The sequence below is a fragment of the Streptomyces sp. JH34 genome, assembly GCF_029428875.1.
In the GTDB taxonomy this organism is placed as follows: Bacteria; Actinomycetota; Actinomycetes; order Streptomycetales; family Streptomycetaceae; genus Streptomyces.
The window spans coordinates 2053822-2111492 of sequence record NZ_JAJSOO010000001.1 but is presented as its reverse complement, the minus strand read 5'-3'; the positions used below and the strand labels follow the sequence as shown (position 1 = coordinate 2111492).

The 57671-nt window shown below is 71.7% G+C and carries 48 protein-coding genes and 1 pseudogene (2 of these 49 only partly in view); 30 read left to right on the top strand and 19 right to left on the bottom strand.

Annotation, left to right across the window (positions count from 1 at the left end):
- A protein-coding gene (gene ppk2 / locus LWJ43_RS09110) for a polyphosphate kinase 2 (RefSeq protein ID WP_277331782.1) crosses the window boundary here: on the top strand, window positions 1-803 show its 3' portion. The gene continues 151 nt to the left of window position 1, outside the view; the window shows 803 of its 954 coding nt (coding positions 152-954); its start codon lies off the left edge, out of view; it ends in the stop codon at window positions 801-803.
- Window positions 804-819: 16 nt separating this feature from the next.
- Here the strand turns inward: ppk2 and LWJ43_RS09105 are convergent, their stop codons facing one another.
- Complete coding sequence (locus LWJ43_RS09105; protein WP_277331781.1) at window positions 820-1563, bottom strand: DUF4097 family beta strand repeat-containing protein; 744 nt, start codon at window positions 1561-1563, stop codon at window positions 820-822.
- Between the two features lie 131 nt (window positions 1564-1694).
- On the opposite strand from LWJ43_RS09105, the gene LWJ43_RS09100 reads away from it, so the two are divergent.
- The 3 genes from LWJ43_RS09100 to LWJ43_RS09090 are packed head-to-tail and all read left to right on the top strand — an operon-like array spanning window position 1695 to window position 3984.
- A complete protein-coding gene (locus LWJ43_RS09100; RefSeq protein ID WP_277331780.1) occupies window positions 1695-2084 on the top strand; it encodes a GntR family transcriptional regulator in 390 nt (129 codons plus the stop codon).
- Window positions 2081-2974, top strand: coding sequence for an ABC transporter ATP-binding protein (locus tag LWJ43_RS09095; protein ID WP_277331779.1), 894 nt, complete (start codon window positions 2081-2083; stop codon window positions 2972-2974). Before LWJ43_RS09100 ends, LWJ43_RS09095 begins: the two co-directional genes overlap by 4 nt.
- Complete coding sequence (locus LWJ43_RS09090) at window positions 2971-3984, top strand: ABC transporter permease (protein ID WP_277331778.1); 1014 nt, start codon at window positions 2971-2973, stop codon at window positions 3982-3984. The genes LWJ43_RS09095 and LWJ43_RS09090 overlap by 4 nt, the downstream gene beginning before the upstream one ends.
- A 102-nt stretch (window positions 3985-4086) precedes the next feature.
- Here the strand turns inward: LWJ43_RS09090 and LWJ43_RS09085 are convergent, their stop codons facing one another.
- Both LWJ43_RS09085 and LWJ43_RS09080 read right to left on the bottom strand, forming a co-directional pair.
- Window positions 4087-6240 carry an eCIS core domain-containing protein gene (locus LWJ43_RS09085; protein ID WP_277331777.1) on the bottom strand — a complete coding sequence of 718 codons (2154 nt, stop codon included), beginning with the start codon at window positions 6238-6240 and terminating at the stop codon, window positions 4087-4089.
- 173 nt (window positions 6241-6413) lie between these two features.
- A complete protein-coding gene (locus LWJ43_RS09080; RefSeq protein WP_277331776.1) occupies window positions 6414-9389 on the bottom strand; it encodes a LuxR C-terminal-related transcriptional regulator in 2976 nt (991 codons plus the stop codon).
- Window positions 9390-9518: 129 nt separating this feature from the next.
- On the opposite strand from LWJ43_RS09080, the gene LWJ43_RS09075 reads away from it, so the two are divergent.
- The 3 genes from LWJ43_RS09075 to LWJ43_RS09065 all read left to right on the top strand — a co-directional run bounded on the left by LWJ43_RS09075 (window position 9519) and on the right by LWJ43_RS09065 (window position 13312).
- Window positions 9519-10157: a helix-turn-helix transcriptional regulator gene (locus LWJ43_RS09075; protein ID WP_277331775.1), complete on the top strand. Its 639-nt coding sequence runs from the start codon at window positions 9519-9521 to the stop codon at window positions 10155-10157.
- A 294-nt stretch (window positions 10158-10451) separates the two neighbouring features.
- Entirely contained in the window at window positions 10452-11141 is a 690-nt protein-coding gene (locus tag LWJ43_RS09070; protein WP_277335843.1) for a Pvc16 family protein, read from the top strand.
- The gene (locus LWJ43_RS09065; protein WP_277331774.1) at window positions 11138-13312 is read left to right on the top strand and encodes an ATP-binding protein; all 2175 of its coding nucleotides are present in this window, start codon (window positions 11138-11140) and stop codon (window positions 13310-13312) included. Before LWJ43_RS09070 ends, LWJ43_RS09065 begins: the two co-directional genes overlap by 4 nt.
- A 74-nt stretch (window positions 13313-13386) precedes the next feature.
- On the opposite strand, the gene LWJ43_RS09060 is transcribed toward LWJ43_RS09065, so the two are convergent.
- Entirely contained in the window at window positions 13387-14925 is a 1539-nt protein-coding gene (locus tag LWJ43_RS09060) for a COG1470 family protein (protein ID WP_277331773.1), read from the bottom strand.
- Between the two features lie 344 nt (window positions 14926-15269).
- Here LWJ43_RS09060 and LWJ43_RS09055 point away from each other — a divergent pair, with 344 nt between their 5' ends.
- From LWJ43_RS09055 to LWJ43_RS09000, 12 genes are all read left to right on the top strand, one after another.
- Entirely contained in the window at window positions 15270-16895 is a 1626-nt protein-coding gene (locus tag LWJ43_RS09055) for a phage tail sheath family protein (protein WP_277331772.1), read from the top strand.
- A gap of 75 nt (window positions 16896-16970) precedes the next feature.
- Window positions 16971-17414, top strand: a complete 444-nt coding sequence (locus LWJ43_RS09050; protein WP_014153883.1) for a phage tail protein — start codon at window positions 16971-16973, stop codon at window positions 17412-17414.
- The gene (locus LWJ43_RS09045; protein ID WP_277331771.1) at window positions 17414-17896 is read left to right on the top strand and encodes a hypothetical protein; all 483 of its coding nucleotides are present in this window, start codon (window positions 17414-17416) and stop codon (window positions 17894-17896) included. The genes LWJ43_RS09050 and LWJ43_RS09045 overlap by 1 nt, the downstream gene beginning before the upstream one ends.
- Entirely contained in the window at window positions 17893-18051 is a 159-nt protein-coding gene (locus LWJ43_RS09040; protein WP_198959632.1) for a DUF6760 family protein, read from the top strand. Before LWJ43_RS09045 ends, LWJ43_RS09040 begins: the two co-directional genes overlap by 4 nt.
- A 3485-nt stretch (window positions 18052-21536) precedes the next feature.
- Window positions 21537-21767 carry a hypothetical protein gene (locus LWJ43_RS09035; protein WP_277331770.1) on the top strand — a complete coding sequence of 77 codons (231 nt, stop codon included), beginning with the start codon at window positions 21537-21539 and terminating at the stop codon, window positions 21765-21767.
- A 98-nt stretch (window positions 21768-21865) separates the two neighbouring features.
- The gene (locus LWJ43_RS09030) at window positions 21866-22303 is read left to right on the top strand and encodes a phage tail protein (protein ID WP_014153878.1); all 438 of its coding nucleotides are present in this window, start codon (window positions 21866-21868) and stop codon (window positions 22301-22303) included.
- Window positions 22304-22306: 3 nt separating this feature from the next.
- A complete protein-coding gene (locus LWJ43_RS09025) occupies window positions 22307-23029 on the top strand; it encodes a CIS tube protein (RefSeq protein WP_277331769.1) in 723 nt (240 codons plus the stop codon).
- The gene (locus LWJ43_RS09020; RefSeq protein ID WP_277331768.1) at window positions 23029-24900 is read left to right on the top strand and encodes a VgrG-related protein; all 1872 of its coding nucleotides are present in this window, start codon (window positions 23029-23031) and stop codon (window positions 24898-24900) included. The genes LWJ43_RS09025 and LWJ43_RS09020 overlap by 1 nt, the downstream gene beginning before the upstream one ends.
- On the top strand, window positions 24900-25343 hold the full coding sequence (locus LWJ43_RS09015) for a GPW/gp25 family protein (protein ID WP_277331767.1): 444 nt from the start codon (window positions 24900-24902) through the stop codon (window positions 25341-25343). Before LWJ43_RS09020 ends, LWJ43_RS09015 begins: the two co-directional genes overlap by 1 nt.
- Window positions 25343-27301, top strand: coding sequence for a putative baseplate assembly protein (locus tag LWJ43_RS09010; protein ID WP_277331766.1), 1959 nt, complete (start codon window positions 25343-25345; stop codon window positions 27299-27301). Before LWJ43_RS09015 ends, LWJ43_RS09010 begins: the two co-directional genes overlap by 1 nt.
- Window positions 27302-27363: 62 nt before the next feature.
- A complete protein-coding gene (locus LWJ43_RS09005; RefSeq protein WP_277335842.1) occupies window positions 27364-27963 on the top strand; it encodes a phage tail protein in 600 nt (199 codons plus the stop codon).
- A complete protein-coding gene (locus LWJ43_RS09000; protein ID WP_277331765.1) occupies window positions 27960-29258 on the top strand; it encodes an NADase-type glycan-binding domain-containing protein in 1299 nt (432 codons plus the stop codon). The genes LWJ43_RS09005 and LWJ43_RS09000 overlap by 4 nt, the downstream gene beginning before the upstream one ends.
- Window positions 29259-29421: 163 nt before the next feature.
- Here the strand turns inward: LWJ43_RS09000 and LWJ43_RS08995 are convergent, their stop codons facing one another.
- From LWJ43_RS08995 to LWJ43_RS08985, 3 genes are all read right to left on the bottom strand, one after another.
- Window positions 29422-30684: a M23 family metallopeptidase gene (locus LWJ43_RS08995; protein ID WP_277331764.1), complete on the bottom strand. Its 1263-nt coding sequence runs from the start codon at window positions 30682-30684 to the stop codon at window positions 29422-29424.
- A gap of 131 nt (window positions 30685-30815) precedes the next feature.
- Entirely contained in the window at window positions 30816-31460 is a 645-nt protein-coding gene (locus tag LWJ43_RS08990; RefSeq protein ID WP_277331763.1) for a hypothetical protein, read from the bottom strand.
- Window positions 31461-31899: 439 nt separating this feature from the next.
- Entirely contained in the window at window positions 31900-33270 is a 1371-nt protein-coding gene (locus tag LWJ43_RS08985; protein WP_277331762.1) for a cellulase family glycosylhydrolase, read from the bottom strand.
- A 275-nt stretch (window positions 33271-33545) separates the two neighbouring features.
- On the opposite strand from LWJ43_RS08985, the gene LWJ43_RS08980 reads away from it, so the two are divergent.
- A complete protein-coding gene (locus tag LWJ43_RS08980; protein ID WP_277331761.1) occupies window positions 33546-33998 on the top strand; it encodes a hypothetical protein in 453 nt (150 codons plus the stop codon).
- 43 nt (window positions 33999-34041) lie between these two features.
- On the opposite strand, the gene LWJ43_RS08975 is transcribed toward LWJ43_RS08980, so the two are convergent.
- The gene (locus LWJ43_RS08975; RefSeq protein WP_277331760.1) at window positions 34042-34878 is read right to left on the bottom strand and encodes an SMI1/KNR4 family protein; all 837 of its coding nucleotides are present in this window, start codon (window positions 34876-34878) and stop codon (window positions 34042-34044) included.
- 641 nt (window positions 34879-35519) lie between these two features.
- Between LWJ43_RS08975 and LWJ43_RS08970 the strand changes: the two genes are divergently transcribed.
- The 5 genes and pseudogenes from LWJ43_RS08970 to LWJ43_RS08950 all read left to right on the top strand — a co-directional run bounded on the left by LWJ43_RS08970 (window position 35520) and on the right by LWJ43_RS08950 (window position 39299).
- Window positions 35520-35741, top strand: coding sequence for a hypothetical protein (locus tag LWJ43_RS08970; protein WP_277331759.1), 222 nt, complete (start codon window positions 35520-35522; stop codon window positions 35739-35741).
- A gap of 118 nt (window positions 35742-35859) precedes the next feature.
- Entirely contained in the window at window positions 35860-36951 is a 1092-nt protein-coding gene (locus LWJ43_RS08965) for an RNA polymerase sigma factor (RefSeq protein WP_277331758.1), read from the top strand.
- Between the two features lie 137 nt (window positions 36952-37088).
- Window positions 37089-37217 (top strand): annotated as a pseudogene (locus LWJ43_RS08960) (aminoglycoside phosphotransferase family protein); the annotation flags it as partial.
- 412 nt (window positions 37218-37629) lie between these two features.
- Window positions 37630-38670 (top strand): NAD(P)/FAD-dependent oxidoreductase, encoded by a 1041-nt coding sequence (locus LWJ43_RS08955; RefSeq protein WP_277331757.1) that lies wholly within the window; start codon window positions 37630-37632, stop codon window positions 38668-38670.
- The gene (locus LWJ43_RS08950) at window positions 38667-39299 is read left to right on the top strand and encodes an SAM-dependent methyltransferase (protein WP_277331756.1); all 633 of its coding nucleotides are present in this window, start codon (window positions 38667-38669) and stop codon (window positions 39297-39299) included. The genes LWJ43_RS08955 and LWJ43_RS08950 overlap by 4 nt, the downstream gene beginning before the upstream one ends.
- Window positions 39300-39384: 85 nt before the next feature.
- On the opposite strand, the gene LWJ43_RS08945 is transcribed toward LWJ43_RS08950, so the two are convergent.
- A complete protein-coding gene (locus LWJ43_RS08945) occupies window positions 39385-39999 on the bottom strand; it encodes a YceI family protein (RefSeq protein ID WP_277331755.1) in 615 nt (204 codons plus the stop codon).
- 241 nt (window positions 40000-40240) lie between these two features.
- Here LWJ43_RS08945 and LWJ43_RS08940 point away from each other — a divergent pair, with 241 nt between their 5' ends.
- Window positions 40241-40765 carry a hypothetical protein gene (locus tag LWJ43_RS08940; RefSeq protein WP_277331754.1) on the top strand — a complete coding sequence of 175 codons (525 nt, stop codon included), beginning with the start codon at window positions 40241-40243 and terminating at the stop codon, window positions 40763-40765.
- A gap of 145 nt (window positions 40766-40910) precedes the next feature.
- On the opposite strand, the gene LWJ43_RS08935 is transcribed toward LWJ43_RS08940, so the two are convergent.
- Together LWJ43_RS08935 and LWJ43_RS08930 are read right to left on the bottom strand one after the other, a co-directional pair.
- Window positions 40911-41609 (bottom strand): amidohydrolase family protein, encoded by a 699-nt coding sequence (locus LWJ43_RS08935; protein ID WP_277331753.1) that lies wholly within the window; start codon window positions 41607-41609, stop codon window positions 40911-40913.
- 120 nt (window positions 41610-41729) lie between these two features.
- Window positions 41730-42941: a glycoside hydrolase family 64 protein gene (locus LWJ43_RS08930; protein ID WP_277335841.1), complete on the bottom strand. Its 1212-nt coding sequence runs from the start codon at window positions 42939-42941 to the stop codon at window positions 41730-41732.
- 618 nt (window positions 42942-43559) lie between these two features.
- Here LWJ43_RS08930 and LWJ43_RS08925 point away from each other — a divergent pair.
- On the top strand, window positions 43560-45143 hold the full coding sequence (locus tag LWJ43_RS08925; protein ID WP_277331752.1) for an acyl-CoA carboxylase subunit beta: 1584 nt from the start codon (window positions 43560-43562) through the stop codon (window positions 45141-45143).
- A 64-nt stretch (window positions 45144-45207) separates the two neighbouring features.
- A complete protein-coding gene (locus tag LWJ43_RS08920) occupies window positions 45208-45411 on the top strand; it encodes an acyl-CoA carboxylase subunit epsilon (RefSeq protein WP_277331751.1) in 204 nt (67 codons plus the stop codon).
- 103 nt (window positions 45412-45514) lie between these two features.
- On the opposite strand, the gene LWJ43_RS08915 is transcribed toward LWJ43_RS08920, so the two are convergent.
- The 8 genes from LWJ43_RS08915 to LWJ43_RS08880 form a co-directional block, all read right to left on the bottom strand.
- Entirely contained in the window at window positions 45515-46096 is a 582-nt protein-coding gene (locus LWJ43_RS08915) for a GTP-binding protein (protein ID WP_277331750.1), read from the bottom strand.
- On the bottom strand, window positions 46077-46751 hold the full coding sequence (locus LWJ43_RS08910; RefSeq protein WP_277331749.1) for a DUF742 domain-containing protein: 675 nt from the start codon (window positions 46749-46751) through the stop codon (window positions 46077-46079). Before LWJ43_RS08910 ends, LWJ43_RS08915 begins: the two co-directional genes overlap by 20 nt.
- A gap of 89 nt (window positions 46752-46840) precedes the next feature.
- The gene (locus tag LWJ43_RS08905) at window positions 46841-47254 is read right to left on the bottom strand and encodes a roadblock/LC7 domain-containing protein (protein WP_124272100.1); all 414 of its coding nucleotides are present in this window, start codon (window positions 47252-47254) and stop codon (window positions 46841-46843) included.
- 10 nt (window positions 47255-47264) lie between these two features.
- Window positions 47265-50453: a sensor histidine kinase gene (locus LWJ43_RS08900; RefSeq protein WP_277331748.1), complete on the bottom strand. Its 3189-nt coding sequence runs from the start codon at window positions 50451-50453 to the stop codon at window positions 47265-47267.
- 349 nt (window positions 50454-50802) lie between these two features.
- A complete protein-coding gene (locus LWJ43_RS08895) occupies window positions 50803-51384 on the bottom strand; it encodes a GTP-binding protein (protein WP_014153856.1) in 582 nt (193 codons plus the stop codon).
- On the bottom strand, window positions 51365-51772 hold the full coding sequence (locus LWJ43_RS08890; RefSeq protein WP_073726950.1) for a DUF742 domain-containing protein: 408 nt from the start codon (window positions 51770-51772) through the stop codon (window positions 51365-51367). Before LWJ43_RS08890 ends, LWJ43_RS08895 begins: the two co-directional genes overlap by 20 nt.
- A 134-nt stretch (window positions 51773-51906) precedes the next feature.
- Window positions 51907-52320: a roadblock/LC7 domain-containing protein gene (locus tag LWJ43_RS08885; protein WP_006127850.1), complete on the bottom strand. Its 414-nt coding sequence runs from the start codon at window positions 52318-52320 to the stop codon at window positions 51907-51909.
- A gap of 9 nt (window positions 52321-52329) precedes the next feature.
- Window positions 52330-56013, bottom strand: coding sequence for a nitrate- and nitrite sensing domain-containing protein (locus LWJ43_RS08880; protein WP_277331747.1), 3684 nt, complete (start codon window positions 56011-56013; stop codon window positions 52330-52332).
- A 609-nt stretch (window positions 56014-56622) separates the two neighbouring features.
- Here LWJ43_RS08880 and LWJ43_RS08875 point away from each other — a divergent pair.
- Complete coding sequence (locus LWJ43_RS08875) at window positions 56623-56808, top strand: hypothetical protein (RefSeq protein ID WP_277331746.1); 186 nt, start codon at window positions 56623-56625, stop codon at window positions 56806-56808.
- A gap of 98 nt (window positions 56809-56906) precedes the next feature.
- Window positions 56907-57671, top strand: the 5' portion of a protein-coding gene (locus LWJ43_RS08870) for a fumarylacetoacetate hydrolase family protein (RefSeq protein ID WP_014153853.1). 12 nt of this gene lie beyond the right edge of the window; only the first 765 of its 777 coding nucleotides appear in the window; its start codon is at window positions 56907-56909; its stop codon lies beyond the right edge, outside the window.

Below are 57671 nucleotides of genomic sequence, written 5' to 3'. Positions count from 1 at the left end.
GAGAGTACGAGCGGATCAAGCGCATCCTGCAGATCGAGATGCTGAAACTGCAGCGGTGGACGAAGGACACCGGCGCCCGGATCGTCGTGGTCTGCGAGGGGCGTGACGCGGCCGGCAAGGGCGGCACGATCCAGCGCTTCACCGAGCGCCTCAATCCCCGTGGGGCACGCATCGTGGCCCTGGACAAGCCCACGGACCGTGAGCGGGGCCAGTGGTACTTCCAGCGCTATGTCGCCCATCTGCCGGCACCAGGCGAGATCGTGTTCTTCGACCGGTCCTGGTACAACCGCGCCGGAGTCGAGCGGGTCATGGGCTTCTGCACCCCGCCCGAGTACGAACTGTTCCTGCGGCAGTGCCCGGACTTCGAGCGGATGCTCGTCGACGACGGGATCATCGTGGTCAAGTTCTGGTTCTCCGTCTCCCGCGCCGAACAGCGCACGCGTTTCGCCATACGCCAGGTCGACCCGGTGCGCCAGTGGAAGCTCTCGCCCACGGACATCGACTCCCTCGACCGCTGGGACGACTACACGACGGCGAAGATCCGCATGTTCCGCGCCACCGACACCGGTCACGCGCCCTGGACCGTCGTGAAGAGCAACGACAAGCGCAGGGCCCGCCTCGAGGCGATGCGCAGCCTGCTCGCGGGCATCGAGTACGCGGCGAAGGACACCGATGCCGTCGGTGAACCGGACCGCCTCATCGTGGGCGCCGCCGCCACCCTGCTGGAGCCGGGGGAGGAGGACGCCGCCCTCTCGCCCACCCGCTTCGCGTCGAACCCGGGCGGGCCGGGGGAACACCCGTAGGCCCGTGCGGACTCCCTCAGCCGCGTGTGGCGGTGACGTCGCCGTTGACGCTGCCGAGCCTCATGGTGTGCCGTGCCCCCTCCGCGTCGGTGGGGACGCCGACCGAGGTCCGGCCGTTCCGTGTGGTGGCGGTGACGTCGTAGGCGGGTGCGCCGGGAGGAAGGTCCACACGCACCGAACCGTTCTCGGTCGTGGCGGTCAGGCGCGCGGGTGAGGCCGCGCTGCCCAGTGTCACGTCGCCGTTGACCGTCTCGGCGTGCAACGTCCCGGAACGCAGGCCGTTCGCGCGGACGGAGCCGTTGCGGGTGACGAGCCGGACGGTGGCGTCGTCCCCGCCGGACCGGGCGACCGTGACGTCGCCGGTGACGGTGGTCAGGTCCAGTTCCGCCGGCAGGCCGGTCACCTCGATGCCCGCGTTCCGTGCGGTGACGGCGACGGAGACGCCGGCCGGGACGTCCACCACCGGCATGCGGGGGCACCGCTCGCCGTGGTCCCCGCAGGACAGGTCGAGCGCCCAGGTGTCCTCGCGGTGCGACCAGCGGCTCGTGACCCGCGGATCGACGACGGCCCGGCCGTCGTCGGACGGCCGCAGCCGCACGCCTTCCCCGGTGGTGATCACCAGGTGCTGCCCGCGGGCCATCTCCGGCACTGTCGGACCGAGGCGCCCGCCGGAGTCCCCGCCACCGCACGCCGCGACGAGGGGAGCGGCCAGCAGCAGCGCGACCAGGTGACGTCCGTGCGTGCGGGTTCTGGAACTCATACCTCTTCGCCTTCCCGAAACCGGGCCGTCCATGGACGTCATCTTCAACGCCCCTTCCTCCCGAGCCCGTTGACAAGCCCGGTGCCGCTAGAGTCCTATAGTGCTAGGAACCTAGATGAATAGAGGAGACGGTGATCGAGTTTCACCTGGATGCCCGGTCCGGTGTCGCGCCGTACCTGCAACTGGTCCACCAGGTGCGCCGGGCCATGCGCCTGGGCCTGCTGTTCGAGGGTGACCGTCTGCCCACGGTCAAGGACGTCGCGGCCAGGGTGGCGATCAACCCCAACACCGTGCTCAAGGCGTACCGGGAGCTGGAGTACGAGGGCCTGGTCGCCAAGAAGCCGGGCGTCGGCACCTTCGTGTCCAGCACCCTCAGCGACGCGTCGCTGTCCGAACACGAGCCGCTGCGACAGGAGTTGCGCGGATGGCTCGGCCGGGCACGGGCCGCCGGGCTGGAAGAGGAGAGCATCGAGGCCCTGTTCCTGAGCACCTTCCGCACGTCCACCGAAGAGGAGCGATGACCGCCATTCTGGAAGCGAAAGGCCTGGGCAAGCGGTACGGCCGCCGCCAGGCCCTCTCGGACTGCACGATCAGCGTGCCGCCCGGCCGCGTCGTCGGCCTCGTCGGCCCCAACGGGGCCGGAAAGTCCACCCTGTTACAACTGGCCTGCGGGCTGATCGCCCCGACCTCCGGCACGATCCGGGTCCTCGGCCGGACCCCCGCGGAGGACACCGCGCAGCTCGCCAGGGTCGGGTTCGTCGCCCAGGACACCCCGACCTACTCCGCACTGTCCGTCGCGGACCACCTGCGTCTGGGCGCGCGGCTGAACCCCGCCTGGGACGCGCGGCTCGCGGACGGCCGCATCCAGGACCTCGGTCTCGACCCCGGGCAGCGCGTCGGCAGGCTCTCCGGAGGCCAGCGCGCCCAGGTCGCCCTCACCCTCGCCGTCGCCAAGCGGCCCGAACTGCTCATCCTCGACGAGCCCGTGGCAGCCCTCGACCCCCTGGCCCGCCGCGAGTTCCTCCAGGCGCTCATGGAGTACGTCGCCGAGCACGGCACCACCGTCGTCCTCTCCTCGCACCTGGTCTCCGACCTGGAGCGGGTCTGCGACCACCTGATCTCGCTCGTCGCCTCCCGGGTACAGATCGCCGGGGACGTCGACGACCTCCTGGGCACCCACTTCCGGCTGACCACCGCACGCCGCGAGGCGGACAGCCTCCCGGACGGGATGACGGTCCTGCGGGCCACGCACACCGAACGGCAGAGCACCTTCGTCGTCCGGTCCGCCGCCCCCGTCCACGACCCGGCCTGGGTCCTGGAGCCCCTCGGCCTGGAAGACCTCGTCCTGACGTACATGGCCGAGGGCGAGTCCGGCCCCGCCCGCCGATCCGCCCTGGAGGCACAGCGATGATCTGGCTGACCTGGCGCCAGTACCGCGTCCAGACCCTGGTCGCCCTCGCGGCCCTCGTCGTCGTGACGGCGGCCCTGGTGGTCACCGGGGCCGAGCTCCGGGACACCTACGACAGCACGGTCGCCGTGTGCGGCGGCGACTGCGGCCCCGCCGAGAACGCGTTCGTCACGCGGTACGAGACCCTGGCCGCCTTCGTCACCGGCCTCCTGATCGCCGTGCCGGGCCTCATGGGCGTCTTCTGGGGCGCGCCCCTGATCGCCCGCGAACTGGAGACGGGTACCCACCGGCTGATCTGGAACCAGAGCATCACCCGCACTCACTGGCTCGCCGTCAAGCTGACCACCGTCGGCCTGGCGGCCGTGGCCGTCACCGGGCTGCTCAGCCTGATGGTGACCTGGTGGGCCTCCCCGCTCGACGAGGTGAACAGCGACCGTTTCACCCCGCTCCTCTTCGACGGCCGGGGCATCGTCCCCCTCGCGTACGCGGCCTTCGCGTTCACGGCCGGAGCCTGCGCGGGACTGCTGATCCGCAGGACCGTCCCGGCGATGGCGGCGACCCTCGTCCTGTTCGCCGCGGTCCAGATCCTCGTGCCGTACGTGCTCCGCCCGCACCTCGTGGCACCCGTGCGCACCGACGTCGCGCTCAGCTCCGTCGGCGTACCGGGGGCCGGCGCCGGGAGCGGCTGGAGCGCCCGGCAGATGATGCTGTCGGGCGACGGCGACGACGCCCAGGTGACGGTCGGCCTCGTCAGGGCCGGCGCCTGGGTGGTCTCCGGCGACGCCCCGGTGCTCGACGCGGCCGGCAACGAGGCCCGGGGCGCCGAGGGGTGCGCCGTGCGGGAGACCGACCCGGGGGTGTGCTTCGCGAAGTCCGACCTCCACGTGGAGGTGGCGTACCAACCCGCCGACCGCTACTGGACGTTCCAGTGGATCGAGACGGGCGTCTTCCTGGCCCTGGCGGGTCTGCTCACCGGCTTCTGCGCCTGGTGGCTGCGCCGGCGCCTCGGCTGAGGGACCCGCGAAAGGCGGCCGAAGCCAACGCAACTGGCTTCGGCCACCGACGTGACTCCACGACCCCCGCCCGGACGGCCCGGCCGTCCGGGCGGATCACCCTCACCGGCGGCGGTGCTCCCGAGGCGCCGGCAGGAACGGATTGACGTCCCGGGGGGAGTCCTCCTCCCACTCGGGCTCGTCGGCGTAGCTGACGGGGATCCGGGTGCTGCGGCCACTGTCCGTGATGAACGGCTGGAAGGACGCGGGCTGACGGCTGCGCCCCCGCTGCCGCGGCGGTTCGCGGTCGATCGGTCCGGCCCCGTACACGACGTCGTCGCCGAGGTCGACGTGACGGCTGCTGGACGCGCCGGCAGGTGCCCGGCTCGGCCTGCGCCGGCTGCGCTCCCGCTCCGGCGGCCTCACGTCGACGGACTCACGACGCCCCCTGCGCGGCCGTGCCCCCTCGTCCTCGGAGTCCATGAGGTAACTGGGGGCGACGCTGCCGCGTCGGCGCCGGGGGCCGCTGCTCTCGGGCTGCTGACTGCCGAAGTACTCGTCCTCGTCCTCCACCGCGGCGTAGTTGACCGGAGCACGGCCACGCGTGGTCACGGGCGGCCTGCTCGACCTGCGCCGGGGGGCGGGCGCCGGAGCCTCGCTCACACGGCTCTTGCTCTCGCTGCGGCTCTTGCTCTTGCCGCGCCGCTTGCTGCCGCCGGGCGCCTGGCTCCGGCTGCGGTACGACGGACCCGCTTCCTCCTCCTCGGGGCTGTTGCTGCGCCTGCTCTCGTCACGCTTGCGCTCGAACAGGTACTTCTTCTTGCGGCTCGCGGCGGAGGCACCCTCGTCCTTCGTGGACTGACGGTGGCTGTAACCGGCCGCCTCGAGCCCTTCGTCGTCGGAGTGAGCGCTGACCATTCGCGCGCTCTCCGGCACGGCCCTCCCGCTCTCCAGGCCGTAGATGCTGTTGTGGGTACCCGGCCTCGCGTACTGGCTCGGGTGGGGCGCGGTGATGCTCACCCGCATGTCGTCGCGGCCGGTCCGCTCGGGAATCCGGGTGGTGTCCCTGATGAGCTGCTGGGTGGAGTAGCCGGGGGTTCCGCGCGGAACGCGCGGCATGTTGAAGTTCAGGAGGGGGTCCGGACCGAGGTTGCTGAGACGGCCGGCGGTCTCGGGCCGGCTGATGTCGAAGCTGTTCAGGACGGGGACGCCCTGACGCCGCAGCGCCTCACGGTTCTGCGGGTAGTCCGCGTAGTCGGGCTCCTCCTCGTACGTGGTGACGGCGATCCTGTCCGCCGCCCTGGGATCCATGCGCAACCGCGCCCGTGCGCCCGACGCGTTGGCCTCGGACAGCAGGACCTCGTCCCGGTCCTGCAGATTGTCCTCGGGCGGCCGGACCCGGCCCGCCGGGTGGAGGCCGCCCACCGTGGCCCGGGGGCCCATGATTTGCGTGGGGTACACCCTGATGCGTCCCTGAGGGGTGTCGAAGATCTCCGTGCCGTCGGATCCGGACCTGACGTACCTGCCGATGATCGGACCGTGATCGTCCACGATCTCGAACTCGAGGCCCCGGTCCGCCCTGTGCATCCTCCAGCCGTTGCCGGACACCATGCGGGCCACCGTGATGCCGCCGCCGCTTCCGGCGGTCGTGGCCGCCCCCGCCGAAACGCCGGAGCCCGGGCCCGACAGGTCGGGCATGCCGCCCCGGGCCATCCTCCGGCCGTTCGCCGAGGCCTGGAGCTCGAAGGGATCCTCCTGGCTGGAGACCGCCACGCCCGACCCGTTGTCCGTCCCCGCGACGGGGCCCATGGACTGCTGGCGCACATGGTCCAGCTCGTGGAACATCGTCTCGTCGTCCGCGCCCTGGGGGCCCACGACGATGTCATGGCCGGTGGTGTAGGCGCGGGCGCCGAAGGCCGTCGCCGAGCGCTGCGCGGCCGGATCGCTGTGTACCCGCACGTGGCGGAAGGACATGCCGTAGCCCTGTTCCGCCTTCTCCATGATGCGCGAGTCCAGCGGACGGCCGGGCGAGCGCACGGCGTCGAGCACGGACGACGGCTGTGCCGACGACCTCTCGACGGCGGGTCGTCCGGCGGTCTCGTGGCCGCAGGCGGCGCCGTGCTCGTGCCGTTCCTCCTCGATGGCACGGGCCACGACCGTGTTGCCCGCGGCGCGCTGGAGAGCCAGGACCCGTTGCGTGAACGTGGCCGGCGCCTCCGCCCGGCGGCTGCCCTCCCGGCCACCGGCCTGTCCGGCCTGTGCTCTGTACGCGCGCACGGTACTCCTCGCCACTCAACGCCTGATCAAGCATGGTCACCCTCCCCACGCGGGCGGCGGGAGGTCCGCGAGGGCAGGGTCCCGGGTGCGGGCGGGCCCGGGGGAGGGCCATGAGGGCAACGTCCGGAGCCGGGACGGTTCCGGACGGGCGGGCCCCCGCGCCGCCGGGGCGGTCAGGTGGGCTCCTGCGTATCGCCGTTCAGCACGGCGGGAAGCTCCGCCCTGCGTCGTATGCCGAGCTTCTTGTAGGTGCTGGTCAGGTGCGTCTCCACGGTACGCCGTGCCAGGTGGAGCAGTTCGGAGATCTCGGCGTTCGTCCGCCCGTCGGCGGCCAGTGCGGCGATGCGGCGTTCGCTGGCGGTCAGTGAGCCGCGGCCCGTGAGGGAGGCGTTCCTGCGGCGGGCTCCACTGGAGCGCAGGGCCAGCTCGGCGCGGCCCGACAGCCGGACCGCGCCGAGCCGTTCGGCCGCCGTCGCGGCCTCCCTGAGCAGCGGACGGGCGCTGCGAGGCTGTCCGGCGGCCGTGAGCTGGAGCCCGTGGGTGATGAGCGCGGGGATCAGCTCGACGTCGATCGACGTACCGCGCAGGACGTCGACGGCCTCCGCGGTGAGTTCGAGACCGCGCCGGCCGCCGGTGGCCGCGCCGAGGACGCGCAGCGCGCGGCCCCGGACCCGGGGCGTGTCCCACACGTCGGCGTACCGGCTCTCCTCCCCGGCGAGCGCGAGGGCCTCCGGCGTCTCCCCCAGGGAGAGGTGGCATTCGGCGGCGGCCGAGCGCCACGGTGTGACGACGGGGCTCTCCACGTCGCGATCGGACTGGCGCCTGCCGCACTCCCGGAAGTCGGCCAGCGCTCCCGCGGGATCGCCCACGGACGCCCGCAGCACACCACGCGCGTAGAGGAAACGGTTCTGTTCCCAGCCGCCCTGCGTCTCGCCGACGTCGACACCGGCGACGAGCCGTTCGGCCTCGGCGGGGCGGCCGCACTCGACGAGTGCGATCACGCGCTGGGCCAGGAAGTTGCTCGCGACGGTGCTCGGCGAGCCGTCAGGCGCCCGGGACGTTCCGGCTGTCTCCTCCAGCACCCAGCGGTAACGGCCCCGCGCGGCAGCTGTGTCCACCCGCGCGTCGATCAGCGACCGGTGGACGGGGTGCAGCGGCGACACCGAGTGCGCGGACAGCCCGGTCCTGATGATGCGTTCGGCGTCGTCCGGCGCGTCGGCCCACTGCGCCACGGCGGCTGCCGTACCCAGCAGGTAGGGCACCAGGAGCGGGTCCTCGGCGGCTGTCAGCAGCCGCCTGATCTGCCGCATCGCCGACTCCGCGGACAGCAGACCGGCCGTCGACTCGTACCGGATCAGCAGGGCGCGCAGGGCCGGGCTGATCCACTCCGGGGAGCGCTCGGCGCGCTCGCGCAGCCGGGTGTGGACGGCGCGCCGGATCTCCGGGTCGTGGTCCGAGAAGAACGCCGACGCGGTCTGGACCGTCCGGGCGAGGACGGGGTGCCCGTCCAGCGGGCCCAGATCGCGCATGACGTCGAGTGCGGCGTGCGGCTTGCCCCGGTGGGCCAGGGCGTTGCCCAGGGCGACCGCCGCCAGCACCCGGTCCCCGGGCTCCTCCTGGAGGCGCAGCGCCTCGGCGAGCCGAGGTATCCCGCCCGTCCTCAGGGTGGCGAACTCCAGTTCGCCCAGCTCCGTGAGTACGGCCGCCCGGCGCTCACGCGGCAGCGGTTCGTCCAGCGCGCGGCGCAGGTAGTGCGCGGCGGCGCCGGTCCTGCCGGCCCTGGACGCGTCGGCTGCCGCGTCGAGCAGGGCCTTGGCGACGTGCTGCGTACCGCCGGGGTCGGTACGCAGCAGATGTCCGGCCACCGCCTCGGTCCCGTGGCCACGGCGCTGGCGCAGTTCGGCCGCGCGGAGGTGCAGCGCCTGCCGGTGCGAGCGCGGCCAGCCGTCGAGGACCGCTCCGCGCAGCAGGGGGTGCGCGAAGCGCGGGACACCGGTGCCCGGCGTACGGCGCAGCAGCCCGAGACGGATCATCGCGGTCACCCAGCCGCCGACGCGGTCGGGGTCGGCACGGGTGAGCTCGGCCAGGAAGTCGGTGAACTCGTCGCCGGGTCCACGGCCCGGGCCGGGACCGTCGTGCCCGGCGGGGCCCGGGTGGGTGCCGGACACCCCGCCGTCTCCGGGCAGCCCGTGGTCCCCCTCGTCGTACCGTGCCGAGTCCTCCAGCTCGGCGAGCGCGCGGGCCACCGTGGTGCTTCCGGTGCCCGCGCTCCTCAGCCACCACGAGACCGCCGCCGCGAACGCACCCGGGTACAGCTCGGCGCAGTCCTCGGGCAGTTGCGGTTCGGGGCAGGCCCCGTCCGCCGCGCCCGCCCGGCCGCCGTGCGGGAAGACCGCCCGCAGGTCGTCGAGCAGTGCCCGCAGCAGCAGCGGGTTCCCGGCGCCCGCCCGGACGCAGCCGTCCACCCAGGTGTCGGCGGTGTCCGGTCCCAGCGCACCGCGTACGAGCTCCTCGGCGGCGGGACGGCTCAGCGGGGCCAGCGCGTGCACCCGCACCATGCCGGGTGACAGGGAGTACGCGAGGCCGGGTGCCTGCGGTGCGATGTCGTACTGCCCGCGCTCGGTCATCACCATCAGGACCGGCATCCCCGTCAGCCGCCGGGCTCCCTCGGTCAGCCAGCGCAGGGAGGCCCGGTCGGCCAGGTGCGCGTCGTCGACGGCGACGAGCAGGGGTGACCGGGCCGCGTGCCCGCACAGCAGCTGCCACAGGCGGGACGCGTATCCGAGGTGGTGCGGGGTCTCCGGGGTGTCGTCGTCGAGCCCGCCGAAATCGTGTGGCGGGTCGAGGAGTTGCCGCACGACGGCGAGAGGGACGCGGGAGCTCTCGGCGTAGGCATGGGCACGCAGCACCCGCATACCGAGGCCCGCGCCCAGTTCGGCGGCGGCCTCCAGCAGTGCGCTGCGGCCCGTGCCGGTGGGGGCGCGGAACAGGACCAGCCGCCCCGACCCGGCGACGGCCCGGCCGGCCTCCGCCGCCAGCAGGCCCAGCGCGGCATCCCGTTCGAGCAGTCCTCCGGAGGCGGGGCCGGGGCCGGACGACGGGGCCGGGATCTGAGGACAGGGGCGTGGCTGACTCGATAAGCCTGTCATGAGGACGTGCCGCCGATCTCGTGGTCGATCTCGTGGTGAGCCACGTTGGTCTCGTCCTGCCCGCGGAGGAAGGATGGACGGAGCACGAACGGTTGGCTCTGTCGAGGTAAGACGCGAGGACGTACAGGCATGGCTCTTCGGCCCCCGGTCAGGATTCCCGTGGAGGTCCACGCTTCGGACCCGCTGTCCATGGACGGAGCGGTCAGCCAGCTCCGCCGGCACTCCGAGGTGGAGCTGCTCGAGGAGGGCGCGGGCCGCCCGGGCACGGTCGCGGTCCTGCTCGCCGAGGCTCTGGACGAACCCACGCTGTCGCGGCTGAGGCGGCTGACCCGTGCGGACGGCACCAAGGCCGTCCTCGTCACGAGCCTGATCCGCGAGGCGGAACTGCTCCAGGTGATCGAGTACGGCGTCGGCGCGATCGTCTGGCGGCGTGAGGCCACGGGCCACCGCCTCCTCCGAGCGGTCCTCGCGGCCTCCCGGGGCGACGGGGATCTGCCGTCCGACCTGCTGGGACGTCTGATCGCCCAGGTCGGCACGCTGCAGCGCGGCACGACCGGTACGCCGGGCGTCACGGCGTCCGGACTGGCACCACGCGAGGTCGATGTCCTCCGGCTGGTGGCCGACGGAATGGATACCGGGGAGATTGCCAGCAAACTGTCGTACTCCGAACGCACGGTCAAGAACGTGATGCACGGTCTGACGACTCGGCTGCAGCTCCGCAACCGTGCCCATGCCGTGGCCTATGCCTTGCGGGAAGGCTACATCTGACGGACCGTCCGCCGGTGCAAGGGCCCCGAGGACAGGAGAACGGCGACACGGGGGCAGCGGGGTTGCCCCTTGATCGTCCCCCTGGTGCCTCGCGGGGCGGGCGGCCGGGCGGTGACGATGGGGTGGGGCGCTCCATGCCGGGGTGCCCCTGACCGGCCGGACCACGGACGGTTCGGCCGAGCGCAGTGACAGGCCGATCCGCGACAGGTCGATACATGACAGGTCGTTCCGTGACGGTTCGTTCGGCGACGAGCGTTCCCGGGACGGGCAGCGACCGTGAAGGGCAGAGCCACCGTGATCCACGAGGTGGATGACATCCTGAGAGGGCTGCTCGTCCGCGGCGCCTTCGCCGGGTCCGACGTCGAGGTCACCTTCGACGCACCCACGCGCGACTGGGCGGCCCGGCGCAACGCCCCGACCATCGACGCGTACCTCTACGACATCCGCGAGGACACCAAGCGCCGCCAGCGCGGCAAGGTGTCGGTCCGCGACGAGCAGGGGATCACGCTCAGACAGCACCAGCCGCCACGCTGGTTCCGGCTCTCGTACCTCGTCACGGCCTGGACCAAGCGCCCGCAGGACGAACACCGGATGCTCTCCGCCGTGCTGCACACCCTGCTGCCCAAGGAGATCCTCCCCCCGGAGGACCTGACCGGCACACTCGCCGGGCTCGGCCTCTCCGTCCCGCTGACCGTCGCGGGGCTGCACACCGAGGCCCGGTCGCTCGCGGACATCTGGTCCGCGCTCGGCGGCGAACTCAAGCCCTCGCTCGACGTGGTGATCACCGCGCCCTTCCTGGGATACCCCGAATACAAGGTCGGCCCGCCCGTCACGGAGGGGCTCGGCGTCCAGGTACGCGGTGCGGACGGCCGGCCCGACGACGGTCCCGCGCGTCACCACAGCGCGCAGAGCGTCGAAGAGGCCAAGCAAGCCTTCACGAAGAAGCACGGCACGACGGGAACGCCTCAGGAGCAGCGCACGTGAGCGACTCCTCCTCCCTTCTGCTCGAGCGGCTCGCCGGACTGCGCGAGCGGGTGGCCTTGCTCGTCGAGCACCGCAGCGCCACCGACCCGACGGCCACCGATCCGATGCGCGGGATGTATCTGACGGATGAAGCGGTGCGTCATCTGCTGTCCGGGGGCACGGAACATGCGGAACATCCCCCGGGCCCGGACGGGCCGGACGGGCCCGGGGAACCGGACACGGCCGCGGACCGGGACACCGCGGAGGGTCCCGACGGGACTGCGAGGTCCGAGCCGTCCGAGCTGTCCGAGCCGTCCGAGCCGTCCGAGGAGGACCGCCTTCACTGGCTCGCCCACTGGCTGCGCCTCAGCCCGCTCGACACACACATCCTCCTGATCGCGCTGGCGCCCGACCTGGACCGCACGTTCGAGTCGCTGTACGCCTATCTCAACGACGACGTCACACGCCGCAGGGCGACCGTGGCGCTCGCGCTCGACCTGTGCGGGGTGCCCACGCACTCCGCGGCGGGGCGGTCCAGGTTCCATCCGGCCGCGCGGCTGATCGCACGCGGGCTGGTCGAGGTGGACGAACCCGAACGTCCCTTCCTCAGCCGCTCCCTGCGCGTCCCCGACCGGGTCGTGGCCCATCTGCTCGGTGACGACACACCGGACCCGGCGCTGGACGGGACCGTACGCCTGCTCCCGTACCTGCCCCTCGAGCGCGCGGACGGCGCGGAGGGCGCGGAGGGCAGCGGCGCGGCGCACGGCATCGACCCGTTGGCGCGGAGGCTGGCCGAGCGGCTCTCGGAACGCCCGCTCGCGGTCTATCTGCGGGAGCACCGTGACGGCGACGGGCTGGCCTTCGCCACCGTCGCCCTCGGCGCGGCCGGTATCCCGGCCCTGCATCTCGTCCCGGGGAAGGGCCCGTCGGAGCACCGTACCGAGGAGCACACGCCGGTGGAACGCGCGCCGGCCGAGCACATCCCCTACCGGGAACTGCTCCGCGAGGCACGGCTGACGGGCCGCGCCGTCGTGGTGAGCTCGCTGCCCGAGAGGCCCGGGGCGCTGATCCGGGCGCTCGCGGTGAACGATGTCCCGGTGCTGTTCGCGGACCCGCGCCCGTACGACCCGCAGTGGTGCGACGGGGGACACGACCCGGTCGTGCTGGACGCGCCCCGGCAGCGTGCCGGCGATCTCGACGCCTGGCGGGCCGCGCTCGGCCCCGAGGAGCCGGAGTTCGACCTGGCTCCGGTGGTCGCCGCCTACCGGCTGGGACCCGGCGGCATCGACCGTGCGTCGCGTGCGGCGCTGGACCTCGCCGCGTTCCACGGGACGCGGCTGTCCGCCGCGCACCTGCGGCTCGCGGCCCGGCAGCAGTCCGCGTCGGGCCTCGAGCGGCACGCCCGCCGCATCCGGCCCGACGTCGGCTGGAACGACCTCGTCCTGCCCGAGGGACCGCTGGCGCAGCTGCGGGAACTGGTCCTGCGCGCCCAGCACCGCGACCAGGTCCTGGGGGACTGGCGGCTGAGCGCGGGCGGCGGGCGCGGACGGGGCGTGGTGGGGCTGTTCGCGGGCGACTCCGGCACGGGCAAGACGCTCTCCGCCGAGGTGGTCGCGGGTGAACTCGGCCTCGATCTCTACGTCGTGCAGCTGCCGTCCGTCGTGGACAAGTACGTCGGTGAGACGGAGAAGAACCTGGAGCGGATCTTCACCGAGGCCGACCGCACGGACGCGGTGCTGCTCTTCGACGAGGCGGACGCGGTCTTCGGCAAGCGCTCCGAGGTCAGCAGCTCCAACGACCGCCACGCGAACATGGAGAGCGCCTATCTCCTGCAGCGTCTGGAGTCGTTCGACGGCATCGCCCTGCTGACCACCAACCTGCGCTCGAACATCGACGACGCGTTCACACGCCGGCTGGACCTGGTGGTCGACTTCCCCTTCCCCGACGAGGATCAGCGACTGGCGCTGTGGCGGCACAGCCTCGCCCATGTCCCGTGCGCCGACGACATCGATCCGGCCTCCTGCGCGGCTGACTTCGAGCTGGCGGGCGGCTCGATCCGCAGCGCGGTCGTCACGGCCGCGTACGCGGCGGCGGGCCGCGGTGACGGCGTGTCGACGAAGGACCTGCTGGCGGGCGCCCAGCGCGAATACCGCAAGGCGGGGCGGCTGGTGCTGGACGACGCGTCCTGGTAGGCCGGTCACGCCCGCGGCCCGTGACCCACCGTCCTGGTGGGTCACGGGCCGCGTGCGTGCCGGAGGGGGCCCCTCTACTCCATCGGGGCCGGGAGCCAGTCCTTGGCCACGACCGTGCCGGGCTTGTCCTGGCCGTTGATCCAGCCGAGCTTCGTCTTGTTGAGCGTCGTCTCGTCGAGGACGCCGGTCTTCTCGGCCACGAACAGGCCCTGGTACTCCTTGATCCTGTCGAAGAGGCCCTGTGACGGCTTCTCCTTGAGCTGGACGTGCTTGCGCAGGTAGTCGATGTTGGCCTTCGTGCACGCGACCGTGATCGCCAGGTCGCCGTCGTCGATCTCGGCCTGCGTGCCCCAGAGCAGGACGTTACGCACCCACGGAACCTCCGGGCTGGCCACGTTCGCGTCCAGCGGCACCGTCTTCGCGGCGGCGAAGTGCGATGCCAGGAGCGCCGTCATCGTGGAGCGGCCCAGATTGCCGAGTCCGTCGTTCTCCGCCAGCTGACTGAAGGCGCCGTACTTCGTGTCGTTGGACTGCTGGAAGCACTTCAGCGCCTTCTCGGTCGCCTCGTCCAGCTTGCCCACCGTGTGCGTGGCGGTCAGCTTGCAGCCACCTGCCCCCTGGACCAGCCGCACCTGCGCGAACTGCACGAAGAGGTTCGGCTTGTCCTCCGAGGTGATGGGCAGCGGGCCCCGCTCGACCTTCTCCTCCTCCTTCTCCTTCTCGGGCTTCTCCTCCCCACCGCCGCCGCCCGACGCCTCCGGCTCCTCGGAGGGCTCGGGCTCCTGCGTGGGCTTCGGGGCCGGCTGCTCCGGCGGTTCCTCGGGCAGGGCGGCGGCCGCCGCCTGCTCCATCTTCGGCTGCGCGAGGGTGCGGACCGGCGCCTTGTAGGTGAACCAGAGCACGAGGCCCGTGATGGTGAGAGCGAGCAGCAGGCTCAGCGTGGTCATCATCCAGAGCGGCAGCAGGCTGCGCTGCACGTACGTCCCGTTCACCGCCAGGGGCTCGAACCCCGAGCGGCGCACCGACAGTTCGTAGGGCCGTTCCTGCTTCTGCCCCACCCAGGTGATCTGCCGGGGCTTGAGGGTCGTGTCGACGAAGGCGGCGCGGCCGGGCTGGATCTGGACGTTGGCCGGGACGATCTCGTACGAGAGGTCGTCGCTGGTCTTGTCGCCGCCGCCGATCGACGCCGTGAGGACGGTGTTGCCCAGGTTGTCGACGGCCAGCTTGGGCCGGCCCCTGAAGCGCCCCTTGACGGTCTGCGGGACCAGCTCGGCGCGCACCTCCATGAACGTGGTGAAGGTGACGTTCCCCTCGGCGACCGTGGTGGTCTCGGGGTGCTCGGTGGGCAGGACGCGCACACCGTACGGGTGCGGCCCCGCGGTCGCGTCGGGGGTTCTGGGCGGGGCGAACGTCAGCTCCACGATCCCGGTGGTGCCTGGAAAGAGCCTGATGGACGGCGGTTCCACCGAGACGTACGGTGCGACGTCGCCGACCGCCTCGAAACGGTACTCGTCGACGACGTCGCCGGTGTTGCGCAGACGGAGTCGCACGGTGGTGCTGCTGCCCGGGTCGACCGTGGTCGAGGCGGGCTCCAGGGAGGTCCAGGTGGTCACCGGACGGACGCTACTGCCCGCCGGGGAGGCGACGTCAGAGGCTGTGGGGTAGTGCCACTGCCCGAAAGGCGGCGCGCGCTGCCCTCGGAACCCTTAGCGTGCGACCCCGTCCGGGGGGCGCCGGACCGTGCCCGCGCCCGTATTCCGCGGCGCGGGGACCGGCGGCCTTCCGACGGACCCCGTCAGGAGCCCTGGTGGCGCGGGAGGGCCACGGGGTCTGCCCGCGTTGCCCCTGGGGGCACGTCCGGTGCCCCCGACAAGGCACCGGAGGACGTTTACCCGCGTGTACCCGGGCCGCGAGGGTTGAGTCTGGTCCTGTATCGGTACCCCGAGGAGAGCAGAGCATGCCGTCTTACCTGTCGCCGGGCGTGTACGTGGAAGAGGTGGCGAGCGGCTCTCGTCCGATCGAGGGGGTCGGCACCTCGGTGGCCGCGTTCGTCGGTCTGGCGCCCGACGGTCCTCTGAACGAGCCGACGCTGGTCACCAACTGGACCCAGTACGTCGCCTCCTTCGGCGAGTTCACCGACGGGTACTTCCTGGCCCACTCGGTGTACGGGTTCTTCAACAACGGCGGGTCCGCCGCCTATGTGGTCCGTGTGGGCGGGGCGCCCGGCGGAGTGGCCGGCACGACGGGTGAAGGCGCCGACGCGGTCGGCGGACAGCGCGGCCGGGCGGCTGTCGCCGGCGGTACGGCGCCCGCCGCACTGACGGCCGGGGAGCCCGCGGCTCTGGGCACGTTCAAGGTGTCGGCCGTCGCGCCCGGCGAGAGCGGCACCCTCAGCGTCGAGGTCACGGACGCGGAGGGCGAGGGCCCGGCCGAGCGCTTCCGGCTGGTCGTCAAGGACGGCGCGAAGGCCGTCGAGACCTTCGACGTCTCGGCGAAGAAGAGCGCCCGCAACTACGTGGTCACGCAGGTCAAGGAACGCTCCAAGCTGATCTCCGTGCTGGAAGGGGCCGCGGCCTCGCAGCTCGCCCGCCCCGACAACCAGACGGTCACGCTCGACGTGCCCGCGGCCGCCGCTCAGGCCCCCGCGGTCCCGGACGCGGCGGAGGGCGAGTCGGTCGGCATCGCCGAGTACCTGGGCGACTCCTCGGACCGTACCGGCTTCGGCGGCCTCGAGGCGGTGGACGAGATCTCGATGGTCGCCGTCCCCGACCTGATGGCCGCCTACCAGCGCGGCGCGATCGACCTGGAGGCCGTGAAGGCCGTACAGCTCGGTCTGATCGCCCACTGCGAACTGATGGGTGACCGGCTGGCGATCATCGACCCGCCGCCCGGCCTCAACGCCCGGCAGATCCGCGTGTGGCGCCAGGAGACCTCCAACTACGACTCCAAGTACGCCGCGCTCTACTACCCGTGGATCAAGGTCTTCGACCCGGCCGGCGGCCAGACCCGGCTGATCCCGCCGAGCGGCCACGTCGCCGGCATCTGGGCCCGCAACGACTCCGAGCGCGGCGTGCACAAGGCCCCCGCCAACGAGGTCGTACGCGGCGCCGTGGACCTGGAGATGCAGATCACCCGGGGCGAGCAGGACCTGCTCAACCCGATCGGCGTCAACTGCATCCGCACGTTCCCCGGCCGCGGCATCCGCGTCTGGGGTGCGCGCACCCTCTCCTCCGACCCGGCCTGGCGCTACCTCAACGTCCGCAGGTACTTCAACTACCTGGAGGAGTCGATCCTCAACGGCACGCAGTGGGTGGTGTTCGAGCCCAACGACCAGGCGCTCTGGGCCCGGATCAGGCGGAACATCTCCGCGTTCCTGGTGACGGAGTGGCGCAGCGGCGCACTGTTCGGCGCCACGCCGGAGGACGCCTACTACGTGAAGTGCGACGCCGAGACCAACCCGCCGGAGTCGGTGGACCTGGGACGGGTCATCTGCCAGATCGGTGTCTCGCCGGTCAAGCCCGCCGAGTTCGTGATCTTCCGGCTGGCCCAGTTCTCCGGCGGCAGCGGCGAGTTGGAGGAGTAGACGTCGCAGCCTCCGGCTCCCGCTCGACTTCACGCACAGCCACAGGTCCAGCCTCAGTAGAAGGAACGGCTTTTCATGAGTCTCTCCCAGGGTGACGCCCTCACTACCCACAACTTCGGCCTCCAGATCGACGGAGTCATGGTCGAGTACCTCCACGCCGTGGGCGAGGTGGGGATGGAACAGGACGTCATCGAGTACCAGCAGGTCTCGGCGAACGGCCAGCCGATCACCAAGAAGATGCCCGGTGTGAAGAAGGCCGGCGAGACCACCGTCACGCGCGGCATGGAGCAGTCCACCGCGTTCAACGAGTGGATCAACGCCTCGCTGCGCGGCGACATGGGCTCGGCCCGTAAGAACGCGAGCATCATCTACATGGACTACCAGTACAACCCGGTCCGGCGTCAGCACCTGCGCAACGCCTGGTGCACCAAGGTGATGGGCGCGGCGGCGACGGCCGGCGAGGCCTCGGTGATGACCGAGACCGTCACGATCGTCTACGAAGAGCTGGTCACCGAGTAATGCGCCGCGGACCTGCCAGGCCCGCCACCGACGCCGCTGCCGCCACGTCCGCTCACGCGGACGTGGCGGCCCCGGCCGTCGCCCCGGCGGAAGCACCGCCCGTACGGCAGCAGTTGCGGACCGAGTTCGCGTTCGAGCTGCCGCGCGGGTACGTGGACGACATGGGAACCGTGCACCGCGAGGGCGTCATGCGACTGGCGACCGCCCGGGACGAACTGATCCCGCTGCGGGACATGCGGGTGCAGGAGAACCCCGCGTACCTCTCGGTGGTGCTGCTCGGCCGGGTCATCACCCAGCTGGGCACCGTGGCACACATGCACGACGGGGTGGTGGAGAACATGTTCGCCTCCGACCTCGCCTTCCTCCAGGACTTCTACCGTCAGGTCAACGCCGAGGGCCACACCAGGGCCGGCGTGTCCTGCCCGCACTGCGAGCAGCCCTTCGAGGTCGAGCTCGGCGGGAGCCGCCTGGGGGAATCGTGACGTACGCGACCGACCGTATCCATGAGGAGATCGCGTACATCGCCTACCACTTCCACTGGAACCTCGACGACATTCTGGACCTGGAACACCGTGAGCGGCGGCGATTCGCCGATCAGATCGCCACGTTGGTGACGCGTGCTGCAACGGAGCGGTGATGGGTATCTTCGACCGGCTCAAGGGCCGGGGCCGAGGCGGTAATCAGAGCCAGGGCCCGGAGCGCGGTGCGGGCGGGGACGGTACCGTACCGGGCCCTGCCCCCGAGCCGTCCGCCGGCGACGGCGCGGGCACGGCTTCCGGTGTTCCCGGCAGGGGCCGGGACTGGGCCGGTCTGCCGCCGATCCGGCTCGCCACGCTGGCGCCGGCGAGGCAGACGGTCGCGTCCGCGGAGTTCGCCGGCTCGCTGGCCGCCTGGCAGAACCCGTCCTTCTCCGGGACGCTCTCGCACGCCGTCCTGGCCGATGCTCCGACCGGCCTCATCAAGGACACACAGTCGTTCACCCTGGGATCCGGGGCGGCCCGCCCCGGCGAGACCGGGCTCTCCCCGGCCACGGCTGTCGTCGACGCTGGCGCCGGAGACGCTGAGAGCGGCGGCCCGGGGGGCCGGGGCCACTGGCAGGGGCCGTCGGTCCAGCGCGCCCTGGGGCCGCGGGTCGCGCCCGTACAGCCCCGGCGGGGTCCCGCGCCCTCGCCACTGACACGGGCCTCCGCCCCGAACACGGGCCGGCGCAGGGTGCTTCCCGTGGCGGCGCCGGTGAGGACGACGCCGGGAAAGGCGAGGCCTGCCCAGGCGTCCGCGCCTTCGTCCGCGCCTTCGTCTGTGCCTGCGACCTCACCTTCGGCTTCCGCCCCCTCGTCCCCGGCTCCCGTCCCGCGCTCTCCCCTTTCTCCCCCCGTCCGTTCCTCCGCGGCTCCGCCTCCTGCTGCCGCTGTTCGCGTCCAGCGAGCGGAGGGGGAACGGGGCGGGCCCAGCGGCGGCTCCGCGCGCGTCGAGCCTTCGGCTCCCCGGCGACCGGGCCCGGCAGGCGGGCCCGCGACGGCGTCCCCGCCGGACAGGACCCCTCCCGCTCGCACGTCCTCACTTCCGGTACAGCGACCGGTGCAACGACGTGAGGCGAGCGCTCCCGCCAGGGTGCCCGGACCGGCGGGCACCGTGCCGCCCCGCCGCTCGCCGCTCGGGCCTCCGCTGGCCGGACCGGTCGTTCCGCCGGCCTCCCAGGCCTCGCGGACCTCACCGGAGCAGCGGGGCCGTGGCACCGCCGGCCCTGTCGTGCGGCCGTCCCCGCAGGGGCCGGATTCGCGCGCGGTTCCGCCCCCGGGCCTCTCCGGGGGCGGAGTGACGTCGGGGCGGGCGCCGGCGCCCGGCGGTGGCGGGAACGGTGGAACGCCGCCTGCGCGCAGGACACCTGCGGCCGGGCCGACGCCTGCCGCACGCCCGGCCGGCACTTCGGGAGCGGACACGCCTGGATCCGGTGCACCGGAAACGGGTACGCCCGTATCCCGTGCGCCCCTGTCCCGTGCGCCCGAGTCCCGTCCGGCTGTCCGGCCGAGGCTGGGCGCTCCGTCGAGTCTGCCTGTCGGCGGTGAGGCGGTCCGTCCGGCGACTGCGCCGACGGTGCGTCAGCAGCCTGGGGACCCGGCTCCCGGCCACGCACCCCGCGTACAGCGTCCGCCGGTGGCCGGTGGGCCGCCGAGCGCCTCGGCTCCGCGACCCGCACCGGCACCCGTGGTCCCCGCCGCCCCCGCACTGCCCGTGCAGCGGCGTGCCGCGACTGACGCCGAGTCACCGGGCCTGCCACCGGGCGGGCGCCGGCCTGCGAGTCCCGCGGTCGGCCCGGTGACCGGGACCGGATCCTCCAAGTCCTCGCAGCCCGCCGGCCCTCCCGAGTCCTCCAGTGCTTTCGGCTCTCCCGGTTCCCGCACCGCCGCCGTACAGCCCGTCGTTGCGACGCGTGCGTCCGAAATCGCTGGTGGTTCGGCCACGGGGAGGACCGGCGATCCTACGACGGTGCAGCGGCTCGCCGCTCCGGGGGCGGCCGACGACGTCGCCGTGCCGACGCCGAGCGGTCCGGCCGGTGGGGGAGGGCCGACGGGCCGACCGCCGGTGCGCCGGCTCGGTGCCCCCTCGTCCCGCCCCACGCCCTCGTCCGGCCCGCGTGCCGACGCTCCCACGGTGCCCGCCGCACCTGCTCGGCCGCTGGTCGGCTCCGGCGGGGGCCGGAGCGACAGAGGCGCACCGCCGGTGACGCGGCCCGTGGTGGCAGGCGGCTCCGGAGCCGCCCGCCCGGCCGCCGAGCCGACCGTGCAGCGGGCAATCCGGCCCGGCGTGCCGGTACGTCGGCCGGAGACGGCTTCGGCCGTCCCACCGGCGAGCCGCACACGATCAGTACCCGTGCACGGCGCTCCCGATCCCGTACCCGGTTCCGGTCCCGTGGAGCGGGGGCCGGTTCGGGCCGTCGCGAGCGACGCGTCCGGATCGCGCCGTCCGGGCGGCGCGCCGCCCGTGCAGAGGTCGCCCCAGGCCGCGCCCTCCCCGACGCCCACCTCGGCCCTGGGCTCCGCCCCGGCCTCCTCCACCCCCGTGGCCCCGTCGGGCGCACTGCCGTCCGTGGTGCGCTCGCCCGCCGTGTCCCTCGGGCCTGCCGCACCCCTGACGTCGACCGGCGTGCCTCCGGTGTCGCGGTCCCTGCCGGTCGCCCCGCTGGTGGGTTCCTCACGGCCGGTCACGGCGGCGGGGTTCACGCCGGCGCCGGTGCCGACGGGGCCCGCAGCGCGTGCCGAGGCGGCGGGCAGTGTCTCTGCTGCCGTCTCGCGGCGAGCCGGCGGTGCCCCCGTGGCCGGTGCCACTCCTGCCGCCGTGCGGCGCGCCGCCGCGCCCGGGGCACCCGCGCTCCCGGGCGTCCGCAGCGCCGCCGTTCCACGGCCCTCGCAGTCGCCGGCCCCCACGCGGTCGCCGGCCCCCACGTCGCCGACGAGGAGTGCGCCGACCGCCGTGCGTCTGCGGCGTGTCCGGACCGGTGCGCCGGCAGGTACGCCCCAGGGGACCACCGGTACCGCCGGCGCCCGGCGGCCTGCCGTACAGCGTTCCGCAGAGTCGTCGTCGCCGCCTCCCGCCGCCCGTCCACTGCCCCGGACAGCCGCCCCCGTCCGTCCCGCGGCCGTCCCCACCACGGCGTCCGCGCCCGCACGGTCCGGCCACGAAGGACGCCGTCCCGACGGTGCCGCCCCCGCCGTCCCGCTCGTACAGCGCTCCGTACCGGTGCCCGCGCCGACGCCTGGCGCCCCGGTCGTCCAGCGCTCCGCGCCGACGCCTCGCGCCGTGGGCGTGCCTCCGTCGGCGTCTCGCGTCCCGGCCGTTCCCGTGCCGGTGCCGCCCGTCCCCGCCGGGATCGCCCGTACGCCCCAGGTGGACGTCCCGGGCGGTCCCCGGGCCGCCCACACGCCCGGGACCCCGGGTCTCCCGTTGCCCGCCCCTGTGGCCCGGCCCGTCCGGAGCCCCGTGGTGTCCCTGGCGCCCGCCCGGCACGCTCCGGCCGCCGCGCTCCCCGTGCAGCGGGCCCCCGCACGCGCGGCCGAGGCACCCGCTCCGCCACCGGTCGCGGCCCCGGCCCCGGCCCGGGCGCCGGCACCCGCCCCCAGGCGTGTGACCGCACCGCCTCGTGCCACCTCCGTCCCGGTGCAGCGGAGCGGAGGCGGGGAGGGCACGGACAGGCCCGCGCCCTCCGTGACGAGCCAGTTGCATCCACGTGAGCTGAAGGAGGACCAGGTGGCGGAGCTGGTCCACCGGCTGATCGGGCCGATGACCCGGCTGCTGCGCACCGAGCTGCGGCTCGACCGTGAGCGGATCGGCAAGCTGCGCGACCCGCGCCACTGACAGGCCCCGCGAGAAAACCCCGTTATGTCCCACCCCGGCGGCACCCCGCCGGGACCCCGCCCCGACCTCACGTGGAACCGCAGGAAGGCCCCAACCCGATGCCCCAGGAACTCGACGCAGGCTCCACCATCTTCTTCAACCTCACCATCGACGGTGAGAGCCTGGGCAACTTCAACGGTTGCGAAGGGCTCTCGTCCCAGGTCGAGATCGAGCAGCGGCAGGAGGGCGGCAACAACGGGTTCGTCTGGCAGCTGCCCTCCCGTGTCACCTTCTCCAACATCACGCTGACCCGGCCCCTCACCGAGGAGACCGCGAAGGTCGCGGAGTGGATCTCCTCCGTCACCACGGGGGTGACCCGGCCCACCGGGCAGATCGCCGCGCTGCGCGCGGACGGCTCGATGGTCGCGCAGTGGGGGCTGATCGACGTACTCCCCGTGAGCTGGCGTGGTCCTTCCTTCGATCCGGCGAGCCCCGCCGTGGCCACCGAGGTCCTGGAGATCGCCCATCACGGATTCACCGACGCGGGGGAGGCGTAGCCGATGAACCTCTCCAGTTTCGGTATCGGCGACAGCCTGGTGCGGGCGACGCTCGCCATCCACCAGCCGCCGATCGGCAGCAGCACCAGCCCCGGCGCGCTCATGAAGACGTTCAACTTCGACTTCAACCCGTCACAGCTGTCGCTGACCCGCAGGGCCAACTGGAAGACCACGCCGACCGCCGCTGTACGCGACGGCGCGGTCCCGGAGTTCATGGGGCCCGAGCCCCGGGAGATGACGGTGGAGATCTTCCTCGACCGCTCCGACGACCCCGACAGCAACGATGTGCGCAAGAAGGTCGAAGCGCTCTTCTCCTGCTGCGAGACGACCACCGCCAGCATCGCGGCGAACCAGCCGTCGACCCCGTGGGTGGTCTTCGAGTGGGGTGCCTTCTCCACGGCACGCTTCAACGCGTACGTCAGCTCGGTGGAGGCCCAGTACACCCTCTTCAACACCAACGGGATGCCGATCCGGGCCGTCTGCCAGGTGAATCTCCACGAGATCCCGAGCAGCACCCTCGGCCAGAACCCCACCTCCGGCGCGCTCACCACCCGCCGGGTGCACCGGGTCGTGGCCGGCGACTCGCTCCCGCTCCTCGCGTGGCGCGAGTACGGAGACGCCACCGTGTGGCGCACGATCGCCGAGGCCAACGACATCGACGACCCGAAGGCACTGACGCCCGGATCCGAACTGATGCTTCCCGCCGCCGAAGAGGTCGGAGTCTGATGTCCGACATCGGTTTCTCCAACATCCTCACGGTGCAGATCGCCGGCATGAAGCTCAAGTCACCGGAGAACACGAAACTGGTGGCGGGCCGGGTCGACTTCGGCGCGGGAGTGCCCGGGGCGTTCCACCTCACCTTCCGTGACGACAAGAAGGACATCCTCGCCAAGCTGAACGTCGAGATCGGCGTGCCCGTGGTCATCGCGCCGCTCTCCGACGGCAAGGGCACGCCGCTGATCACCGGAGAGGTCACCGCGCTGGAGACCGACTACGACCGCACCGGTACCTTCACCGTCATCCGTGGCTACGACAAGGGCCACCGCATGCTCCGGCAGCGCAGGGTCGCGGCGTACAAGAACAAGACCGCCACCGAGATCGCCGTCGAGTTGGCGCGCAAGAGCGGCATCCCCCTGGGGAAGACCCAACGGACCAAGGGACAGTACGAGTTCATCAGCCAGGCCAACGTCACCGACTGGGACTTCGTCCAGCGCCTCGCGGACGAGAACGAGATGGTGATGTCCATCAGCTCGAAGGGCAGGTTCCAGTTCGTCAAGCGCCAGAACGCGGCGCAGGCCCCTCCGGAGAGCATGCCGAGCGCGCAGAGCGCCCTCCTCCTGAAGGGCGGCGAGGAGATCCTGCGCTGCCGCGCGGCGGTCACCTCGGCCGACCAGGTGACAGCCGTCGAGGCGCGCGGCTGGAACGTCACCACCAAGCAGCCCCTGGTCTCCAAGGCGCCCGCTCTGGACAACACGGGCTTCGCCATCGGTACGACGCCGTCCGAGGTCTCCAAGACGTTCGGCAAGGCCGAACTCGTCGTGACCGACACGCCCTACGACAAGCTGGACGAGGTCAAGCACGCCGCCGACTCCGTCGCGGACGACGTGACGTCCTCGTTCGCCGAGGTGGAGATCACGGCGCGCGGCAACACCGAACTGCGCCCCGGCGTGGCCGTCACCCTGAAGGACGTCGGCAAGCCGTTCCAGGGCAAGTACACGGTCACCGCCGCCCGCCACTCCTTCGGCGACCAGGAGCACTACGAGACGTTCCTGAACGTCAGCGGGCGTCAGTGGCGTTCGCTGTACGGGCTCACCTCCGGAGGCGGCGGGACGGGTCCGGCAGGGCTGCCGAGCGTCGCCAACGCCCTGGTCACCGACATCAAGGACCCGCTGAGGCAGGGCAGGGTCAAGCTGAAGTTCCCGTGGCTGGACGACATGTACGTCAGCGACTGGACCCGGACGGTCCAGTTCGGCGGGGCCAAGGGCGGCAGCATGATCTCCCCGGACGTCGACGACGAGGTGCTGGTGGCGTTCGACCGCGGCGCCCTGGACCACCCGTACGTCATCGGCGGCCTCTACAACGGCGTCGACAAGCCGGACCCCGTCGACGTGCCGGTGTACGACTCGACGCGCGGCAAGGTCACCCGGCGCACCCTGTCGGACCGCAGCAACAACCGTCTCGACCTGCTCGACCAGAGCGTCGGTCTCAAGCGCGGGGTGCGGCTCTCCACCGGCGACAACCGGCTCACCATCAATCTGGACCGGACGAAGACCGAGATCGTCGTGGACAGCAAGGGAAAGGTCTCCATCAGAGGGACCGGAGCCGTGGCCGTCAACGCGGGCGGCAACCTCTCGCTCAACGCGGTGGGCTCCATGACGATCCGCAGCGGCGGGCCGATGAACATCAACGCCGGCGCGTTGTCGGTGCAGGCCGGTGCCACGTCCGTGAACGCGAGCGCGCTGAGCATCTCGGCCGGTGCCGCCATGTCGCTGACCGCAGGACTTGCCCTGAAGATCAACTCGGGCGTGGAGATCGGCCTGAACGCTCCCCTGGTCCTGTCCAAGCTGAAGCCGGTGCTGACGGTAGGAGGAGTCTGATGGCGGAACAGTTCGTCGGCTCCGGATGGGCCTTCCCGCTGCGCATCAGCCCCACCGGCGGCATCGCGCTGGTCAGCGGGGAACGCGAGGTCGAGGAGGCCATCCGGCTCGTCCTCTCCACGGCACCCGGTGAACGGCCGATGCGCCCCGAATTCGGCTGCGCCATCCACGACATGGTCTTCGCACCCGTCAACGAGGCCACCGCGGGCCGGATCCAGCACGAGGTACACACGTGCCTGGACCGCTGGGAACCGCGCATCGAGGTGGACGACGTCTCGGTGACGGCCGGTGCGGGCGAGGGCGTCCTCTTCATCGACGTCCGCTACTCGATCACGGGCACCAACAACCCGCGCAGTCTGGTCTTCCCGTTCTACGTGATCCCCTCCCACGACGGGCCCGAGGGGTCCGGCAACCCCGACGAGCACTTTGGAAGCGACCGCTGATGGCCCTGCCCTCCCCCAACCTCGACGACCGGCGCTTCCAGCAGTTCGTCGACGACGCCAAGCGCTACATCCAGCAGCGCGCCCCCGAGTGGACCGACCACAACGTCTCCGACCCCGGCGTGACCCTCGTCGAGACGGTCGCCCACATGGCCGACCAGATCGTGTACCGGCTCAACCGGGTGCCCGAGAAGAACCACCTCGCGTTCCTGGACCTCATCGGGATCACGCTCTTCCCGCCGTCCGCGGCGCGCGCCGACGTCACGTTCTGGCTGTCGGCGCCGCAGCAGCAGCCCGTCGTGCTGGCGACCGGCACCGAGGTCGCCACGGTGCGGACCCAGACCGAGGACGCGGTGGTCTTCGCCACCGAGCGCGAACTCACCGTGATCCCGTGCGAGTTGTCGTACCTCGTGGTCCAGCGTGTCGACCAGGAGGCGATCGACCGCACCTCGGACCTCGCCGAGTCCAAGGACGTCCACTGCTTCACCGAGGCCCCGCGCCCCGGTGACCGCATGCTGTTCGGGCTCAGCGCCGCCGTCCCGGAGTGCGTGGTCGTCCTGGAGCTCGACAGTCAGGTGGACGGTGTCGGTGTCGACCCCAGACAGCCGCCGCTCGTCTGGGAGGCGTGGACCGCCGACGGCTGGGTCGCCTGCGACGTCGACCGGGACACCACCGGCGGACTCAACCGCCCCGGCGAGGTCGTGCTGCACGTCCCCGGCGGCCACGCCCTCTCCCGCACCGGGCGGCGCGAGGCCGGCTGGCTGCGCTGCCGCGTCACCGAGCCGGAACAGGGCCAGCCCTTCTTCACCACCTCGCCCACCATCCGCTCCGCCGAGGCGTTCAGCATCGGCGGCACCACCGGCGTCGTACACGCCGAGACCGTGCGGGACGAGGCGCTGGGGGAGTCCACCGGACTGCCGGGACACCGGCTGCGGCTGGCCAACAGCCCCGTCGTCGGCGACGCGCAGCCGCTGCTCCTCCAGATCGCCGAGCGCGACGGCTGGGTCGACTGGGAGACCGTCGGCCACTTCGCCGCCTCGGGCCCCACCGACCGGCACATCACCCTGGACGCGACCACCGGCGAGATCGCCTTCGGCCCGTCCGTCCGCGAGGCCGACGGCACCCTGCGCCAGTACGGTGCCGTACCGCCCAAGGGCGCGCCCATCCGGGCCCGCCGCTACCGCACGGGCGGCGGAAAGGCCGGCAACGTCGCCAGGGGCGCCATCCAGGTGCTGCGCGACTCCGTCCCGTACGTCTCCGACGTCGTCAACCGGGAGGCCGCGCGCGGCGGGGTCGACGGCGAGACGGTCGAGGAGGCGAAGCGCAGGGCGCCCATCGCGCTGAGCGCCCAGGACCGGGCCGTGACCCTGCGGGACTACGAGGAACTCGCGCGGCGCGCGGCACCCGAGACCGCGCGCATCACCTGCCTCGCGGCCGAGCCGGACGAGCACGGCGCGCACGCCGTCCGGGTGCTCGTCGTGCCGCAGGCCGTGTCCGACCCCGGCGGCCGGCTGCGCTTCGAGCAACTCGTCCCCGGGGACGACCTGCTGGGACGCATCACCCGCTACCTGGACGAGCGGCGCCTGATCGGCACCCGGCTCGCGGTCGGGCCGCCGTTCTACCAGGGGGTGACGGTCGTCGCGACGGTGCACGCCTTCCGCGGCACCGACACCGACCGGGTCAGGCGGCAGGCGCACGACGCCCTGTACCGCCATCTCGACCCGCTGACCGGCGGCGCTCACGGCACGGGATGGCCCTTCGGCCGCCCCGTCCAGGCCGGCGAGGTGTTCGCGGTGCTGCAGAGGGTGCCCGGCGTCGAGCTGGTGGACGAGGTGCTGCTGCACCCCGCCGACCCGCTCAGCGGCAAGCGCGGCGACCCCACGGAGCGGATCGACCTCGAAGCCCCCGCGCTCGTCTTCTCGTTCGACCATCGCGTCCGGGTGATCGGGGACGCCTCGTGACCCCGAGCGGGAGCACGCGCGGCTCCGTCGACGGACTCGGCTCCTCGGCGCCGCTGGGGGTCATGCTGCCGGCGGTGTTCGCCGACGACGACCTCGCCCAGCGCTTCGTCGCCGGTATCGACGAGGTCCTCGCGCCGCTCCACAACGTGCTCGACTGCCTCGACGCCTACTTCACGCCGTCGCTCGCGCCCGCGGACTTCACCCGCTGGCTCGGCGACTGGGTGGGTGCGGAGACCGAAGGGCGGGACGCGCCCGGGGACACCGACACGCCCGCGGGCGGGGACCCGGCCCGGGCCCCGCTCACCGCTCCGTCCACCGGCCACCCGCAGGACACGGAGGCGACGGCCGCGCTACGCGCCGCGGTCACCGCCGCCGTACGGCTGCACCGCATCCGCGGCACCCGGCGCGGACTGTCGGAGGCGGTACGGCTCGCCTTCGGCGTGGAGCCGGAGATCACCGAGAGCGGCGCGGCCGCCTGGGACGCCAGGCCCCTGGGCCCGGTCCCCGGCGAGAACCGCCCCCATCTGCACGTCACCGTACGGCTGCCGGAGCCCGCCCCCGCCGCCGAGCACCGGCTGGAGCGCCTCGTAGCGGCAGCTCGCCCCGCCCACATGCCTTACACGGTCCGAGTGACCGCCGCCGAAAGGACTTCCGACAGGTGACCAGTCAGCAGGCTTCCCCCTCGAAGCCACCTTCCTCCACGGCCACCGGGGACACGGGGGGCCAGCCACGTCACTGTGCCGAGTGCGGCACGCTGACCACCCCGGGGCAGTCCTTCTGCGACGGCTGCGGCGCGGTACTGAGCTGGACCCCGGGCAGGGGACGGGGAGCCGCCGCGGACACCCCGGGTGCTCCGGGCTCCGACCCGGGCCCGGCCACGCCGCCCGGCGCGGAAGCGGATGCCGGGAACACGACCCCGGCGCGCGAGCCCGCGCACGCCGACGCGCCGGTGGAGCCCGAGGAGGAGGACGACACCCTGACCTCGATCCCGGTCATCTCCGCCACGCAGCCCGTCCCGCAGACCGCTCCGGCGGACGGGACCCCGAACGCGGACCCGGACGCGAGTGCGCGGGCCAGGGCCCTGCTCGTACCGGTCGCCGACCAGCGGGCCGTCGACCCGGCACCTGAAGTGGCCCCGGTCCTGCCCGGCGTGCCCGCCGCGGCCCGCCCCAGGGTCCAGGCCCCCAGCGGTGAACCGGCCGACGAGACCGGCCCCCCGTGCCCCTGGTGCGAGGTCGGCAACCGCCCTGACCGGCACTTCTGCCGACGCTGCGGCATGTCCCTCGCCGAGCGCCCCGGAGTCCCGGAGGCACGGCGCCCCTGGTGGCGCCGGATGCGGGACTTCGGCGACCGCCCGACGCCCTGGGCCGGCGAACGCCCGAGGCTGCGCCGGGGCATCGGCCGCATCTTCACCTGGGTCGCGTACGGTCTCGCGCTCGGCCTGGTGATCTACGGGGCGTTCCACGTGGACAACGCGTGGAACGCGGCCCGCGACCACTTCGCGAAGCGGGCCCAGATCAGCCCGGACGCCGCCGAGGCGTCCCGTTCCTTCAAGGGCCACCCGCCGAAGGCCATCTTCGACAAGATCAACAACAGCTGGTGGGGCCCCGGCGTCTCGCAGTCGGCCGAGGGCGAATGGGTGGAGGCCCGCTTCCAGGAACCCACGCGTCTGCTGGACATCCTCATCACGTCCGGCATCTCCACCAAGCCCTCCGACCTCTCCGAGGCCGCGCTGCCGCACCGTATGGACGCGGTCATCACCACGGCCGACGGGAAGAAGAGCACGCGCCACATCAAGCTCGACCAGATGAGCGGCCCCCAGCAGCGGAAGTTCCGCGCGCAGAACGTCGTCAGCGTACGGTTCGTCATCCGCTCGGCGTTCAACACCGGCTCCGACAAGCAGGTCTCGATAGCCGAGATCGAGTTCTTCACCCGCGCCACGACCAGCGGCACCTAGCGACTTTCGTTCGGATCAGGGCGCGCGAGCCCGGCATGATCCAAACGAGAGGCCCCAGGCCCGGCGCCACCGCCCGCACACACGGCCGCCCTCTCGTCCGGCTCCCCGGAGCATCGGGTCGAGGGGGCGGCCGTGTCAGCCGAGGCTCACGGCAGGGACGTCCTCAGAGGACCAGGCCCCTGGCGCGCAGGTACGGGACGGGGGAGACGTCGGACCCGAACGCGGGCCCGGTGCGGATCTCGAAGTGCAGATGCGGCCCCGAGGCGTTGCCGGTCTCGCCCGACCAGCCGATGAGCGTGCCGCCCTGGACGCTCTGGCCGACGACGGCCTTCACATCCAGGAGGTGGGCGTACTGGCTGAACGTACCGTCCTCGTGGCGGACGACGACCTGGTTGCCGTAGTCCCCGCCCGCCCCGGCCGTGACGACCTCGCCGGGTCCGATGGCCTTGACCGGCGTTCCGCCGGGGACCACGAAGTCGACGCCCGTGTGCAGGCCGGTGGACCAGGAGGAGCCCTGCTGGTGGTACGGCGTGCCGGCCGGTCCCTCGACGGGCAGGGTCCAGCCGCCGGACACCGCGCCCCCGACCGGGACGACCATCTTCGGGTAGGACTTCATGACGGCCTTGACGTACTCGTACGTCTCCCCGTCCGCTCCGCTGGCCCGCGGCACACCGCCGTACGTCTCGACCGTCCTCCAGCCCAAGCGGTAGCCGGCCAGGGCCAGTTCGAGAGGAGCGCCCCGGTAGCCCGGATGCTGCTCCGCGGTACGCAGGAGTCCGCACATCCTCCTGCCCTGCGACGGTATGGCGTCCGCCGGGTCCAGCACGTCCTTGACGCCGTCGTTGTTGCCGTCGATGCCCTCGGCCGCCCAGTCGGCGTCGGAGAACTGCGCGATGCCCCTGGTGACGGGCCGTTCGGCCTGTGCCACGTCGGGCAGGCCCTCGCCCGAGGAGGCGTCCTCGGAACCGGAGCCGCCGGCAGGTTCCCCGCCGGAGAGGCCTTCCCCTGCCGGGTTCCCGTCCTCCGCCCGCTCCTCCTCGCTCCGCGGGTCCGTCAGCGAGCCCTCGTCGCCCGTCGGCTCGTCGGCCGCGACCGACCTGGCCCTCGGGTTGAAGTTGCTCTCCCGCTTCAACTGCGCCGCCAGCACGGGCGCGGTGAGCAGCTTCTCGTCGCAGTCGGCCGCGGCGTCGCGTATGAGCTTCGCGTACACGACGGGGACACCCACGTCGCCCGCCTTCAACTCGGTGCTCGCCGGGGCGGGGACGTGTCCGCCGGCCGCCTCGCTGTCGTCGGAGGCCCCGAGCAGAAGGACTCCGAGTCCGATGGATAACGGCGTCACCACGACCCCGACGACGACCGGCACCATCCAGCGAGGGATCTTCACAGGTCCGGCTCTCCCCAACTCGACCGTCGCGACGAGGATCACTATGTCATTCGCCGCGCAAGGCCCGGCCGCGGCCCGGCGCCCCGCGCGGGGGCCGTGACCGCGGAACGGCCCGGGTCCGTCGGCCCCGTGTCCACCGCCGGGGCGGCCGCGGGACGTTCCGCCCGGACCGGTCAGCGGGAGAACAGCTCGATCAGTTGGTAGGGCACGAGGAAGAACGCCAGGACCAGCAGGGAAGTGCCGCCGAGGGCGACGCCGAGCGTCCTGAGCACCCAGGTCCGCACGGGGAGGACCGCCCTGACCCGCTCGGGCCGCCGGGGGTCGTAGACGGCCGCCACCCGCCGCGGTGCGAGGCTGACGGGTTCCGCCGCGTGGTCCGGCTCGAAGAACCGCCGCACGCCCTCCGCGTCGACGAAGACGAAGATCTGCCTCTTGCCGTTGTCGTGGTCGGACGTCGCCAGCACGGAGATGCCCCGACGGCGCAGAAGCCATTGGTCGAACAGCGCCTTGGCGGACGCGCCGTACAGGAACAGTCCGACGGCGAGGGATTTCAGGCCGAGGAGCCAGAAGACCACTCCCAGCACGTCCCCGTGCGCGATCAGGACGACCAGGCCCGCCGCGTAGAGCACCACGGGGGTCAGGAGCACCGCGATCGCCAGCCACTCGCGGGCCGTCCTCCCGTCCTCGCCCGCCGCCTGCGGAAGCAACACGACCCGGGCCGCCCCGTCCTCGCGTGGTGCGCCGGCGTCCCGGACCGGCAGCGCCCGGCCGGCCGCGTCCACGAAGGCCGTCGCGGACGCGGTGTTGCGGCAGCCCACGCGGTAGACCGTCCCGGCGTCCCCGCGGGAGCGGTGAGGACGACCTGCACCGCCGTCCGGCGGGCCCCGTCCAGACGGACTTCCTCGACGGCGTCCAGCGGTATCCGTCGTCGGACCCCGCCCTGTTCGAGCAGGATCGACCGGTTCTCCAGTGCGAACGAGCCGGAACGGCTGCGCACGGCGAGGGAGGGCGGGGCGGAAGGGTTCGGACCGGTCGTCATGGCGGGACTCTAGCGACGATGCCCGTCCGAGTCCCGCCGATCGCCCTATGGAAAAGGCGAGTTGCTCTGCGCGGACCGCGCGGGCGGTCCCCGGACCGGCACACGGGAGGCGGCCCGGGGCCGTGCACCGCCTCCGGCCGCCGCGGCGGCCGCCCGCGTCGCGGGGGAGCCGTCGGGGCCTCGGACCGGCCGGAGCCCCCGACGGGCCCCGCCGGAGGTCAGCTGGTGGGGAAGCTGTCGGGCGTACTGATGCGGTTCTTCAGCAGCGCCCCGGACTCCGTCAGCACACCGCTGCCGCTGTAGTCGCCGCCGCCGCAGGTTCCGGGGCGGAACGCGGCACTGCTCTCCGGGGCGTCGGAGTAGGTCCAGTTCGCGTAGCTGATCTTCAGCTGGTCGAGCAGGTCCAGCCAGGCCGTGGTGCTCGCCACGTCCATCGCCCCGCCGCCGGTGGCGCTCACCGTGCCGAACTCGGTGACGAAGAGCGGGAGCCGCGAGGCCGCCCGGCTCAGGGTGGAGCGGTAGGAGTCCTTGTGGCTCGCGGCGTAGAAGTGGAACGCGTACATGAGGTTGGTGGCGTTGACCGGGTTGTTGACGACCTCGCTCTCGTCGGAGCCGTCCGAGACGCCCAGCGAGGACCAGCCACGGGTGCCGACGATGACGACGCCGTCCGGGTCGGCCGCCCGGACCACCGGGATGACCCGCTCGGCGTAGCTCTTGACGGCCGACCAGCTGACGCCGTTGGGCTCGTTGGCGATCTCGTAGATCACGTTCTTCTTGCCGGCGTTGCGGGCGGCGACGGACGCGAAGAACGTCCTGGCGCGGTCGAGGTTGTAGTTCGGGTCACCCGGCGTCAAAGTGTGGAAGTCGATCAACGCGTACATGCCGCGGGCCTCGGCCATGTCGACGAGGGCGTTCACGCGGTTGGTGAAGCCCGCCGGGTCGGTCTCGTAGCCGTCCTCCTGCACGTACATGGAGATGCGCAGAAGGTCGGACTTCCAGTCGTTCGCCAGCGCGTCCAGGGACGCGGCGTCGTAGCACCGGCCGAACCACTGGATGCCGTGCGTGCTCATGCCGCGCAGCTGGACGGGGCGGTTGTACTGGTTGCACAGGTGCACGCCGCAGACGTGGAGCTGCCCGTTGACCTCCACGGGTGTGCCGGCGACCGGGTCGGGGGCGGGCTCGTCGACGGAGCCCGTACAGGCGACACCGTTGAGCGTGAACGCCGTGGGCTTCGGGTTGGCACCCGTGAAGGTGCCGGAGAAGCCCAGGTCGGCGACCCCTCCGGTGGCCAGGGTGCGGTTCCAGTCCACACCGACGGCCGTGACCGCCGAACCGGACTGCGACCAGGTCGCGTTCCAGCCCTGGGCGACCTTCTGCCCGGCGTCCGGCATGGCGAACCGGAGCGTCCATCCGCTGACCGGGACACCCAGGTTGGTGATCTTGACTCCGGCCTGGAAGCCCCCCTGCCACTGGCTGGCGACCGTGTACTCGACCTTGCAGCCGGTCGCGGCCGAGGCCTGGGGACCGAAAGCCGCCGTCAGACCCAGGACGGTCGCGAAGGTCGCCAGTAAGGCGAACAGGCGTTTCATGGTGTTCCTCCTCGTGCGAAGCGGAATCAGAAGTGGGAGCGCTCCCAAGGTCCATCGGCCCGAGACCGTACACCGGTGGGCCGACGCGCGTACAGGGATTCGACAGGCATTCGACGAAGAGCGCTCCTGGAAGGAACGGCGGCGCGGAACTCGTCCCGCCGACAGCGGCACGGCGACGGACTCCGCGCGCACGCGGTCTCCCGCACGCCGTTCTGCCGCAGGACGATGGTCCGCGGCGCCACGCTTCGGGGGCGCCGACAGGGAGGCAGGGGCCGATGGGATTGATCGAACGCCTGTGGGCGGCAGGTGAGTTCCCGGTCCGGGACGGGCTGTACCGACCGGACGACACCGGCCTGGAGGTGCATGTGGAGGGCCCGGGGGCCTACCACCCGGACGCCGGGCAGCCCATCCCCTTCCGCCTCGGGGCGCGCCTCGACGTGGCCGAGGCCGTCGGGGCCGAAGGCTCCACGGAGGTCGACGCCGACTTCGAGAGCCCGCTGCCGGACGGTTCCGGCTGGATGGCGGGCGGTGGCAGCGGGATGGGCGACATCGGCTACCTCGCCCGCCTCGGCGCGGACCGCTCCCTGCTGTGGGTCCTCGCCATGTGGTCCTCGAACCCGTTCGTGGGCGTACGCCACGAGGGGACACGAGCGGTCTTCACCAACGACTGGGGAAATCTGCTCCATCTCGACCTGACCGAACCGGCGTTCGCGCGGCGGCACCCCTGAGCCCGGCCGCACCCACGGGCCGGGCCACGGGCCGGGCGTCGGGTCACCGCGACGGAGCGCCGTCCGCCGGCCCGGTGCCGGAGTCCCAGGACGAGCCGCCGTGCACGGTGTCCGCCGACAGTACGGGGCACCCCGTCAGCTCCACCGCCGCCAGCACGGTGCGACGGGCCTCCGCGCTGTCGGCGGGCGGGAACGCGACCCGGAGCTGATGACCGTAGGTGCACTCGTACGTCATGAGCCAGCCGGTGCCGTCGACGGCGAAGTGGTCCTGCCGCCGGCCGTCGTGCTCGTAGTCGCCCCGGTCCGACGTGGGGGCGAACGCGTCACGCAGGATCCGCAGGCGCTCCTCGTAGGGGCGGGGCCCCTCGCCCAGCCGGACGTACACGTGGTCGAGTTCGATCCCGGGGTCGAACCAGGGTGCGAGCTCCGGGTCGTGGTGCAGTAGCTCGGAGGTGATGCTGCGGCTCGTCACCCCGTCGAGGAACGCGCCGGCCCCGCAGTCGAACCGCTCGTAGTCGTTTTCCCGCGACCAGATCACCACGGGCCAGGACTCGGGAGGTCCCTCCGTCAGCCAGCACACGTGCGCCGCGCTCTCCGTCACCGCCCAGGGGAGCAGCCCGCCGGGCTCCGGGAAGAGGGGGTAGGGGTACTTCTCGGGCCAGCCGTCGCGCAGCGGACCGTAGTCCTCCAGGAGGTCCCCGCTGAGCGGGACCGGGTTGTCGTCACCGAACGGGGTGCACAGGCACAGCGCGCCCCAGAAGTCCCCGCGCCCGTACGTCGCGACCAGCTGCTTGTAGTCCTCCGGCAGCGGGGTACCCAGGGCGCGCTCGGCCTCCGCCCAGTCGCCGAGCCCGTCGACCGCGGTGACGGGAGGGCGCACGCGTGCGATAACCCGTGCGACAGAGCTGTGCGGACCGGTCACGTCGTCACCCCGGCGGTTGCCGTGCGCGTCACTACTTCTCCAGGAAGGTCGTCGGGTGGACTCGCGTCTCTCGCGTCCCTCGCGTCCGGAGGAGAGCGCCGCCACCTGCAGCATCCCAGATCCCCGGCAGCACCCGCACCGGTGCTGAGTGTTCCGGCGGACGGGTCCGGGGGCGTCTGCGGCGGATCTGCACACGGTGTCCGCAGGCGACGATGCGCGCCCCGTGGTTCTCAGGACGCGAACCGGATTCATCACGCCCGCAGCCGATTATGTCCCTTTCGCGGCGGATCAAGGATTCGGCCGGCGGAACGTCCGTCGGTCGGGCGAGTGAAGAAGCTGTACCGGTCCATGAAGCAATGTGACCGCGTCGGCCCTTCGATGTCGGAAAGCCGTGCGTGCAAACAGCGGAAGGTGGCTTCGTCGCGCCCTCGCGTGCTTACATCCCTCACATCGCGGAAGCCGCAGGGAATTTCGTCGCCTCCGGGCGAACGGTGAAACGCCCCGGCGACCGTGATCGTGACCGTGACACCGGCAAGGCCCATTCCCCACTGCGGAGTTGGACCGTGCCATTCGGAAGTAATGCGAAGGGAATTCACATCATGAGCTCCGCTCCCCAGATACACACCCAGGAAATCTCCGACGCGGACATGGACGCCGTGTCCGGCGGCCTCTCCGGCGCTGCCTCCATCGAGGCCCCCCTCGTCGGTGGCGTCGTCGGTGGGCTCAACGCCGACCTGCTCTCCGGCTGCGTCTCGGGCGCCGTCGGCGGCAACGTGCTGGGCGTCGCCGGTCTCGGCTCCGCCGCCGCGCTCTCGGTCTGACCCGGCGCTGAGCCCGTATGCCCCGATACCTGTCCTGCCAGGTCGCGGGGCATAGGGGCCGTCAGGCACCATGGTCCACGCACAACGGACCTGAACCCACGGACCAGAGGCTTCGAACGTGAGCGACCCGCCTACCGCTCGCCGTCCAGGCGGCCCGGGCAACCGGTGGGAGCTCATCTGGAGTCACCGGGACGAACTGCTCGAGCTCGCGCGCGCTCGCTCGTCGAGCGCCGAAGAGGCCGAGGACGCCGTGCAGGAAGCGATGATCCGCGCGGTGGAGGACCCTGAAGTCCAGTACGGCCGGGTGCGTTCACGGCTGAGGCTCGCGACCGTACGCGCGTGCGCCGACAGGCGACGCCAGGTCGCCCGCGACCAGGAGTTGAGCGAGACCCTGTCCGCCGCTCCGGCCGAGCCCTTCCTGGTCGAGGAGGGTGCGTGCGACCGGGCGGAGGCCCGATGGCTGGCCGACCGCAGTGCTGAACTGCTGCCCGCCCGCCAGGCGCAGGCGCTGCGACTCCAGGCGCAGGACCTCGACGTCGGACAGGTGGCCCGGACCATGGGGCTGAGCTACCGGGCGACGGAATCGCTGCTCGCCAGGGCCAGAAGGTCGCTGCGCAACGTCCTGGCCGGGAGCCTCACCCTCGCCGCGGCCGTCTGGACGTGCGCCCGCAGATTTCCCCGTACCGGCGTCGCCCAGTCAGCGGGGGCGACCTCGGCGGCCGTGACCCTCGCCGTCGCGGGCGCGGTACTGCCCGCCGGGCCCTTCGACCGGCCGGACGGCCGGCCGCCGGAGAGCAGGACCGAGGCCCAGGCACCGCCGGCCGCCCCCGCCGAGTGGTCTACCGCCGGTGGGACGCGTCCCCACGTGCCAGTTCCCTCCCCGGACCCGCAACGCACCGACCGGGCGCGCCACAGTGTTTCGCCGTCCGGTCCGGAGGAGCCGCCGAGGCCCTACGAGCCGCCGTCCAGGGTGGCCGTGGAGATATCGATCGAAACCTCGGTCGGAAACTCGGCAGTGACCTCGGTCGGAAACTCGGTCGGAAAAAAGGTCGGAGCCGCTTCACCGGTGCCGCAATTGCCACCGGTGGCCATGCCCACGTCCATACCCTCACCGCCGGTGGACGTTTCGGATGTCCGTCGCCCGGAATCGCCCTCGGCCCCGTCCGACACCACCACCGACGAGCTCGGTGTCACGGTCGAACTGCCGTAGGAATTCAGGCAGAAGGGCGGGTTCGGCCTGCTCGGCGGCCGGTGCTGTGCACGAGTTTCGCCGGAACCTCGGTCGGCCGCGCAATCACGCGCGATGAACCCGGCGGGGTCGGCGATCACCCCGGGATACTCGCGCCCATGGATGAGGTGCAAGTCGTCGTCGCCCATTCCGAGCGCGCGCCCCTGCGCGTCGGCGACGAGTTCCCGAAGGTGGACGCCGATCGGGCGCGCATCGACGTCGAGGTCGAGACGGTGGCCCTCGCGCCGCCGTGAGCGCAGGTCCGTCCCCTCGTGCGCCAGTTCGTCCGTGAGGCCCTGCTCGACCGGGCGTGCGAGGTGGATCTCGACGATTGCTGCTCTGCGTGAGCGGACTGGCCACCGGCGCACCGGTCCACGGAGTCCCGCCCGGGAGGGGGTACCGCGTGCGGCTGACCTGGAGGGGCGTGCTCCGGATCGAGGTGCGCGACAGCGGCGGAGGCGAGGTCCGGCGGGAGCCGGGCCGCGCTCCGTACGCGGAATACGGACGCGGCCTGCTGCTTCTCGGGGCGCTCGCCCACACCTGGGGGTGGGGGAGCGGAGCCCGGGCAGGACGGTCTGGTGCGAGTTTGCCGGTTCGGCAAGCAAACTTGTCGAACCAGGGGTGCGGGCGCACCATCTCCCGTAACAGGAGGTGATCCGCATGAGCGAGACGAACCAGCGGTACGACGTCGTGGTGATCGGCGGCGGGGCGGCAGGGTTGAGCGGGGCGCTGGCCCTCGCGAGGGCGCGGCGCTCCGTGCTGGTGATCGACGCCGGCAGCCCGCGCAACGCACCCGCGTCGCACGCCCACAACTACCTGGGCCGGGAGGGCGTTCCGCCCCTGGAGCTGCTGGCCATCGGCAGGGCCGAGGCGGCGGACTACGGCGCCGAGATCGTCCGGGGCGAGGTCGTCTCGGCCGAGAAGCTGCCCGGCGGCGGCTTCCGTGTCGTACGGGCGGACGGGGGAGCCGTCGAGGCCCGTCGGCTGCTCGTGACCACGGGAATCGTCGACGAGCTGCCGCCGGTGGACGGCCTCGCCGAGCGCTGGGGCCACGAGGTGCTGCACTGCCCGTACTGCCACGGCTACGAGGTGCGGGACCGGCCGGTCGGCGTCCTGGCGTTCAGTCCCATGGCCGTCCACCAGGCCCTGCTCTGGCGGCAGTGGACCGACGACGTGGTGCTGTTCCGCCACGAGCAGGCCGACTTCACCGACGAGGAGTACGAGCAGCTCGCCGCCCGGGGCATCTCCGTGGTGGAGGGCACGGTGGCCGCGCTGGAGGTGGCCGGCGACCGGCTCACCGGTGTGCGCCTTGCCGGGGGCACGGTCATCCCACGCGAGGCGGTCGTCGTCCAGCCCCGCTTCACCGCGCGGTCGGTGGTGCTGGAGAGCCTCGGCCTGGCGCCCACCGAGATGCTGATGGGCGACCAGGTCGTCGGCAGCTACATCGCGGCCGACCCCTCGGGGGCCACCGAAGTGCCCGGCGTATGGGTGGCCGGTAACGTCGCCAACCTCATGGAGCAGATCGTCGGGGCGGCGGCCGCCGGGCTCAAGGCGGCGTCGATGATCAACATGGACCTCGTCACCGAGGACACCCGTCGCGCGGTCGACGCCCGCCGCGCGCCCTTCTCGGCCGAGGCCGAGCGCCAGGTCACCGAGCGTGTGCTCGGGGACCGCCGTCACGGACTTCAGGAGATTCGATGACCACCGACAGCACCCGGACCGACGCCGAGATGTGGGACGACCGGTACCGCGAGAGCGACAGGATCTGGAGCGGCGACCCCAACGTCGCCCTCGTCCGCGAGGTGGAGGGCCTTACGCCCGGCCGCGCCCTCGACCTGGGCTGCGGTGAGGGCGCCGACGCGGTCTGGCTCGCCCGCCTCGGCTGGAAGGTCACCGCCACCGACATCTCGCGCGTCGCCCTGGAGCGGGCTGCGGTCCACGCGGCCGACGCCGGTGTCGCGGACCGGATCGACTTTCAGTGGCACGACCTCGGGGCCTCGTTCCCCGAGGGGGAGTACGACCTGGTCTCCGCCCAGTTCCTGCACTCCATGGGGGACCTGCCGCGCGAGCGGATCCTGCGGCAGGCGGCCTCGGTGGTCGCGCCCGGCGGTGTGCTCCTCGTCGTCGGGCACGCCGGCTTCCCCTCCTGGGAGCACGACCACCCGGACATGGAGCTGCCGACGACGGACGAGGTGCTCGCCTCCCTCGAACTGCCGGAGGGGGAGTGGGAGGTGCTGCTCAGCGAGGAGCACGAGCGCATCCAGAACGACCCCGACGGCAACCCCACCACCCGCACCGACAACGCGCTGAAGGTGCGCCGCACGGGCTGAGCCCCCGGACCCCGGCCGCGAACGCCGAGCGCCCGCCGTCCTCCCCCGAAGGGAAGGGCCGGCGGGCGCGCTCGGTTCCGGAGGATCAGGCCTGCGGGGCGGCCTTGATCGCGGAGATGTCGAAGTTCAGCTTCACCTTGTCGCTGACCATCACGCCACCGGTCTCCAGGGCGGCGTTCCAGGTCAGGCCCCAGTCGGAGCGCAGGATGTCGGTGCTGCCCTCGAAGCCCACGCGCTCGTTGCCGTAGACGTCGGTGGCCGAACCGTTGAACTCCAGGTCGATGGAGAGCGGGCGGGTGACGTCCTTGATCGTGAGGTCGCCCGTCACCCGGTAGGTGTCGCCGCCGAGCTGCTCGGCCTGCGTGGAGCGGAACGTCATCAGGGGGAACTTCTCGGCGTCGAAGAAGTCGCCGCTGACCAGGTGGCCGTCGCGGTCGGCGATGCCGGTGTCCACGCTGGCGATCTTGACGTCGATGGAGGCGGAGGAGTTCGAGGGGGCGGAGCCGTCCAGTACCAGCGAGCCCTCGTGCTCACCGAAGGAGCCGCGCACGTTGGTGACCATGGCGTGGCGCACGGTGAAGCCGATGCTGCTGTGCGCCGGGTCGATCGTGTAGGTGCCGGTCAGTGCGGCCAGCGCCGGGTCCACGGCGAGGGTCGCGGTGGTGGACGGGGCGTTGTTCTTGCGGTTGAACAGAGCCATGGCTCCTCCTCGGGTACGTGTTCCGACGCGTTCCGCGGAGCGGATCGCCGAACTATTTGTTTAACCTTCAACGAGATTGACTGTAGACCCTTTTTGTTCAAAGTTCAACATCAAGGGTCCAGGCCGGTCCGGAAGTCGCGGGGGATGCCGTACGGGCTCCCGCCGCACCCTGGCGGACGCGCGTAGAGCTGGGGCACTATCTCCCTGCCCATACTTGTCATGAGCAGGAGGACGTCTCCCCATGCTGACCCGCCCCAGACTCCGCTCGGCCCTCACCGCACTCGCCCTCGTCCTGGGCGCGCTCTTCGCGCCCGGCGTCGGCGTCCTCGGCGGCGGCGCCACCGAGGCGCACGCCGTCACCAAGCTGACCCACTCCCAGGCCACCTCCCGCTTCTCCTCGTCAGGGATCACCTGGTCCTCCTCCGGCGGCTGCTCCAACCGGAACGTCTCCACCTGCACGTCCTTCGACCAGCTCAACCTGACGAGCGCCCAGGGCGCCCAGACGCTGAAGAGCGCCACGGGCTGCGCGCTCAACATCACCGGAGGCACCGAGACGGGCCACGCGAGCGGCACGTACTCGCACTGGAACGGCTACAAGCTCGACTTCGCCAAGAGCACCTGCCTGACGAACTACGTGAAGGGCGTGTTCAGTTACATCGGCCTGCGCGGCGACGGCGCCCCGCAGTACAAGTCCGGCTCCGGGAACGTCTACGCGGACGAGGGCAACCACTGGGACGTGACGTACTACAACTGCGGCGGCTGCTGACCGCACGGCGCGATCCGGCCACACCACCCGCACCGCACGCGGAGGTGCCCCCGTCCCGCCCGGAGCCGGGACCGGGCGGGGGCACCTCCGTGTCGCGCGCACCCGTGGCACCTCTGCCCGTCCCGGCGAGGCGGGGCGGCCCGGCTCAGGGACAGAGCGCGGGCAGGACGCCTTCGCCGAGGACTCCGGCGCGGTCGACGGCGATCCGGCCCTCCTTCACCACGGCCAGGATGTGGGCGGGATCGCCCGGTGCGGTGATGTCGGTCAGGGGGTCGCCGTCCGTGACCACCAGGTCGGCCGCCTTGCCCGCCTCCAGGGTGCCGGTGACGTCGTCGACGCCGCACGACCGCGCCGCGTCACGGGTCGCCGCCACGATCGCCGCCATGGGCGACAGACCGGCGAGATCGACCAGCAGCCCCAGCTCCTGGAGGTTCCTGCCGTGGCCGACGGCCAGGCCGCTGTCGGTCCCCATCGCGATCCTGACCCCGGTGGTGACCCCGTTCTCCAGGGTCGCGCGCAGCCGGTCCAGGACCTTCGGAGTCCGGTAGCTCGGCAGTTCGCACAGGCCCTGGAGGGGGTTGCCGGCCGGTCCCGGCAGCGCGAGATGCACATGGGTGGCGATGAAGCCGGGGCACAGGGTCCGGCCGCCCAGGTCCAGCCGCCGCACCGGCCCGAGGTCCGCGGGGAGCCGCGCGGCGGGGCCCGCCCAGCTGATGAGCTTCCCCTCGATGAGCAGCGCGGCATCGGGCACCGCGGCACGGCCGGTGCCGTCGATCAGACGCAGGCCGTGCAGGAGGGCCCGTTCACCGGGGTCGCCGGCCGTGGTCTCGCCGAGGGAGGACATCTGCCGACGATCGGCCCCGGGGGCAGGCGGCGCAGGCCGTGATGAGCCGTACGGGCCCCGGACGCGGCTGTGCCCGCCCGCCGCGGACGGGCGGCGGGCGGGCACGGTGTCACGGACGGGTCAGGACCCCACGCTCACCGTGAAGCGCCGGGGGTTGCCGTCGTGCGCGGCCCCCGACACGTCCGGCTCGCCGTCCGGGCGTACGTCGTCGTAGGGGAACGCGTAGCCGATCGGGGAGTTCGCGTGGACGACCCGCGACCAGTGGTTGGTCACCCCGCCCTTGTAGTAGTCCGCCACCGTGGTGCCGTTGGGCTGCTGCGGGTGGCTGAGCATGATCGAGCGGTTGAAGCCGGCCGCGATCCTGGCCAGCAGTGCCTTCTTGTCGTCGGAGTCGGCCGGGTTGTTCGTGAAGGGCCCGTGGTTGCAGGTGAAGATGTCCTTCGAGGTCGGCTTGACGAAGGTGTGGCCGCCCTCGAAGGTCAGCGTGTCGCCGCTGACCCGGCCCGCCAGTGTGCCGCGGCCGCCCTGCAGGTCGATCCGCAGGTCGGTGGAGCGGTACTTCTCCCAGACCTCGTCGATCTGCGCGGTGAACAGGTCCCGGAACGGCATCTGGTCCGGCCGGTCGAAGAACGGCGCCATCAGGTTCTGCGGCGAGACGACCCGCAGGACCTTGCCGTCCGAGCCGCGGGTGACCAGCTTGTCCCAGGGCTGTCCGTCGGCGGCCGCCTGGGCCGTGAGGTCGTCGGCGATGCGCTGGACCGCGCCGTCCGGGAGCGGGGCGACGGTGTGCCTGGAGTCGCCCTCCAGGGTCAGGCCGATCGGCAGCGCGGTCACCAGGTCGACGTAGCTGATGTTCGCGTACAGCTGCTGCGGGTTGAAGGTGAACTCGCAGAACGACCAGGTCCTGCCGTAGTTCGGGTCGGTGGGCGTCGCGAAGGCCGGCTCGACCAGGGACGGACCCGGGTTGAGGTAGAAGTCCAGCTTGTCGTCGCGCACGAAGTAGACGCGCGCCCCGTACATCTGGGGCAGGGTCAGGACGACGGGACCGGCGCCGGCGGCCTTCAGGGGGATGGCGCAGTCCACCGGCAGCGGGGTCTGCGGGGCGCCGGGGGAGTCGGGGCGGTAGACGCTGCCGTCGGGGCGCAGCAGCACCCAGCGGTCCGTGCCCTGCTCGTGGCCGGTGACGTACGCGTGCACCGTGCCGGGCAACGATTTGTTCTCCAGGGCCAGTTCGCATGTGGCGGGGGCCGCCGACGTGCGCGGGCTCAGGGCGCTGCCCCAGAGGGGGTAGGTGAGCGCGGTCGCGGAGGCGGCGGCGCCCGTCAGGAACATTCTGCGCGAAATCACGAAGGAACTCCCGAGATGTGGGGGGTCGCAGACAGAGATCAGTGGGGTGGTGCGCGGGGAGGTGGGGCGTTGGGGGCTGTCTGCGGTGCGGACCACTCTCGCCACGGGCGCGGCGAGCGTCAAGAGTTATGACTGAGAGCGCTCTCAGGAAGTTGCCGTTCTTCACAACTCGACGTCTCCGGTGGGGTTTTGGCCACTCCTGGTCGACCGCCGCATGCGGGGAGTGAACAGGAACCGAAGGCGTCGGAGCGTCCCGTCGCGGGCCGTCCGGAGCGCCCTCGCCGTCCCTTCCGCCGCCGTGGCGGGTACTGTCCACCTCGTCCGGTCGGGTGCGTCTGCCGCCGGACCCGGGCCCGGGCGCCTCCCTGCCGTTGCGGTGGGTCCGGTCGCCCGCTCCGGTGGATCCACGGCGTGGCGCGCGGACCCGTCTGTGGCCGGGAACACATCGCCGGCTTTGTCGGGGATCGACAATGCGGAGGCCCTGTGAGCTGGCAGATGGGTTGCATGGTGCTCGGCTTCTGTCAGGTGCCACCAGGAAACGGGGCAGGAGACTGTCCGGAGTGAACGGCAGGGTTTTCTGGGTCGGGTTCGTAGGGTCGACGTATGACCGTTGTGGACGAAATCCCGGGCGAGCCGAGCGACACGCGTGGCCGGGTGGCTGAACTTCTGGCGTTGCGTGAGCAGGCCAGGCGTGGACCGAGCGACCGGGCGACCGAGGCGCAGCACGCCAAGGGCAAGCTGACGGCGCGGGAGCGCATCGAGCTGCTGCTGGACGAGGGATCGTTCAAGGAGGTCGAGCAGCTGCGCCGCCACCGGGCGACCGGCTTCGGCCTGGAGGCCAAGAAGCCGTACACCGACGGTGTCATCACCGGCTGGGGCACGGTGGAGGGCCGGACGGTCTTCGTCTACGCGCACGACTTCCGGATCTTCGGCGGGGCGCTGGGCGAGGCCCACGCCACGAAGATCCACAAGATCATGGACATGGCCATCTCGGCCGGTGCCCCGCTGGTCTCGCTGAACGACGGCGCCGGCGCCCGCATCCAGGAGGGCGTCTCCGCGCTCGCCGGCTACGGCGGCATCTTCCAGCGCAACACCAGGGCCTCCGGTGTCATCCCGCAGATCAGCGTGATGCTAGGCCCGTGCGCGGGCGGTGCGGCCTACAGCCCGGCGCTGACCGACTTCGTCTTCATGGTCCGTGAGACCTCGCAGATGTTCATCACCGGACCGGACGTCGTCAAGGCGGTCACCGGCGAGGAGATCACCCAGAACGGCCTCGGCGGCGCCGACGTGCACGCCGAGACCTCGGGCGTCGCGCACTTCGCGTACGACGACGAGGAGACCTGCATCGCCGAGGTCCGCTACCTGATCGGGATGCTGCCCTCCAACAACCGCGAGAACCCGCCCGTCGTGCCGAGCGACGACCCGGCCGACCGGCGCGGCGAGGTCCTGCTGGACCTGGTCCCGGCCGACGGCAACCGTCCGTACGACATGCACAAGGTCATCGAGGAGCTCGTCGACGACGGCGACTTCCTGGAGGTCCACGAGCGCTGGGCCCGGAACATCGTCTGCGCGCTGGCCCGGCTCGACGGCCAGGTCGTCGGCATCGTGGCCAACCAGCCGCAGGCGCTGGCCGGTGTCCTGGACATCGAGGCGTCCGAGAAGGCCGCGCGATTCGTTCAGATGTGTGACGCCTTCAACATCCCGATCGTCACTCTCCTGGACGTACCCGGCTTCCTGCCCGGCGTCGACCAGGAGCACGGTGGGATCATCCGGCACGGCGCCAAACTGCTCTACGCGTACTGCAACGCCACCGTGCCGAGGATCTCCCTGATCCTGCGCAAGGCGTACGGAGGTGCGTACATCGTCATGGACAGCCAGTCCATCGGTGCCGACCTCACCTACGCGTGGCCCACCAACGAGATCGCGGTGATGGGTGCGGAGGGTGCCGCCAACGTCATCTTCCGCCGTCAGATCGCCGACGCCGAGGACCCCGAGGCCATGCGGGCCCGCATGGTCAAGGAGTACAAGGCCGAACTGATGCACCCCTACTACGCGGCCGAGCGCGGCCTGGTCGACGACGTCATCGACCCCGCCGAGACGCGCGAGGTGCTGATCGCCTCGCTCGCGATGCTCCGCAACAAGCACGCCGACCTGCCGTCCCGCAAGCACGGCAACCCTCCGCAGTAGTCGCAGCCGCAGCGGCGACCCCGCCCGGCGTTCCGCGACCACCGCCCAGAAGACGGAGACATCCATGAGCGTCACCCCCGCCGATTCGGTCCTGCGCGTCGAGAAGGGCCAGGCCGGCCCCGAAGAGCTCGCCGCCATCACCGCGGTCTTGCTCGCCCGCGCCGCCACCCAGCCTGACGCGCCCGCCCACCGGGGCCGCAGCACCGCCGGATGGCGCCGCCTGGAGCGCACCCCCGGCTTCCGCGCCCCGCACAGCTGGCAGGGCTGACGGCCGGCCACCGAGGCATCCGAGGGCCCACAGGGCCCGTACGGACGAAAAGGCCCCGTACTCCTCCGGAGGAGTACGGGGCCTTCGCCGTGCGGCGGCCGGGTCAGCGCAGCCGGGCCATCAGGGCGTGCTCGACCAGGGTGATCAGCGCGCTCTTGGCGTCCGAGCGGTGGCGGGCGTCCGTGGTGAGGATCGGGGTGTCCGGGCCGATCTGGAGTGCTTCGCGTACTTCGTCGGGTGTGTAGGGCTGGTGTCCGTCGAAGCCGTTGAGGGCGATGACGAAGGGGAGGCCGCTGTTCTCGAAGTAGTCGACCGCGGGGAAGCAGTCGGAGAGGCGGCGCGTGTCGACGAGGACGACGGCACCGATGGCGCCGCGGACCAGGTCGTCCCACATGAACCAGAAGCGGTCCTGTCCGGGGGTGCCGAACAGGTAGAGGATCAGGTCCTGGTCCAGGGTGATGCGTCCGAAGTCCATGGCCACCGTGGTGGTGGTCTTGTCCCCGGTGTGGGTCAGGTCGTCGATGCCCGCGGACGCGGACGTCATCACGGCTTCGGTGCGCAGCGGATTGATCTCCGAAACGGCACCGACAAACGTGGTCTTACCCACGCCGAAGCCCCCTGCCACCACGATCTTCGCCGAGGTGGTGGAGCGGGCCGCTCCGCCGCTAGAGCTTGCGAAGTCCACTGAGCACCCTTTCGAGCAGTGTCACATCTGGTTGGCCGCCGGCGGTCTCGTCGCCGCCGGGCTGATGGATAGCGACGAGTCCGGCCTCGGCCAGGTCGGCGACGAGGATCCGGGCAACGCCGAGAGGGATCGAGAGGAGGGCCGAGATCTCGGCCACCGACTTGATCTCGATGCAGAGCCGGCAGATCCGCTGGTGCTCGGGCAACTGCCCTTGCAGCCGGGACGGATCGGCCGTGGTGCTGACCAGTGCCTCGATGGCGAGCTGGTAACGCGGCCGGGTCCGGCCGCCGGTCATGGCGTAGGGGCGCACCAGCGGGTTGTGGGCCGAGGGCTTCGCTGGTGCCGGGGCCTGGCGCTGGACCGGTTCGATGCGCGACGGCGGTGCCTCGTACCGCTGCGGCGGCCGCTGTTCGTACTGCGGCTGCTGGTGATGAGGCTGCTGCTGGGGCCACCCGGAACCGGGCTGCTGCCAGTCGCCGCCCTGCGAGCCCTGTTGAGGCTGCTGGTAGGGCTGGTACGGCTGCTGATACGGCTGATAAGGCTCTTGCGGGCCCTGTCTGCCAGGCATGGAGGGAATGTCGAAACGGTTTTCACCCTGCTCACCCGGAACCCGCTGACCGCCCTCGTACGGGTGTCCGCCTGTGGGTGTTGCCACGTTTCCTCCTCCGACTGCCGGTCGCCGTCCCAGTGGTGCCGCGCCACCGCACCTTATGGCGCGGTGACGGAAAACGCACTGTCTGTCTGTTAGTTAAGAAGACTTCCCTGGAGTTCGGCGCGGAGATCCGGGGTAAGAACACTTCCTGCACGGTCTACGAGAAGTGCCATTTCGTACCCAACCAGACCGATATCGGCGTCAGGGTGGGAGAGGACGGCGAGTGAGGATCCGTCAGAGATGGACATGATGAAGAGGAATCCCCGCTCCATCTCCACAACGGTCTGATTCACGGCGCCGCCTTCGAAGATCCGGGAGGCACCCGCGGTGAGCGACGTCAGACCGGAGGCGACAGCCGCCAGCTGATCGGCGCGGTCACGTGGGAATCCTTCGGACATCGCCAGCAGGAGTCCGTCGGCGGAGACCACCACCGTGTGCGACACCCCAGGGGTGTTGTCCACGAAGTTGGTGATCAACCAGTTCAGATTCTGCGCCGCCTGGCTCATCGGGCTCACACTAACGCTCCTGGTTGTAGGTATCACTTGTGTCCGACCCCGCGGTACGTCCCTTCAGGACCCCACGGCGCAGGTTGCTCAACCTGCCCCGCACGTCCTCAGGGGCGCGGGAGACCTGTGGGCCGCCCTGCTGGGTCTGCTCCGCCGTGCCCTCGACCAGATTGGCCTTGGGCACGCGCCGGGGGAGACCGGAAGGAGTGATCCCGCCCGCCTTCGGGTCCCGGAGCTTCTCGGCCCGCTCCCAGCGCTCGTCGTTCGCCGAGCGCCAGTCCTCGGGACCGTCACCCTCCGCAGGCTCCTGCGGCTGTTCCGGCACCGGCCGCTGCCGCTGCTGCGGCGGGGCGGGCTGATCGTTTCCGCGGCCCGTGGGCTGCCAGTGCTGCTGGCCGCCCCGCCGCGGGAGACCCGCCTCGGTCAGGTCGTGACCGGGGTTCGGGGTGGGTCCCGGGCGCTCGAAGCCTACGCTTTCCGGCGTCTCGGCGGGAGCGCTCGGGACGGATTCCGTTTCGGGCCGGCCCAGGGGATCGAAGGATCCCTGATACGAACCCTGGTCGGCCCAGTCACCCTGGTGGGAGAGGCCGTCCTGCTGCGCGAACGGGTCGGCGTACTGCTCCTGCCGACTGTCCGGAGCGGCGTACCCGGCCTCCGGATAGGCGTTCTGCTGCGGATCCTGGAAGCCGTTGCCGGCGTACGGGTCGTAGCCGCCCTCGTAACCGGGCTGCGTGTACTCCTGCTGTTGCTGGGGGTACTGCTCGGGAGCGTACGGCGTCTGGCCGTACTGCTCCTGGGAGTAGTCCTGACGCTGTCCGGCGCCGTCCTCCTGGTGGAAGGCCGGGTTCTCGCCGCCCGTCTGGGCCTCCAGCGCCGCCCGGCGCTCCTCACGCATCAGCGAACGGTTGACCGGGTCCAGCTGCGGGGAGTCCGCCGCGGGGGTCTCGTAGCGGGAGTCGTCGAAGCCGAGCTCCGCCGCCGTGCGCATCGGGAGGGGCTGCGGCGCCGGGTCGAAGGCCTGCGGCTGCTTCTGCTCGGACATGATCGAGGAGACGGTGAAGTCGCTCTGAGCCGCCTCGCCGCCACCGCCACCGTGGGTGATGGCGTCCGGGAGCATGACCAGCGACGTGGTTCCGGCCTGCTCGCCCGAGGGACGCAGCTGGACGCGGATGCCGTGCCGGTCGGCCAGCCGGCCGACCACGAAGAGACCCATCCGCTGGGACACCGCGGCGTCCACCGTCGGCGGGTTGGCCAGCTTGTGGTTGATGTCCGCGAAGTCCTCGGCGGTGAGGCCGATGCCCTTGTCGTGGATCTCGACCATGACGCGGCCGTCGGGCAGCCGGGTCGCGGTGACCCGGACCTTGGTCTGCGGCGAGGAGAACGTGGTGGCGTTCTCCAGGAGCTCGGCCAGCAGGTGCACGAGGTCGGTCACGGCCTGGCCGTGGATCTCGCTCTCCGGCACACCGGTGAGCTCGATGCGCTCGTAGGACTCCACCTCCGAAGAGGCGGCGCGCAGCACGTCGACCAGCGGCACCGGCTGGTTCCACCGCCGGCCGGGCTCCTCGCCCGCGAGGACGAGGAGGTTCTCGCCGTTGCGGCGCATACGCGTGGCCAGGTGGTCCAGCTTGAAGAGGCTCTCCAGCTGGTCCGGGTCGGCCTCGTTGTTCTCCAGGTCGGTGATGAGGGTCAGCTGGCCCTCGATGAGCGACTGGTTGCGGCGCGACAGGTTGGTGAAGATCGCGTTGACGTTGCCCCGCAGCATGGCCTGCTCGGCGGCGAGCCGGACGGCCTCGCGGTGCACCTGGTCGAAGGCGCGGGCGACCTCGCCGATCTCGTCCTGGCTGTTGATCGGGATCGGCTGCACCCGGGTGTCCACCCGGCCGGGCTCGGTCCGCGACAGCTGGTCGACCAGCATCGGCAGCCGCTGCTCGGCGATGCCGAAGGCGGCCGTGCGCAGCTGGCGCATCGAGCGGCTCATCTGGCGGGCCATGAGCCCGGCGATGACGAAGGCCGCCAGCAGCGCGACGATGACGATCGCGGCGTTCAGGATGGCGTCGTTGCGGGCGTCGGACGAGATCTCCGCCGCCTCGGTCACGGCCTTGTCGACGAGCTCGTTCTCGACCGTGGTGTAGCCGTCGAACTTCGCGGTCGACGCGGCCATCCAGGTCTCGGGGGTGATGCCCTTGGCCTTCAGCTCCTCGGGCGACCGGCCCGCGCCTATCTGCTGGGCCATGCCGTCGAAGACCGAACCGTCGATGCTCGGCGGTGCCACGAAGGGCTTGCCCGCGGCCTTGGCCTGCGCCGCGGCGGCCTTCAGCTGCTCGGCCCCCTCGGCGGCCTTGCCGGCCATGACTTCCTTCAGCCGGGCCGCGTCCGCCTCCGTACCACCGGAGACGAACTCACCGAGGGCGATCTGCTCCAGGTAGTTGTACGAGCTGAACGCCGTGACCTGGCCGTCGAACTTGCGCTCCTCCTGGCTCGGACGCACCAGCAGGTGCATGCCGATCGAGCGCTGAAGCGATTCTGCGGCCTTGGCCAGCTCGATCGCGTACACCGTACGGCCGTAACTGGTGATGTTGCCGGTACCCAGGCCGAGCTCGTTGGAGAACTCCATCAGCGAGTGCTGGACCTTGGTGTAGCCCTCTTCCGTCTTCACCGGGTCCATGGCCTCGGCGTAGGCGGCCTTGCGCAGTTCGGGGAGCAGTGGCTCCTCCACCTCGAACAGCTTCAGACGGCGGTGGAGCCCCTGCTTGTCCGGCATGTTCTTCACGGCCGCGTCGAACTTCTCCGCGGCGCTGTCCGTCGTGGCACGCACCTGCTCCACCTCGGCGGCGGTGCGCTTGTTCGACAGCAGGGGCTGAGCGGTGAGGTCACGCTCGTTCAGCAGTGCCTGCCCGTACTCCGCGGCGGCACGGACGACCAGGGCCGTCTTCTCCGCGTCCTGGGCCTCGTTCCAGGTGTCGACCGACCCCTTCACCTGGAAGCCGCCCATGACCAGGCCGACCAGCGCCGGGATCAGGAGGATCGCGTTCAGACGGGTGGGCACACGCCAGTTCCGGGGCGACAGCCGGTTCGTGCTGCCGCCCGCCGGGCCCGCCTCGGACGACGTGTCCGCAGGCGGGGACACCGCAGCGCGCGGCGGCGGCGTGAAATTGCCCCGCTCCGGCTGCGCCGCGGAGCCCTCGTTGCTTCGCCTCACTCGACCAACAACCTCTCGGCGTCGGCACCTACGTTGTGCCGGATTATCGTTCAGGGGCCGTACTGCTCGGTAGTTCGAGGCATTGCAGCACGCGGACCGGTCGCGTTCCAAACAGTCGGAATGTTTGATTCCGAGTACGGCCGACCGCCGATAAAACGGGCATAAAGAACGAGCCCCGCCAAAAGGCGAGGCTCACATGAGCGCAGCGGCACCAGTCGTGTGCGTCGGGTATCGACGGCGCCCCATTTCACTGTCGAAATGTTATGAACACGGGGGCGGAGCGTGTCAAAGGACACAGCCCGCCCCCGCGTGACTACAACAACTTCCGTAGATCGCTCCCGACTTGCGGCTACTTCAGCCGGGCCATCAGGGCGTGCTCGACCAGGGTGATCAGGCCGCTCTTGGCGTCCGCGCGGTGGCGGGCGTCCGTCGTGATGATCGGGGCGTCCGGGCCGATCTGGAGTGCTTCGCGTACTTCGTCGGGTGTGTAGGGCTGGTGTCCGTCGAAGCCGTTGAGGGCGATGACGAAGGGGAGGCCGCTGTTCTCGAAGTAGTCGACCGCGGGGAAGCAGTCGGCGAGGCGTCGGGTGTCGACGAGGACGACGGCACCGATGGCGCCGCGGACCAGGTCGTCCCACATGAACCAGAAGCGGTCCTGTCCGGGGGTGCCGAACAGGTAGAGGATCAGGTCCTGGTCCAGGGTGATGCGTCCGAAGTCCATGGCCACCGTGGTGGTGGTCTTGTCCCCGGTGTGGGTCAGGTCGTCGATGCCCGCGGACGCGGACGTCATCACGGCTTCGGTGCGCAGCGGATTGATCTCCGAAACGGCACCGACAAACGTGGTCTTACCCACGCCGAAGCCCCCTGCCACCACGATCTTCGCCGAGGTGGTGGAGCGGGCCGTACCGCCGCTAGAGCTTGCGAAGTCCACTGAGCACCCTTTCGAGCAGTGTCACATCCGGCGCGCCGCCGGCCTCTCCGTTGCCCGGCTGGTGGATGGCCACCATGCCGGCTTCCGCCAGGTCCGCCACGAGGATCCGTGCCACGCCCAGAGGCATGGACAGCAGGGCCGAGACCTCGGCCACCGACTTGACCTCACGGCACAGGTGGCAGATCCGCTGGTGCTCGGGCAGCAGGGTCCCGAGGTGGGCGGGGTCCGCTGTCGTGCTGACCAGCGCCTCTATCGCGAGCTGGTAGCGCGGCCGGGTCCGGCCGCCGGTCATGGCGTACGGGCGCACCAGTGGCTGATCGCCTTCACCGTCGTACGACGCGTGGTGCAGTGCGCCGTACGGATCATGTGAGGCGGGTGGCGGGGTCATAAATCCTCCGGGCGTGACAGCAGGGTGTCGGCTTGCCGTCTGAAGGTGGCCGGTGAGGGGCTGTTTCGGCCGGACGGGTGAGGGTTTTGAGTAGTACCTGGGGGGATCGTGTCAGGTGTCTGCCGCATGGCCGTCTAGTGGAGCAGACTTCCCTGTAGCTCGGCACGGAGGTCAGGGGTGAGGACGGTCCCCGCGCGGTCCACGAGGAGAGCCATCTCGTACCCGACCAGGCCGATGTCCGCGTCCGGATGGGCGAGGACGGCGAGCGACGATCCGTCGGAGATGGACATGAGGAAGAGGAATCCCCTCTCCATCTCCACGACCGTCTGGCTCACGGCGCCGCCTTCGAAGATCCGGGAGGCACCCGCCGTCAGCGATGTCAGCCCGGAGGCGACAGCCGCCAGCTGATCGGCGCGGTCGCGCGGGAAACCTTCGGACATCGCCAGCAGCAGGCCATCCGCGGAGACCACCACCGTGTGGGACACCCCTGGGGTGTTGTCCACGAAGTTGGTGATCAGCCAGTTCAGATTCTGCGCGGCCTGACTCATGGGGCTCAACTAACGCTCCTGCTGGTGAGTGGGGCCGAGTTGGAAACTGCCGGTCGACGGGCCGTTGTTGGCCTGCCGTCCCTGCTGGATGCCCCGGCGGAGATTGGTCAGACGGCCGCGTACGTCATCGGGCGCACGCGAAACCTGAGGTCCGGACTGATGATTCTGCTGTTGAGCAGTGCCCGGAACCAAATTGGCACGTGGGACACGGCGGGGCAGCCCTGAGGTGGTGATCCCGCCCGCAGCGGGCTTCTTCACCCGCTCCGCCTGCCGCACGAGCTCGTCGTTGGGAGAAGCGCGCCACGAGCTGGTCGCGCCGGTGTCCGCCGCACCACGCCGCGGCATGGCCGGAGGCGGGATGTCGGCGGGCTGGGGAGCGGCCGGTGCCTGCGGAGCGGCCGGCGGCTGCTGGCCGCCCTGCTGCGGTCCGTGGAACCAGTTCGTCTCCAGCGTGTCGTACAGAGGTGTACGCCCGTCACCGGGACCGGCCGGCGGCAGCATCTCGTGCTGCGGCAGGGCCGGACGGTGCGGCAGCTCACCCGTGGACGGGGCCGGCGGGCGCGGCGCGCCGAAGCCGGCGTTGTCGCCGTAGTGAGGTGCCTGCGCCTGCGGGTGCTGCGGGGCCTGGGCGCCGAAGCCCTGGTCCTGCGGCATCTGGGCGCCGAAGCCCTGGTCCTGCGGCATCTGGGCGTTGAAGTCGGGGCGGGCGAACTGCGCCGTGCTCGCCGGGTCCTGGCCCTGCGGCGCCATGGGCGCCTGCGGTGCCGAGAAGTCCGGACGGGCGAACTCCGCTGTGGCGGCCGGTCCCTGGCGGTCGTCCATCGGCGGACGCTGGTCCGGCGGGCTGAACGGCTGGTTCGGGCCGGACGTGCCCGGCCTCGCGAACCGGCCGGTGTCGTGCTCCTCGTGACCACGCGGGAAGTCCGGCTGCGAACCCCGGGGAGCACCCTGCTCCTCGACACCCCAGCTCGTGTTCTGCGGGCGCTGCGGCTGCGGGTTGCCACCGGGGAGCTCGGCACGCGGTCCACCGGAGGCCGGCAGCTGGCGGCCGGGGCCGCCGGACTGCTGCGGTCCGCCCTGGCCGAGCTGGGCCTGCTGCGGCTGGGGGTTCTGCCGCGCGGGCGGGCCGCTCTGCTGGCCGGAGTGCCCGAAGAGGTTGGGCCGGCCGGAGTCCGCACCGGCCGAGGGGTCCTGCGGGGGGCGGGCGCCGGGCCGGGCGCCGCCCGAGAAGGCACCTGCGAGGCCGCCGCCCTGACGCGGGCCATCGGTCCGGCCCTGACCGGGCAGACCGGGACCCTGGCCGGGGCCCTGCTGACGCGGGCCGCCGTCGCGGGACGGCAGTGCGGCCCGGGGTGCGGAGCCCGCACCGACCTGTCCGCGCGGAGCGCCCGAACCCAGTCCCATGGCCGGGCCGGAGGCGGGACCGCCGAGCCCCGGACGCTGGCCGCCGCCGGCGGGAGCGCCACCGCCCAGCAGCCCACCCGGGGCGCCGCCGCCCTGCGGGCCCTTGCCCTGGGCCTGCTTCGGCGGCTGCTTGCCGCCGTGCGCGACCTCCATGGGCAGCATGACCAGTGCGGTCGTACCACCGGAGTCGGAGGGCCGCAGCTGGATGCGGATGCCGTGACGCAGGGACAGCCGGCCGACCACGAACAGACCCATGCGGCGCGATACCGAGACGTCCACGGTGGGCGGCGCTGCGAGCCGCTCGTTGATCGCCGCCAGGTCCTCGGGGGAGAGGCCGATACCGGTGTCGTGGATCTCGACGAGCACACGGCCGTCGGGCAGTGCGTGACCGGTGACCCGCACCTTCGTCTGAGGCGAGGAGAACGACGTGGCGTTCTCCAGCAGCTCGGCGAGCAGGTGCACGAGGTCGTTGACGACGCGGCCGGCGACCTCGGTTGCGGGCACCGCGGCCAGCTCGATGCGCTCGTACTGCTCCACCTCGGAGGCGGCGGCACGGAGCACGTCGACCAGCGGCACGGGCCGGGTCCACCGGCGGCCGGGCTCCTCGCCCGCGAGGACGAGGAGGTTCTCGCCGTTACGGCGCATACGGGTCGCGAGGTGGTCGAGCTTGAACAGGGAGGACAGCTGGTCCGGGTCGGCCTCGCGGGACTCCAGTTCGGAGATGAGCGAGAGCTGGCGCTGGATGAGGCCCTGGCTGCGGCGCGAGAGGTTGGTGAACATCGCGTTGACGTTGCCTCGCAGCAGCGCCTGCTCGGCGGCCAGACGGACCGCCTCGCGGTGCACGTCGTCGAAGGCCGCGGCCACCTGGCCGATCTCGTCCCGGGAGTGCACACCGACCGACTCGACGGAGGTGTCGACGTCCTGCGGGTCCGTCTCGGAGAGCTGCCTGACGAGCTCGGGCAGGCGCTCCTGGGCGACCCGGGTCGCGGTGTCCTGGAGCCGCCGCAGCGAACGGATCATGGAGCGCGCCACGACGAAGGCACCGACCAGCGACACGCCGAGGACGATGAGGATGATCGCACCGTTGAGGATCGCGTCGCGCTGCGACTCCTCACGCAGCTCGCGGGCCTTGCTCTCCATCTCACCGAGGAGGGTCTCCTCGATGGTCTTCATGGCCTGGATCTTGTTGGAGCTCTGGTCGTACCAGTCCATGTACGTGCGCGTCTTGCCGCCGCTGCCCTCCATGCCGAGAGGGCTGTCGAGCACCTTCTTCGCATAGATGTCCGCGGCGGTGATCTCGGGATTCCCGTTGTCCAGCGGGGCCAGCAGCTCGGCGGAGCTCTTGCCCGTGGACTCGTAGGTCGTCTCGAACGTCTTGAGGGTCGAGCTCGCCTTGCCGAGCGCGTTGCGCCCGAACGCCTGGTCGTTGTCGTTCAGGTGCGTCTCGTCGCTCTCGCCGCCGGGGAGCGCTCCGGCGATGATGGCGCGCTCGACCGAGGCGTACTCCTTCGAGGAGGAGAAGGCCGCCAGCGCACGCGTGCGCTTGATCATCTCCGGGTTGCTGGTGGCCTGCGCCATGTCCTGCGACAGGCTCAGCAACGAGGTGATCAGCTGGCTGTACTGGTCGATCGTGTTGAGGCTCGGGCTGTCCGGGGCGTACGCATCCTTGCGGATGCTGGTGATGTTGCCCAGCTGGGTGCTGATCTGACTGACGCTCGCGTGGATGCTGTCCAGCGCGGCGTCGCCGGGGGTGTTGCCGATCTCGTCGGTCGCGTCGAGGAAGGCGGCCTTCGCGCGGTCGGTGCGCTCCCGGGGCTGGGTGACCTTGTAGTCGGTGGCCTTCACGCCGTTCGACAGCGGGCCGGCCGACTTGTCGCGCTCCTCCTGGAGCGCGTTGGCGAGCGCGGTCGCCTGCTTGGTCATCTTGGTGAGCAGCTGCATGTGCTCCAGCTGGTCCATGTCGTTCATGGACTGGTTGATGCGCAGCCCGCCCAGCGTGGTCGCCGCGACCACCGGGAGGGCCAGCAGCGAGACCAGACGCGTACTGATGCGCCAGTTGCGCAGGGCCATGCGTGAGCCGGCGGAGGTGGGCCCGGCCGGGCTCTGCGGCGCCGTGGCGTCCGCGCCGTCGGCACCCGTCGTGCCGGAGCGCTGCGCACGGTCGCCGCCGTCACCGGCAGCACCGGGGATCTGGGCGTGCTGGGGCGAGGAACCGCGGTCGTTCCCGCCGCGCGGCTCCTGATCCGCCGGAGCTTCCCCTCGGCCCTGGCGGGGCTGGGGCGACCCCATGCCATCCCTCTTGAAACGTCCCTGCACTAGCGTCGCAACCTCTGGACCAGGCGTCCCTCCGCGCGTGGGCGCGGCGGCACGGTGTCGGCGTCGTGGGGCGCTGGACGCGCCCCATGGTGGTCGTGAGTGACCGGCGTACTTCCCCCTCCCGCCGCCACTCGGCGCTGCGTTGCGCCCCTGCGCGCTGGGCCTGAAACCCGCGGCGGTGCGTGGAATTCCAGCACAGTGATGGATCTCCAACAAGGGCCGTGTACCGGGCTGTGACCTGGATGACACGGTGTGATGGGTGCGTAACAAGATGTGGAGCGTGTACACGGTCAAATGGGGCCATTGTGGGTGGACTCCCCCGGGGTGGCGGGTGTCCCAGACGCCATGATCGGGAGCGGAATGGCAGATTCAGTAACGTATTGTCTGGTTTGCTTCCCATGATCAACTGTCCGCAATGAGTGTTTTGTCGGCAACTTCGTGAGGAAACTCACATGATGATCGCCGTCTCATCCCGGCCACGGCGGGGAATCGGATGTTTAGCCTGGCGCTTTACAGGGATAGCGAATCCGACAACCGGCGCACCTCCGGGCAGCGCCCCAGCGACAAGGGTCCAGACGGCAGATGAAGACGACGATGACGTTCCGCAACATTGCCAACCCCCGGCGCACGACGCTGGCGCACCTCGCGGACGCCGAGGCGCTGCAGACGCCGGAACAGCGGGAGCACGCCGTCGACCTGCCCACCCAGACCGCCAACCCGCGCCGGACCATCCTCATGGAAGCCCCGGTCGCGGTGGTGAACCAGTAGCCGACCCCCGCCCTGATGCGCATGGCCGCCCCCCTCACCCGCGTTAGCCTGGAGCGTCAGTCTTCAGCCAGCCAGCAAGTGAGGGGCGACAGCATCCCGTGCGCATCGCCAGGTTCTCCATCGACGGCAATGTCGCCTTCGGCGCGGTCGAGGGCGACAGCCCCGACAGCCTCGTCCTCGACATCATCAAGGGCATCCCGTACACCGACTTCGAGCTCTCCGGGACCAAGGTCCCGCTGAAGAAGGTGCGGCTGCTGCCGCCCGTGCTTCCCAACAAGGTCGTGGCCATCGGCCGCAACTACGCGGAACACGCCGCCGAGATGGGCAACGAGGTCCCCGATGTGCCCGTCGCCTTCTTCAAGCCGACCACCTCGGTGATCGGCGCGGGTGACTCCATCGAGTACCCCTCCTTCTCCGAGGAGCTCCACCACGAGGCCGAGCTGGCCGTGGTGATCGGCCGTATGTGCCGCGAGGTTCCCCGTGAGCGCGTCAAGGACGTCATCTTCGGCTACACGTGCGCCAACGACGTCACCGCCCGCGACGTGCAGCGACGCGAGAGCCAGTGGGCCCGGGCCAAGGGGTTCGACACCTCGTGCCCGCTCGGCCCCTGGGTGGAGACCGACGTCGACCCCGGCGACCTGGCCATCCAGGCCACGGTCAACGGTGAGCAGCGTCAGCTCGGCCGGACGAGCGACATGGTCCGCTCCGTCGAGGACCTGGTCGTCCACATCACGGAGGCCATGACGCTGCTCCCCGGCGACGTGATCCTCACCGGGACCCCCGCGGGGGTCGGCCCCCTGCACGTCGGCGACGAGGTCGCCGTCACCATCGAAGGCATCGGCACTCTCACCAACAAGGTGATC

Excerpts from the sequence above, each read along its gene's own strand:
- LWJ43_RS08880 (WP_277331747.1), bottom strand. The coding sequence starts at position 56,013 with ATGGGGTCGCCCCAGCCCCGCCAGGGCCGAGGGGAAGCTCCGGCGGAT.
- LWJ43_RS09075 (WP_277331775.1), top strand. The coding sequence starts at position 9,519 with ATGGCTCTTCGGCCCCCGGTCAGGATTCCCGTGGAGGTCCACGCTTCG.
- LWJ43_RS08985 (WP_277331762.1), bottom strand. The coding sequence starts at position 33,270 with ATGAAACGCCTGTTCGCCTTACTGGCGACCTTCGCGACCGTCCTGGGT.
- LWJ43_RS08930 (WP_277335841.1), bottom strand. The coding sequence starts at position 42,941 with ATGTTCCTGACGGGCGCCGCCGCCTCCGCGACCGCGCTCACCTACCCC.
- LWJ43_RS09025 (WP_277331769.1), top strand. The coding sequence starts at position 22,307 with ATGAACCTCTCCAGTTTCGGTATCGGCGACAGCCTGGTGCGGGCGACG.
- LWJ43_RS09080 (WP_277331776.1), bottom strand. The coding sequence starts at position 9,389 with ATGACAGGCTTATCGAGTCAGCCACGCCCCTGTCCTCAGATCCCGGCC.
- LWJ43_RS08935 (WP_277331753.1), bottom strand. The coding sequence starts at position 41,609 with ATGTCCTCCCTCGGCGAGACCACGGCCGGCGACCCCGGTGAACGGGCC.
- LWJ43_RS09095 (WP_277331779.1), top strand. The coding sequence starts at position 2,081 with ATGACCGCCATTCTGGAAGCGAAAGGCCTGGGCAAGCGGTACGGCCGC.
- LWJ43_RS08875 (WP_277331746.1), top strand. The coding sequence starts at position 56,623 with ATGAAGACGACGATGACGTTCCGCAACATTGCCAACCCCCGGCGCACG.
- LWJ43_RS08980 (WP_277331761.1), top strand. The coding sequence starts at position 33,546 with ATGGGATTGATCGAACGCCTGTGGGCGGCAGGTGAGTTCCCGGTCCGG.
- LWJ43_RS08890 (WP_073726950.1), bottom strand. The coding sequence starts at position 51,772 with ATGACCCCGCCACCCGCCTCACATGATCCGTACGGCGCACTGCACCAC.
- LWJ43_RS08885 (WP_006127850.1), bottom strand. The coding sequence starts at position 52,320 with ATGAGTCAGGCCGCGCAGAATCTGAACTGGCTGATCACCAACTTCGTG.
- LWJ43_RS09020 (WP_277331768.1), top strand. The coding sequence starts at position 23,029 with ATGTCCGACATCGGTTTCTCCAACATCCTCACGGTGCAGATCGCCGGC.
- LWJ43_RS09015 (WP_277331767.1), top strand. The coding sequence starts at position 24,900 with ATGGCGGAACAGTTCGTCGGCTCCGGATGGGCCTTCCCGCTGCGCATC.
- LWJ43_RS09045 (WP_277331771.1), top strand. The coding sequence starts at position 17,414 with ATGCGCCGCGGACCTGCCAGGCCCGCCACCGACGCCGCTGCCGCCACG.
- LWJ43_RS08940 (WP_277331754.1), top strand. The coding sequence starts at position 40,241 with ATGCTGACCCGCCCCAGACTCCGCTCGGCCCTCACCGCACTCGCCCTC.
- LWJ43_RS08950 (WP_277331756.1), top strand. The coding sequence starts at position 38,667 with ATGACCACCGACAGCACCCGGACCGACGCCGAGATGTGGGACGACCGG.
- LWJ43_RS08945 (WP_277331755.1), bottom strand. The coding sequence starts at position 39,999 with ATGGCTCTGTTCAACCGCAAGAACAACGCCCCGTCCACCACCGCGACC.
- LWJ43_RS09105 (WP_277331781.1), bottom strand. The coding sequence starts at position 1,563 with ATGAGTTCCAGAACCCGCACGCACGGACGTCACCTGGTCGCGCTGCTG.
- LWJ43_RS09050 (WP_014153883.1), top strand. The coding sequence starts at position 16,971 with ATGAGTCTCTCCCAGGGTGACGCCCTCACTACCCACAACTTCGGCCTC.
- LWJ43_RS08905 (WP_124272100.1), bottom strand. The coding sequence starts at position 47,254 with ATGAGCCAGGCGGCGCAGAATCTGAACTGGTTGATCACCAACTTCGTG.
- LWJ43_RS09005 (WP_277335842.1), top strand. The coding sequence starts at position 27,364 with ATGCTGCCGGCGGTGTTCGCCGACGACGACCTCGCCCAGCGCTTCGTC.
- LWJ43_RS09090 (WP_277331778.1), top strand. The coding sequence starts at position 2,971 with ATGATCTGGCTGACCTGGCGCCAGTACCGCGTCCAGACCCTGGTCGCC.
- LWJ43_RS09010 (WP_277331766.1), top strand. The coding sequence starts at position 25,343 with ATGGCCCTGCCCTCCCCCAACCTCGACGACCGGCGCTTCCAGCAGTTC.
- LWJ43_RS09030 (WP_014153878.1), top strand. The coding sequence starts at position 21,866 with ATGCCCCAGGAACTCGACGCAGGCTCCACCATCTTCTTCAACCTCACC.
- LWJ43_RS08925 (WP_277331752.1), top strand. The coding sequence starts at position 43,560 with ATGACCGTTGTGGACGAAATCCCGGGCGAGCCGAGCGACACGCGTGGC.
- LWJ43_RS08955 (WP_277331757.1), top strand. The coding sequence starts at position 37,630 with ATGAGCGAGACGAACCAGCGGTACGACGTCGTGGTGATCGGCGGCGGG.
- LWJ43_RS09055 (WP_277331772.1), top strand. The coding sequence starts at position 15,270 with ATGCCGTCTTACCTGTCGCCGGGCGTGTACGTGGAAGAGGTGGCGAGC.
- LWJ43_RS08920 (WP_277331751.1), top strand. The coding sequence starts at position 45,208 with ATGAGCGTCACCCCCGCCGATTCGGTCCTGCGCGTCGAGAAGGGCCAG.
- LWJ43_RS08970 (WP_277331759.1), top strand. The coding sequence starts at position 35,520 with ATGAGCTCCGCTCCCCAGATACACACCCAGGAAATCTCCGACGCGGAC.